Here is a 57,671-nt window from a genome sequence, read left to right on the forward strand (position 1 = left end):
TTTGTATATCTGAATAGTCACAAATACTTAAGGAAGATAAAGATACCTCTTCGTATCCAGTTTTGCTTATTAAACTTTCTACTTGGCTTAAAAGTTTGTCTGTTTTCTTTTCCCTAACCGGTCTGTATATCATACCCGCTTGACAGAATCTACAGCCTCTTGTGCATCCTCTAAAGGTTTCAAGCACAACTCTATCATGAACTATTTCTGTATATGGAACTATTAATTTTTCTGGAAATATATTTTCATTAAAGTTATTTATTATTCTCTTTTTAACCTTAGCTGGCACATCTTGAAATTTAGGTTTAAATTCTTTTATTGTGCCATCTTCTTTATAAGTAACCTCATATAAACTCGGTACATAAACCCCTTGTATTTTTGCAATGGCTCTTAAGAATTCTGCTTTAGGTTTACCTTTTAACTCCTTGTATTTATCAAGAATTTCATGGATAACTTCTTCTGCTTCTCCAATTACCACTATATCAGCAATATCATATAGTGGCTCTGGGTTGTAACCACAAGGACCTCCAAGCATTACTATAGGCTCTTCCTCTCCTCTTTGAGAGGCTCTAAGTGGAACCCCTGACATATCTAGCATGTTTAATATGTTTGTATAGCTCATTTCATATTGAAGGGTAAATCCTAAGAAATCAAAGTCCTTTAGTGAATCTTTACTTTCAAGTGTATACAATGGAGTATTATTTTCTCTTAAAAGTTTTTCCATATCTGGCCATGGTGCAAAGCTTCTTTCACAGAAGGTATCTTCTCTTTCATTTAGAGTGTAATATAATATTTTAGTTCCAAGATGAGACATACCTACTTCATACACATCTGGAAAGCAAAACGCATATCTTATATCTACTTTTTCTTTATCTTTACTATAAGAGTTAAATTCACCACCAATATATCTAGCTGGTTTTTCAACTTTATAAAGAATATCATCGGAAATTTTGTTCATTCAAATTCCTCCTTAAGTTAATTCAATTACTTATTTTATCACATAGAGAACCAAATACAAGCCTTTTATGCCTAAGATTACCTGGACTCTCTCTCATTGACCAATTCTTCTAGGGTTATATTACCTAGAAATTTTATGGCATTTAAAACTTCTTCTTCATATAGTATATCCATTACATTCATATCTTCATCAAGGATAGTAAAAACATTATACTTATTTTTATCTACTAGCTCTAAAACCTTTAATAATGATAACTTATAGTATACAGAAACACTTTTGTTTTCTATATATCCACGCTTGGTAAGCTTTTCCTTTTTTTTAATAATATAGCCCATAATTATATATGCTATCCTCCTTTTTTCCCTATAAGAAATAACTAAAATAAAAATAGCTATCAAGAGTAAGTTTAAATTAGGTATACCCATGAACAAAGATGTAAAGAAACCAAGAAGAAAAATATACCCTATGCCTATACTTATCCTTAACGCTATTTCGTTTGCCTTTTTATATATTAATCTAGTAGCAAATATATCCTTTAGAATTCTTCCCCCATCCAGTGGGTATGCAGGAATTAAATTAAATACTGCTAAAACTAAGTTGTAATTAATTATCTGAACTAAGAGGTTACTATTATAAAAATAATTTATTATACCGCCTATTAACGCAATACAAAAATTGCCTAGTGGTCCACTTATGGATATTATTAAGTCTTCCTTAGGTGTAGCTTCTTCTAAGTCTCGTAATTTAAGTACTGCTCCTATAGGTAAAATCTCCACTGAAAATCCTGAAAATCCTAGAACTCGTGCTGTAACTAGATGTATAATCTCGTGAATTAAAATTATAATAAACCCTACTATCATTTCTGACTTAAATCCAATAACTAAGATAAGGGCTATATAAGGTATTAAGTATTTACTAATTCTAAGCAATTATTTCCTCCTAATTTAGTACTGTATAGTAAATAACTTCACTGCCATAATTGTTACACTTCAAAATAATCCATAACATTTTGTCTCTCACCCATGTATAATAATTCAAAATAGAAGGTTTCAAAGTTTGGAACTTGGGGTTTTATCATTCCAATAGTATCTCCCTTACTAACTTCTTCCCCTACCTTAACAGTTATTTCACTGAGATTATTATACTTTGTTTCTATACCTTTTCCGTGATCGATAGTAATGTAATTTCCTAAAGAATCGTCCTTACCTATTTTCTTTATCTTCCCATTCTGACATGAATTAATTGTGCTTTCCTTGTCTAACTTCACCCACATCATGTTGTCCTTATTAATTCCCTTAGCTAAAAGAGAAGTCTCATTATTAGTCTTCATATTACTCATAGTTACTGGCAGTGCGTAATCATTTTTAACCTCATCCTGTAATGTTAGCCCACCAGTTATTGAGCTCTTTATTTTTTCAATTAACATAATACTTTTTCCTTCAATTTCTCCTAGGTTAAATCCTTTGATCTTGTCTAAAATCAAAGCATAATTGTAATTTTCACTTATGATTTTCTTACTCACATCATAAAATTGTTTAGTATAGGAGTTTTCAAAAGCTTTGCACCCTAAAAAAACAATCATAAAAACTAATACCACTCCTAACTGCATGATAAACTTATTAGTAAAATTTTTAAAATACCCTGTTGAGCCCACTTGCTTGTAATTTCCACCACTATATTTATATGAGGATGTATTGCTTGGACCTGTTTTTCTCTTCATAAGTTGTTTTGAACCCTTCTTCCCTACAGATGCATAGTATCTTTGATAATAATCATTATAGTTACCCATGTTTTTCACCTACATTAATTAGATTTTCATTAATAAATATATTACATAGGATGAGATTTATGATTGAAACCTATAAAAACTTAAAAAAATAAGCTAGCAAGAACAATTATTCTTACTAGCTTATTTTTATTAGTAACCTATGTATAGAGTATTAAAAAAGTTCTTATCTACTTTTTAATGCTTTCATTAAAACTTCTGCAGTACCTAAATTAGTAGCTAGAGGTATGCAGTGAACATCACAGAGTCTTATTAATGCTGTGACATCTGGCTCATGTGGTTGTGCAGTTAGAGGATCTCTTAAGAATACTATAAGATCCATTTCTCCCTGCGCAAGCCTCGCTCCAATTTGTTGGTCACCACCTAATGGACCTGATAAAAATCTACTTACAGTTAAACCTACAAATTCACTGATAAGTTTTCCAGTAGTACCTGTAGCATATAATTCATGCTCCACTAAAACATCTCTATATCTTTTAGCAAAGTCAATCATATCATCCTTCTTTTTGTCATGAGCAATTAATGCTATTCTCATAATAATCCTCCTTAAATAATAAAAAACTTCGTTTAGTTCAATGGATTTGAAAGGAGCCTTAACTCCCTCCAGTATTTATTTTCTAGAAAATACCCCTGCCTAAAGAGGACAGCAGTATTACCCTACTAAAATATCATTAAAAGTTAATCTTATTTCTTCTCATTCCTACATTTAATGCCAGAGCTAAGGAAATAAAGTTAGTAAGCATAGAACTTCCTCCATAACTTACAAAAGGTAGTGTAATCCCTGTAATTGGCATTATTCCAATGGTCATTCCCATGTTTTGAATAATAGAAAATAACAAAGATGCTGCAACACCAGTACATATAATACTTCCACTTAAATCCTTAGAAGTTTTTGCAATACTTATAAGTTTATAAAGCAATATTCCATAAAGTGTCAAAAGAATTATTGCACCAATAAATCCCCACTCTTCATTTATAACTGCAAAAATAAAATCAGTATGATTTTCTGGAATAAATTTATACTGTCTTCCATTAGAATAACCTAATCCAAAAATCCCTCCAGAACCAATAGCAATTCTTGATTGTAGCAACTGAAAACCGTAGGTTAACTCAAATTTTTCTGGAGTCATAAAGGATAGTAATCTACCCTTCCAATACGGTGGCATAAGGGGAGAATTCCAAAGACCCACTATGACAACAAAAACTGCTGATAGTCCCCCCATAATTATTTTCCAATCAAGATTAGCTACAATTACAATTCCTAGTACGATAAAAAAGGATACCATAGTTAATCCCATATCCGGTTGTATTACAATTAAAATCATTGGTATGGCTGCATACATCAATACCTTAGCAAGATTTTTAATATTATTAATATTACCTTCCATATCTTGAATTATCTTAGCAAGCATTAATATCATAGCTATTTTAGCAAATTCTCCTGGTTGTATAGCCCTTTTACCTATTTGAATCCAAGCACTTGCACCATTAACAGATTTACTAAAAATATCATTAAATAGCAATAATCCTACTGCAAACCAATAAATTATTGGGGCATAATTCAATATCTGAATGTAATCTACATAGATAATAAAGTAAGTTGCAACAAGGCCTATAATAAGCCAGAAAAACTGAAGCCTTGCATAACTGAAGCCCCCCGAGCTGTATATGTTAACTATGCTAAATAATACTATGGCACATATTATGCCAATGATACTGAAATCTATATGCTTAATTAATTTATCATTTATCTTAAAATATTTTATCATCTCAATCCCTCCAACATAAGTATGATTATATCACAATAAGAAAAAAAATAAAGCTATGTTTACCCATAGCTTTACCATTTTATCTTCCTTTTACTTTTTTTATTGGAATACTGGCAATTAATGCAGGAGAATGACCTTCCATTTCCTCTGCTCTTGTTAGTCTAACTTCAACTTCCCCATCATCTATTTCTGCATAATTGGAAATAACTTTTAACAAGTCTCCCTTAATCATCTCTAAAAAATCAGGTGAAAAGTCTGCTCTGTCATGTATAAGTATTAATTTTAATCTATCCGTTGCAATGTCCTTAGATGCTATTTTATTTGAAAAAAGCTTAAAAATATCCATGATAACCTCCTATTTTCCCCCAAATAATTTTTTAATAGCCGCAAAAAAACCATTCTGTGAATTTGTTGTATCTAAGTTAAGAAATGGTACCTCTTCACCTACTATTCTTTTAGCAATATTCTTAAATGCCTGTCCAGCTAATGCACTAGTATCTAATACAATTGGCTCTCCTCTATTAGTAGATACAGTTACTTTTCTATCATCAGGGACTACACCTATAACTTTAATTGCTAAGCATTCTCTAATATCTTCTATGTTAAGCATATCACCATTTTTCGTCATTTCAAAATTAATTCTATTTACAATTAACTCTTGCCTATCTACTCCCTTGGCATCCAATTTTCCAATTACTCTATCTGCATCCCTCACTGATGTTATTTCTGGGTTAACTACAACTATAGACCAGTCAGCTCCAATTACAGCGTTTTCAAAGCCTTGCTCTATCCCCGCAGGACAGTCAATAATTACATAATCAAAGTCACTTTTCAGTTCATTTACTATCTTTAACATACCATTAATATCTACATCATTTTTATCTCTTGTTTGAGCTGTTGGTAATAAGAATAAGTTATTAAACCTCTTATCCTTAATTAGTGCTTGTTTTAATCTACATCTTCCTTCTATTACATCTAAAAGAGTAAATACCACTCTATTCTCTAGTCCCATGAGTACGTCTAAATTTCTTAATCCTGTATCTCCATCTATAACAACTACCTTCTTATCCATTGCTGCAAGCGCAGTTCCAATATTTGCAGTAGTAGTAGTTTTTCCAACTCCACCTTTTCCAGATGTTATAACTATAGCTTCTCCCATTTAATACTCCTCCATTAAATATATTTATTAACTAAATAAGGTTCAACAATTATATTTCCATTCTTAATTCTTGCAAGTTCAGGATATTGCGGTCTAGTATTATCCTCAGGCGATCTTGTTATTATGTTAGCTATTTGAAGAATCTGAGGTTGTAAAGAAAAACCTGCAACGAAAGCCTTTTCATTACCATTACTCCCTGCATGAATAGCACCCTTAATACTTCCTAAAACAATAATATTTCCTGCGGCATAAACTTCTGCACCAGGATTTATATCTCCTATTACAACTAAATTCCCTGAGTACTCGTATCTCTGTCCACTTCTAATAGTCTTCCTTACAAATTTTGTTCTACCTTCGCTTACTCCATTGAAAAATTTATTTATTCTCTCTCCAGAATCTTGATATATGCAATCTTTTATTCCAAAATCATCAAAAAGAATTTCCTTAATCCTAATCTGATCTCGTTCATCAATTTGCTTCATATCCGTAGTAATATTTAGAGTAGCTCCTTTATAAAACCTTTTTGCAGGAGACAACTTTTTTACAAGAGCATTAATTACTTCCTCAGTATTCTTAAATCTATTAGCATCAATTACTATATTTAAACCTTCCTTATTTCCTTTAAACACTATTTTATTATCTTGCATATGTAACCTCCACATACTGAGATACTTTTACTATTTCAACGCACGTTATTAAAATCCTTCTAATTATTACAGAAAAATCAATATTATTTAAAAATATCATACTATTACTATAATTCTCGTAGTAAATCATTAAATAATTAGCTTTTTTTCTAATTACACTGAATTAATTTTTATAGAGTAATTTTCTTTTTATGGAAATAGAAAAATAACAAGTTTAATTATTCTAAGTAGAAAATTAAACTTGTTATTAAAAGTGTGTTACTCTAGTTTCCCCGGGAATTGTTTGTTGTGTTGTTTGCTGGATTATTTGAAGTATTATTTGGTGTATTACCTGTAGTGTTATTTGTTGTGCTTTCACCGTTTGTACTTTCACCTTTTTTGCTTTGATCTATTACATTTCCAGCATTATCAACTGTTTCATCCCTGTTGTACATAAACTTATAGGCAGGATTTTGTGCTTTTATTTTATCTCTAAAATATTCTTCAAATACGGCTCTTGCTACTGGTGCTCCGTATCCTCCACTGCCTCCATCGAAAATTACAACACAAGTAACAATCTCTGGATTATCATAAGGAGCAAATCCTAAATAGGTTCCATAAGCAGTTCTATCAATAGCTTCTTCAACTACAACATTTACGTTGGCAGAACCAGTCTTACCTCCATTTTCTATTGGAAATCCTCTGAAAGCATTTACAGCAGTACCATTATCTCCCGATGTAACGTCTTTCATACCTTTTTTAATAGTAGCAAGATATTTCTCTTCTATATCCACATGCTCCATAAGTTTAGGTTTAAACTCTGTAGTTTCTCCAGTAACAGGGTCTATTACCTTATTAACGAGCTGCAACTCATATCTATTGCCACCATTTACTAGAGTTGCCATATAACTTGCCAACTGAAGGGGGGTAAAGAAATTCATTCCTTGCCCTATGGATGCATTATAAGCATTTGCTGCAGAGCTAATAAATGTTCTTGCATCATTAGTGGAGAAAATTATGGCTAATATTATTCCCTCTATATCATCTTTTGTATACCCTATTGCCTTAGCTTGTGGTGAAGCATTTATAACCTCTTTAATTAGTGGCTCCATAATTTGCCCAATTTCTTTGTCGCTACTTTTGTTTTCCTTAGTCATTTCGGCTTTAATTGCTTCGATTAAATTGTTTTTTTTCTCATTTATTTTTTTAATTTCTGCAATTTCTTTAGGTGTTCCATATTCCTTTTCCTTAACTATATTAAAAGGCTTGTATTGATTTGATTGTGCATTTAATGAGTTGGAACCCTTATTTAAAAAATCTACCAATTGATTTATATAAACACTTGATTGACTTCTTTTACTTGACTCATAGTTGTAAACTTGCCCAAAGTTTTCTGCAATTTCAATACCTGTAGTTGGCTCTAAACCACTATTAGGTGGCACTCCTAAACCAAATTTCCATGCATATTTAGCAATCATATCTAATGCTGCAGGATTTTCGCCATACTTATCATATAACCTATCTGCTACCTCATAGAAATAGTAATTGCAGGAAACCTCTAAGGCTTTGGCTACATCTATAGCTCCGTGTGAACCATGGCTCTGATTAAATTTCCAACAAGCTCCTTTATAATCCTTATACCTTTTATTATAATAGCCATTATCTAATATTTTTTCACTTGGAGTTATTACTTCCTCTGTGAGCCCAGCTAAGGCGGTAACAGGTTTAAAAATTGATCCTGGTGGAATTAGCGATAGAGAAGCATAGTTATAAAATGGCTTTGGAAATATATCATAAATGTCTTGTCTTATGGTAGTATTTCCTTCAATGGAAGTATCTATAGGAAACATTCTATCTAAGAGTATCTTAGCTCTCTCAGCTGCTGGAAGTCCCATTTCCTTATCTACTAATACTCCCTTTTTATTTATAAGCCCCTTTTTCGCAATGTATTCCTTACCCATTTGTTCTAAATTAGGATTAAAATACTTTTCGGATAGCTCAGGAGTTAAAAGTCCTGGCACAGTAAAGGTATTAGGATCATAACCTGGTCTGCTTACAAGTGCTAAAACTTGACCAGTTTTTGCATTTAATACAACAGCCGCACCTCTAGTAGCATTACTTACATTACTTGTTCCCATAGTACCTTTTTTTTGCATATCCTTCATGGTATCATCCAAGGCATCTTCTGCTGCTTTTTGTATATTTTTATCTATATTTAACTGAACAGTTTTTCCTGGATAAGAATCTGCTTCTACAATAGTTTTTACTTTCCTTCCGGATTTGTTTACTTCTATAATCTCCTGTCCCTTAGTTCCCTTAAGGTAAGGTTCAAGAGCTGCCTCTAATCCTGACTTACCAACATTGTCAGTACTTATATCATAACCTTTTTCTTCAAATTTCTCCTTTTCCCAAGGATTGATTTTAGAAATATATCCTAAAAACGCTGAACCTAATTCTTTATTTGGATAAGTTCTCATAGGTTGTGTTTCAACAGCTATCCCTGGAAGACTAGCTTTACGCTGTTCAAATTCAAAGGCTGCTTCTTGGCTAAGGTCATTAGCAATAATTACAGGTTTGTAACCTGAAAAACTTTGCATTTTTATGCTATCTTTAACTATCATATATTTTCTTTGTTCTTGAAGTGCATAGCTTTTATCTATTTTATATTCTTCTAATAGCTTATCAAAAACCTGTTGAGCTGAAACTTTTAAAAGTTCCTCATCTATAAATTGTTGTTCTTCTTTAGTTAATTCTTCTTTTTTCTTATCTTCAAAATGTTTTCCAATTAGATCATCCTCAATGCCTCTATCCTTTTTGAATCTAATTTCCATCCATCTTTTGCTTTCTTCATCAGTAGCTTTAAACTTAAAAACTAAATTATTATTTTCAATTACAATTGGAAATTCATCAACCATGTAAATTTTATTGTTATCAAGAATTTTAAAAACCTCAGCCATGGTTTCAAAAAACTTATCTTTACTCTCTTCAGTTTGCGTAAACGTCAAAGAGTAGCTCTGTTTACTTGTGGCTAGCACTTCCCCCTTAGCATCAATTATGTCTCCTCTTGCTGCAACTTTAGGAACGCTTTTGCTAGCTTTTTTATTAGCTTCTTCTCTATATTCTTCTACCATGATTACTTGTAGGTAAAGCAATCTACCAATTATAGTGGTAAAAATCAGGCTCATGGCAATAAAAAATATATTAAACCTAGAAAATTTAGTTTTATTCTTTTTATTATTTCCAACTTTTTTATTCACCATATTATCTCTAGAATCTCCACTCTTTCTTTATAATTTTTGTTTCACTAAGCTTAAAAACAAGTCTATACAAGAACACCGATACTATCATATCATATAAAGCCTTATATAGGACTATTGTTATACCAGTAGTTTTAATCCTTAGCAAAAATAAAATTCCTATCACAAATAGCCCTTTTAAGAAACTTAAAAAGAAAGTTGAAACTATTGGCACAATTGATTTATCTTTAAATATACTCTTTCCAATTTCTGCGGCTATCAAACAAATAATCATATTACCGAGCATGTTTATTCCCATCCCACTAGAAAAGTATAAATCTTGAAAGGCTCCTGCTACAATTCCTACCACAATTCCTTCTATGGGACCATTTATAATAGCATAGGCAATCACAAATACAAGCAAAGTACTTGGGTAAATATATCTTATGGAAAGAAAAGTTATTACTGTATTATCTAAAACCGCTAATAGTAAAATTATTAGAAATAAATATATTACTTTTTTCATATTATACCCCTAATACTTAACATCACGAGTTTCTTTAGGTACCACAATTATGAGTTGTTCTAACTTATTGAAATCAACACTAGGCTTAATTATAGCATTTTTAACTACAGCTGCTTTGTCTTCTTCAACTTCTAAAACTTCTCCAATTTTGATACCTTTAGGGTAAACCCCTCCAAGACCTGAGGTTAATATAGTATCCCCTTTAGAAACTTGTGACTTAATTGATAATCCAGTAATTTGAGCTAAAAATTTGTCTTCATTCCCTTTATATCCTTTAACTATTCCATCACTTTCTTGAGTACTTAATACATATCCTGCCACAGCAATATTTTCATTACACAAAGATTGAACTATGGCCCAATTATCACCAACTGACGTGACCTGCCCAACTAATCCTTCCCCAGTAATTGCAACCATGCCTTTTTGGATACCTACATTTTTCCCTTTGTTAATTACATAACCGTCTAAAAAATTAGATCCACTTATACCTACAATATCACAACCAATATAGTTATATTCATTTCTTAAATCAGTAAAGTTAAGCATTCCCCTTAACCTTTGATTTTCTTGTTCAAGCAACACATTTTGAGTCGATTTATTTTCAAGCTCACTATTCTTACTTTTGAGTTCTTCATTTTCCTTTTTTATATCATTGACATTAAAAATAAAGCTTAATGAGTTTTTAACACTATTTCCTACTTTATAAAACAATCCCTGAATAGGATTTAGAGTAGCTCCTACTCCATTTTCCACTAAAGACACATTTTCCTTTTGAACAGAATAGCCAATTAAGAATAAAAAGCATACTGACAGTATAATCACTATTACTGCCAGTTTGTTTTTAATGTTCTTCATTTTTATCTTCTCTTACTCATCACATCTACGTTGTCTAAGGCTTTACCAGCCCCTATAGCCACACAATCAAGTGGGATTTCAGCTATGTTAACAGGCATATGTGTTTCGTGGTTAATTAATTTATCTAATCCTTTTAGAAGAGCTCCGCCTCCAGTTAGCATGATACCTTTATCCATAATATCTGCTGCTAGTTCTGGTGGTGTTTTTTCAAGGGTAGTTTTAATGGAATCTATAATAGCCGCTATAGGCTCACTTAGTGCTTCTCTTACTTCTGATTCAGTTATTTCTATAACCTTTGGAAGACCTGTAACTAAATCTCTTCCCCTAATTTCCATTGTATTATCTGGTTCACCTAAGTCAAAAGCTGAACCCAACTCTATTTTTATAGCTTCTGATGTTCTTTCACCAATCATTAGGTTATATTGTTTTTTAATATATGCAATAATAGAAGTATCAAGTTCATCACCTGCTACTCTTAAAGATTTACTAGTTACAATTCCTCCAAGAGATATAATTGCAACTTCTGTAGTTCCCCCGCCAATATCTACTACCATACTTCCTGTAGGTTCATTAACTGGAAGACCTGCTCCTATAGCTGCTGCCATTGGCTCTTCCATTAAGAATGCCTCTCTTGCACCTGCACTTTTTGTAGCCTCTTCGATAGCTCTTTTTTCTACTTCAGTTACTCCTGATGGGAAACATACTACTATTCTAGGACTTTTAAATGCATTTTTAGCCCCAACTTTATCTATAAAATGTCTTAACATCTTTTCAGTAACATCAAAATCAGCAATAACTCCATCTTTCATTGGTCTAATGGCTACGATGTTCCCTGGCGTTCTACCAATCATCTGTTTAGCTTCATTACCCACTGCAAGAACTTTTCCTGTATTTTTATTTATTGCCACCACCGAAGGTTCTCTAAGCACTATACCTTTTCCTTTAACATAAACTAATGTATTAGCTGTTCCTAAATCTATTCCCATATCTCTTGACTTTGCAAATAATCCCATAAAAAAATTCTCCTTCCTATTATAAGACACCTTTTTCTTTTAAACTAACATAGATGCCATTCCCAATTATAATGTGATCTAAAACCTCTATTCCAATGAGTTTTCCACACTCTTTTAGCCTACTAGTAATACCTATATCTTCCTTACTAGGAGTTGGATCTCCTGAAGGATGATTGTGACAAACTATGATTGAAGCACTACTACATTTAATTGCTTCAATGAATACTTCTCTTGGATGAACTATTGAGCTATTTAAACTACCTACAGATATATCTACAGACTTTATTATCACATTTTTAGTGTTAAGCATGATAAGCTTTAGATATTCTTTCTTTAAATATCTCATGTCTTCCATCACATAATCTACAATGTCCTTTGGTTGTTTAATTTTAATATCTTCTCCTGACTTAAAAGACTTAAAACGTCTCGAAAGCTCTGAAAGAGCTATGAGTTGAGTAGCCTTAGCTTCTCCAATACCTTTTAAATCTTGAAGGTCCTGTATATTAGAACTTAACAATCCATTTATGCCTCCACATTGAGAAAGTATTCGATTGCTTAAATTTAAAATATTCTCAGATTTGCTTCCTGTCCTTAATATTATGGCTAAAAGCTCACCATTTGATAAGCTATCAGCACCATATCTTAACATCTTTTCTCTTGGTCTTTCATTTTTTGGTAAATCCATAAGTTTAATTTTTTCTTCCATTTTAAAACTCCTTTAAAGATTTACCCCCATCTCCTTAAGCATTAAATATAATTTATTTATAGACAATCCCACTACGTTGTAATAGCATCCATTTATTCTTTCAACAAAGATAGCTCCATTATCTTGTATGCCATAGGCTCCAGCTTTATCAAAAGGCTCTCCTGATTTTATGTATTCACTAATGATTTCATCGTTAAGTTCCATAAATTTCACTTCTGTGCAAATACAGCTTTTTTTCACTTCCCTAGTGATATTATTTATTATAACAATACTAGAATAAACATAATGGACATTATTGCTCAGCATTCTCAGCATAGAAAAAGCTTCTTTTTCATCTTTGGGCTTTCCTAGCACTTTGCCATTATAAAATACAATAGTGTCACACCCAATAACTAGTGCTTCACCATTTACTTGTTCTAATACATCATTTACTTTTTCTTCAGCTAATATACAAACATAATCACAGGGATTTCCATGAAATTTCACAGTACTTTCATCGAAATTACTTGCTAAAACCTGAAAATTTTTAGTTAACTTCCCTAAAAGTTGTTGTCTTCTTGGAGATGCTGATGCCAATACAATATTCATAGTCTCACTCCTATAGTTTTCTAAATAATATTATTGCCAAAACTATACCAATAATAGACATAAAATTAATATTAAAGTTAAATCCGAAAGCTAATTCTATAACTTTTAAATCTAATAGTAAAGGACTTTTAAGCCCTATGGAATAAGCCTTTCCTAAGAAATTCAGTCCACTAAAATTGTTTGCTAAAATTTCCCCAATAAAACTTCCTGAAATGGCTCCCAATAATATACCAAAAACATACTCTTTGGCTTTTATATCTCCATTTCTCATTGCATATCCCCCATTTTAAAATTGAAATACATATACATTTTTATCTTATATAGTTTAACACTTAACATTTGCATATACAAGGCTATAACTTATTTTTTAAAAATTTTTTATTATTTTGTTATTTATTAGTAATTTTTGTATTAATTTATTTTACATTAATACTTTTATTAGCAACATATGTAAAATAACGCTAAACTTAATTTATGTTTTTTAAATTACTTTGAAAAAATATAAAAAGTGTTCATAACTGAACACTTTCTTAATTCCTCATATTATTTCTTAAATTGTTTTATTTTATCATAAGTAATACTTATGATTTCAGAAACTTTTGTTTTATCTACTTCTTCTGGCAACCCTTTAATATACTCCTTTAACTCAACAACATCCTTATAGTGTTTTTTATCTTCTTCTATGGCCTGTAAAGAACTTGCCCAAGTTTTTAACTCATTAGTCTTAACTCCCTTTATATTCTGTTCAGAGGCTTTATTAACTATTTTGAAATTTGCTTCAATTATTTGACACAGCTCCCCTGTAGATAAGTCATCATAATATACATCAATCACCGATTTAGTAGTGTTAATCCCTTTTTCTTTAAGCATGTTATAAACAGGCTCCCACTGTTCTTTAGAGTATACTCCAAAATACACCCTGAATAACTCTCCCTCTTGCACGATAAAGGGACTTCCTAAAGGTTCTACAGTCTTTCTTAAAGCTTCTGCATTTTCTTTTACTTTAAATACTCCGCACTGCAATAAATAAAACTGATGATTTGGCTCTCCTTTATTTTCACCTTGTTCTTTATTTGTCTTTTCATTACTTTCAACTGTCTTTGCATCTAGTTTACCTTCAGAACCTTTATTAAACATAAAGGATAAGCCTGTCCCTAAAAGTAATGCCGTTAAAAGAGTTATAACTAAATATAAAAAGAAACTCCCCTTACTCTTCCGCTTTTGCTTTATATTATATCTTGTGTACTTCATTTTATCACCCCAACCTTTTAATCAAATTACAAAGGATTTATTGTAATTCTATAATAATCTTTATTATACTAGCTAAAATTTTATGATAAAAACTCTTCGACATAGTTTTTAAAAAAATAAGTAGAGGTTTGTTTTCCTCTACTTAACATTCCTACTCACAATACATAAGAGTTAATCTTATTATTCTTCTTACAAGTCTTCTGGCCCTCTCATAAGGTATTCCATTTCGCTCCAGAAATCTGAAAATTCCTGGATTATTTTTTTCCATCCTTGTAAGAATTAAATCTACTCGAGAATAATTATCCTCATAATATTCATCTTCTATGTTAATAAGCCTATTGCCTATAAATGGAGAAGCTCCACTTACTGAAAAACTTCTTTGCATAGGACTTATTAAATTATTCATTGGCATCATTCCCATCATACAGCACATAGACATAAATTCCTTCATTTCTTCCGGAATAGCTGTATTATCCATAGGGGCCATGGGAACAAATTCATACTCTTCATAGATAATTTCATCTTTGTCCTTTTGAATATCCATATTATACCTCCATTTTATTTCCTCCATAAAATGTATGCATATAGATTTAAATAAATTCTTTTTTGTTTATTCTCAAGGTAATGCAATGATTATCTACAGTAATTCAATTACATCCCCAGCATTTTCCTTAAGTTTATCTATAGAGTGTATGTATCTATTAGTGGTAGATATATTCTTGTGTGCGGCAAACTCTCTTACTTTTTCAATGGTTACCCCTTTTGTTATTGCTATAGTTATTGCTGTATGTCTAGTGGAATGAACTCTTAACTTTTTATTTATATTCGCTTCTTTGCATACTCTTTTTATCATGTAATTTAAAGTGCTTGGATCAAGTTTTTCTTTATTTTGACCATTAAGAGAATGTCCAATAAACAAATAGCTCTCCTTATTGTTTTCAAAACTTCTCTCACTACATAATACATATTCATGGATAAGCTCCTTTACCTTTTGTTGAATCTTTACTATATCTGCTTTATTTCCCTTTCTTATAACTTTTATCACATCATATTGTCCATAAGTTATAATATCCTTAAGCTTTATATTAATTATTTCTGATTTTCTTAATGCAGTTGTTAATGCTAAAGATAACAAAGCTTTATTCCTTAGTCCTAGAATTGTAGAGGTGTTAATACTGCTTAACAGTATCTTACATTCTTCTTCTGTTAGAAACTCTGTTTCATTGTTATTTATAGTTGGTTTTTCTTCTTTTAAGTTGCCAAAAGGGTTAAACTTTATGATTTGAAACCCACTATAATTATCTGCATATTTCATCAACCACTTGTATAATGCACTAAGAGAAGATACTTTTCTATTAATAGTAGCAGAAGCTAGTCCCTTAGCTTCTAATTCCATAATAAAGTCTTGAGCATGAAAAATATTCACTCTAATAATATCTTCAATTGTAATGTCCTCTATATCATTAACCTTAAAAAAGTCTTTTATATCTCTTTCATAGCTTAGGCTCGTGTATTTGCTTTTTAATGCTCTAATTTCTAGAAAGTATCTAATAAAATGTTTATTTCTAAATACTTCTAAACCCTTGCTCAATGTGTCATAATTAACAATTTCAGTATTCACTATATCACCCTTAAATTTTATAAATTCTGTCTAAAAATAGGCTCAAGATTAAAATTCATTTTACTAACTCTAAAAACCCTAGTGTGACCATGGTAAGTTAAGGTATAAATCTACTGCTGCCCTTGGTTCTCTATATTAAAATTCCCGCAGCTTTTAGACTCTAAAATAAACTCGTTCCTATAATTACAAATTTAAATAACACTTTGACTTTTTACCTATCCTAATACCTTACGCAACCCATCCCTTTAATTATACACTAAGTCTTTAAAAATATAAGAGTAGTCATTATTTTTAAAGACTTAATGTCTCTTAGGAAGGTTCATGCTTAAGCTGTAATAGCTACCAATTAAAACTACTGAATTTCAGTAAAAATTTAAAAGACACTTATATTAAATCAACAAATTAACGCCAATAAGATATACATCAACTAAATACAAATTATACCTTAAATGAACTGCTACCTTTATTTCATTACACAAAACAATGGCTTAAATTTTATGTGAAAAACAAAATAGGCTATAACACCAATTATTTTTTAGTGTTATAACCTAAACTTTTAGAGTTCTATTAAACTAATTTGGATAACTCTAACCTGAGATTAACCTTCAAAGCTCTCAATTAACTCTACAATTTCTTTTAAAGCTGCATTCTCATCTGAACCTTTAGTGCTTAGTATTATATTAGCACCTTTGCTTATGCCTAATGATAGAATACCAATTAAACTTTTTGCATTTGCGCTCTTTCCTTTATGTTCAATTTTTATGTCGCATTTAAAACGTGTTGCTTTTTGAACTAAAAGAGTCGCTGGTCTAGCATGAAGCCCTTGAGTATTTTTTATTTCCATTTCTTTCGATACCATAATGTATCACCTCATCTTCTTTGGTGAATTTTTATTTTACTAAATTAACAAACTTTTCTATTCTATCTAATCCATTTTTGATATTTTCCATTGAAGTTGCATAAGATAGTCTTATAAAATTATCTACTCCAAATGCAATTCCTGGAATTACAGCAACTTTTTCTTTTTCTAGTAATAGATCACTAAAAGTTAAGGAATCTTTAATTACTTTTCCCTCTATCTCTTTGTTTAAAACCTTGGAAATATTAACCATTACATAGAAAGCACCTTCTGGTTTTACACAAGAAAGATTGTTTATAGAGTTAATCCTATCTACCATAAAATCTCTTCTTTCTTTAAATTCCTTCTTCATGTTTTCAACTTCGCTTTGATCTCCCTTTAATGCTTCTACTGATGCATATTGAGAAATTGAGCATGGGTTTGAAGTTGTATGACTTTGTATATTAGACATTAACGAAGTGATTTTTTCGCTTGCAGCAGCATAACCAATTCTCCAACCAGTCATTGCATAAGCTTTTGACACACCATTAATTACTATAGTTCTATTATATGCATCTTCATTTAAGCTTGCAATTGATATATGTCCTTCATTTCCATATAATAACTCTTCATATATTTCATCTGAAATTATAAATAAGTCCTTTTCCTTTGCAAAATTTGCTAATAACTCTAATTCATTTTTTGTATAAACTGTACCTGTTGGATTATTAGGGCTATTAATGATTATAGCTTTTGTATTTTCAGTAACAACTTTCTCTAATTCCTCTACAGTTAATTTAAATGAATTACTTTCCTCTGATTGAGCAAATACTGGAACTCCATCAGCAAGCTGAATTAATTCTGGATAACTTACCCAGTAAGGAACTCCAACAATAACTTCATCCCCTGGATTTAAAATTGCTTGAAAAACATTAGCTAAGCATTGCTTTGCGCCAGTAGAAATAATGATTTGAGAAGTTTTATAAGTTAAGTTATTATCTTTTTTAAACTTTTCAACTATAGCTTCTTTTAATTCTATTATTCCCGAAGCTGCTGTATATCTTGTAAGTCCTTGCTCAATAGCTTTTATAGCTGCTTGTTGAATATTTTTTGGAGTATTAAAATCTGGTTCTCCAGCTCCAAATCCTATAACATCAATTCCCTCGGCTTTCATTTTTTTAGCTTTTGCTGTAATTGCTAAAGTTAGAGATGGTGATATTTGCATAGCTTTTTTTGATAACATCATATTTAGTACCCCCAAATTTATATATTTTATAAAACTGAAATATTAAATTTCAAATCTATATAATTATTTTTTATTTAATCCTTATTTTTTATTACTATAATTCTTAATAATTTAAAATCAATTGTTTTTTTTGATTTGTAGGGAATAAAAATCAAGACTTAGTTTGCAAATACACCTAGCTTAATTTTGTTAAAACTTTTATCCATAAGGAAATAAGTTTCAAACTATTTATCCCTATATAATACGAGATTTTACCATAAACACTATTGAACTATATGTTAAAGTTTAAATTTAATTAACATTTGAATAAAAAGCTTCAACCTTTCATAAAAAGAAAGTTTGACTTCACATTTATAATATAGCATTTATTAATTACAGTGTAAACCTTTAAAGTATATTTTTCACAAGTTTTACAAAAAGTAAAGAACTCTTTTAAGAGTTCTTTACTTTTATATATCTATAATAACTATTTAGGTTGAACAATTAATCTAATGGCTGTTCTTTCTTCACCATCAATCTCAATATCAGTAAATGCTGGTATACAAACTAGGTCTACTCCACTTGGAGCAACGAATCCCCTTGCAATAGCAACAGCTTTAATAGCTTGATTAATTGCACCTGCTCCAATTGCTTGAATTTCCGCTCCGCCTTTTTCTCTTAAAACCCCTGCTAATGCACCTGCTACAGAATTTGGACTTGATTTTGCTGAAACTTTTAATACCTCCATAAATAAACCTCCTAAGTTAAACTTTATCATTGCAATATAGTAATTCTACAAAAAACACGAAAATCCTCTTAAAATATTTTAATTAATTTTGAAAATTGAATTTTTTTACTTTATTCACCTATTAAAAAATCTTCCTAAATCTTAGTATCGCTACTAAAATTCAAGAAGATTTGTTGTTTGCAAAGTTATTATTTTCTATTTGGCATATTCTATTGAACGTGTTTCTCTAATTACATTTACTTTGATTTGACCCGGATACTCAAGTTCACTTTCTATTCTCTTCACAATATCCCTTGCCACTTCAACAGCGCCTGCATCATTGATTTCTTCTGGTTTAATCATAATTCTAATTTCTCTTCCAGCCTGAATGGCATATGACTTTTCTACGCCTTCATATGAGTTTGCAATTTCTTCTAGTTTCTCTAGTCTCTTAATATAAGCTTCTAAAGTTTCTCTTCTAGCACCTGGTCTTGCTGCAGATATAGCATCTGCTGCCTGAACAAGTATTGCTTCTAAAGACTGCATTTCCATATCACCGTGGTGAGCTCCTATAGCATTTACAACCATTGGCGATTCATGATATTTCTTAGCAATTTCTGCTCCAATTAGTGCGTGTGGTCCTTCCACTTCATGGTCAACAGCCTTACCTATATCATGTAATAGTCCTGCTCTTTTTGCTAAAGTTGGATCAATTCCAAGCTCTGAAGCCATTAATCCTGCTAAATAAGATACTTCGATAGAATGTTTCAATACATTTTGACCGTAACTTGTTCTGTATTTAAGTCTACCCAACAATCTAACTATCTCAATGTGTAACCCATGTATACCAGTTTCAAAGGTGGCTTGTTCGCCCTCTTCTCTAATATCATTTTCAACATCCTTCTTAGCTTTTTCAACCATTTCTTCGATTCTTGCTGGATGTATTCTTCCATCTACTATTAACTTCTCTAAAGCGATTCTTGCAACTTCTCTTCTTATAGGATCAAATCCTGAAAGAATTACTGCTTCAGGAGTATCATCAATTATTAAATCTACCCCAGTTAAGGTTTCAAGAGCTCTAATATTTCTACCCTCTCTTCCAATAATCCTTCCCTTCATTTCATCATTAGGAAGGGAAACAACATGTACTGTTGATTCTGCAACATGATCTGCTGCACATCTTTGGATAGCGTATGTTATAATCTCTCTAGCCTTTTTATCTGCCTCTTCTTTAGCTTTTGATTCTAATTCCTTAATCATCATTGCAGTTTCATGTTTAATTTCTTTTTTCACTTCATCTAATAAAACTTGTTTTGCCTCATCAGATGTAAGACCTGATAGTCTCTCTAATTCTTGTCTTTGTTTAGTATACAATTCTTGTATACCTGCCTCTAATATTTCAACCTCTTGTTGCTTTTTATTTAATGATTCTTCTTTTTTCTCAAGAACTGTACTTTTTTTATCTAAAGATTCTTCTCTTTGAATTATTCTTCTTTCAAGCCTTTGGATTTCTGTTCTTCTCTCTCTTGATTCTTTTTCAAAATCATTCCTTAGTCTATGAACTTCTTCCTTAGCTTCAAGAATTGCCTCTTTCTTTTTTGATTCGGCGTCTTTTTTTCCTTCTTCAATAATTCTCTTTGCCTCGTCTTCAGATTTAGCTATATTAGCTTGAGATATATTTTTTCTTGTATAAATAACAACAAAAATTCCAATTAAAATAACAACGAAAATTGCTCCTACTAATAAAATAGTCGTGCCCATTTCCATTTAATCAACACCTCCTTTGCTTATTCCATAATATCTATTTGCAATAAATTGAAAGCTAGAAAAGGTGTCATACTTATTCAATTGGTAGCAATTATATTATGCTAAACCAGTATTTGTATTTATTTTATATTAATTTCTCATTAATGTCAAGGTAGTTGCCAAATAGTACATTAAACTTACATGATGTTCTACATTAATTCTGCACAAATTTTACAATTATTATACTTGTATATAATTAAAACTATTTTTCCCTTTATCAAATGTCACTTAATGAAAAAATATGTAGTTCATTAAATTAACTCTTTACCTCATTTAATTGAGCTTTTATATATTTATCAAAGCCTTCAAAACTAGCACCAAAACCCACATTTTCTTTAATATATTTCAACATAAATTCTTACGGCTTTTCACAAAGCACAAAAAAACTTCTCTGAACAGTAAAAAAACAGCTATAAACCATATACTTACAACTGTTTTTAAACCAAATTATAAACTTTTTATGTTTACTTTATTAATATACTTAATAATGAACAAGTTCATTTTGTTAAACTATTTTTGAAGGAGATTTCTCTCCCTAAAGTTTATGTTTCATTCCTTACCTCTCACTTAAAGAGGGTAGGAAAATTAACCTTGTAAAGTGTAGCTACATCAAATTACTCTTCAGTAGCTTTACTGCTTTCCCCTGCTTTAGCTGCAGTTTCTTTATATAAAGGTAGATTATACTTTTCTCTTATTTTATTTTCAATTTCTAATCTAATTTCAGGATTTTCTTTAAAGAAGGTTTTAGCATTTTCTCTTCCTTGTCCTAGTCTTACATCTCCATAAGAGAACCACGCACCACTTTTTTGAACAATTTCTTCTTTAACAGCTATATCAAGAACATCTCCTTCTCTAGAAATACCTTGACCATACATTATATCGAATTCAGCTTGTTTGAATGGTGGTGCAACTTTATTTTTTGTAATTTTTACTTTTGTTCTGTTTCCAAGGAACTCTTCCCCTTGCTTTATAGTATCAACCTTTCTTACATCCATTCTTACTGATGCATAGAATTTAAGTGCTCTTCCTCCTGGAGTGGTCTCTGGACTTCCAAACATTACTCCAACCTTTTCTCTTAATTGATTGATAAATACAGTAACACACTTAGATTTATTGATTGCACCTGCAAGTTTTCTTAAAGCTTGAGACATTAATCTAGCTTGAAGTCCTATATGAGAATCTCCCATTTCTCCCTCAATTTCTGCTTTTGGAACTAGTGCAGCAACAGAGTCTACTATTATTACATCTATTGCACCTGAGCGCACCAATGCTTCAGCAATTTCAAGTCCTTGCTCTCCTGTATCTGGTTGAGATACAATTAAATTATCTATGTCAACTCCCAATGCTTTTGCATATACAGGGTCTAGTGCATGTTCAGCATCTATAAAAGCTGCAGTTCCACCAGCCTTTTGAGCCTCGGCTACAATATGCAATGCTACTGTTGTTTTACCTGATGATTCTGGTCCAAATATTTCTATGATTCTACCTTTTGGAACTCCCCCTATTCCTAATCCTATATCTAGTCCTAAACACCCTGTAGAAATAGCATCTAAAGTCATAACACTATTTTCTCCAAGTTTCATTATAGAACCTTTACCAAATTGTTTCTCTATTTGACCCATTGCGGCTTCCAATGCTTTTAATTTTTCACTATTCATATACTTTCCCCTAAGGGTTCACCATCCTTCCGATTGTCGAACATTAGTTCTATTTAATTATATAATAAAGTTGTCCTTAGGTCAACTATATAATGACTTTAATTATAATAAGAAGTTCCTACTAAATCAGTAGGAACCTCTTATTATATTTGACACTTTTTTAAATTTTAATCATTACTTGTCTGTTCTTATTACACTTTTATTTTTAACGAAATAATCCACTCCAGAAACTATAGTTATAACTACAGATAACCCTATAGAAATTGTTGTGATTAACTTTAACCATCCTAGAGGATAACTTAAATAAACTAATCCTACTATTATAGCCAATATTTGAACTACAGTCTTTGCTTTTCCCCAATTACTAGCAGCTATAACTAAACCTTCTGAAGCTGCCAGAGTTCTTAATCCAGATACCGCAAACTCCCTAGCAATTATTATCATAGCTACCCATCCAAAAATAACATCTCTTTCTACTAACGTTATTAATGCAGAGGTCACTAATAATTTATCTGCTAGAGGGTCCATGAATTTACCAAAATTGGTAATTTGATTTCTAGACCTCGCAATATATCCATCTAATTTATCTGTAATAGATGCAGCTATAAATATAACTGTTGCAATTACAGTTCCAGCTGGACTATTTAATGCAATAAAAATTAAGAATATAGGTACTAACAGCATTCTTAGTACGGTAAGTTTGTTAGCAAGATTCATTATACACATCTCCTACTTCCAATTTAATACTTATTTATCTATTTATTAGTATTGTTAACAACCTCTCCAATAAGATCATATTCTAACGCGTCAACAATCTTAACATTTATAAATTCTCCCATATTAATAATTTTATCACATTTTATAAAAATTTCACCATCTATTTCTGGCGACATTTCATAATTTCTTCCAATGTACTCTCCTGGTTGCTTTTCTTCTACTAAAACTTCGTAAATTCTTCCAACCTTTTTCTTGTTTACTTCAGCAGAAATACCTTGTTGTAAAGCCATAAGCTTGTGGTATCTTTCCTCTTTTATTTCTTCATCTATTTGATTTCCCATTTCAGCTGCTGCTGTGCCTTCTTCTTGAGAATACATAAATACTCCTAGTTTATCAAACTTTACAGTTCTTGCAAACTCTAAAAGTTCATTGAAGTTTTCCTCTGTTTCTCCTGGAAAACCTACAATAATTGAAGTTCTAAGTACCACATTAGGAATTGCTCTTCTTAACTTTTCTATATTTTCTAAAATAATTGCTTTTCTTCCTCTTCTTTTCATAGCTCTTAAAATATCATCACTAATATGTTGAACAGGTATGTCTACATATTTGCACACTTTGTCATTGCTAGCAAATTCATCAATAATCTCATCAGTTAACTCTTCTGCATAGCAATATAATACTCTAATCCACTTAATACTCTTTATCTTTGAGAGTTCTTGAAGAAGTACATGAAGTTTTTGTCCTTCATATATATCTATACCATAATTAGTGGTATCTTGAGCCACTAAAATTACTTCCTTATATCCGTTTATTGCAAGCTCTTTCGCTTCTGCTACGATATCTTCAATAGTTCTACTTCTATATTTTCCTCTTATCTTTGGAATAGCACAGTAAGCACATTGATAATTACAACCCTCAGAAATTCTTATATAGGCAGTAGTTCCTCCAGTAGTAACTATTCTTTTTCCTGAGTTTATGTTTGAATCACTGTAATTTGTGTAACAGCTCTTCTCCCCTTTATCTAAAGCTCTTTCTATGGCTTCATTTAGCTTGTCATAGTCGTTAACACCTAGAATTATATCTAACTCTGGAATAAGTTCTAAAAGTTCATTTCCATATCTTTGAGTCAAACATCCTGTAGCAACTAAGACCTTACATTGGTTATTTTCTTTATATCTAGACATTTCTAATATTGTGTCTATGGATTCTTGTTTAGATGTTTCTATAAATCCACAGGTATTAATTAATATCACATCAGCATTTTCTGGCTCATTAACTACTTCATAGGTTTCTTTTAAATTTCCTATAATGATTTCTGAGTCAATTCTATTTTTATCGCAACCTAAATTAACTACTCCTACCTTTAACTTACTCACTAGTTATCCTCCTATTTTATCTGTTATTATCCTTCGTAATCATTTTCTCTTATAAGAATCTGTCTTGGTTTGCTACCATTCTTTCCTGATATCACACCATTTTGTTCTAACTGATCCATAATTCTTGCCGCTCTATTATATCCTATCTTTAACTTACGTTGCAATAGCGAGGTTGAAGCTTGACCTGTTTCTAGCACTACACTTATAGCTTCATCCAAAAGTTCATCCCCATCTTCATCCTTACCACTAGCATTTACTTCTATTTGATCAATTATTTCTTTTTTATATTCAATTTCTTCCACGCCACTTTTTATATAATCCACAACTCTTTCCACTTCTTCCTCTGAAACAAAGGCTCCTTGAATTCTAATAGGTTTTGCTTCACCAACTGGATAGAAAAGCATATCACCTTTACCTAGTAGTTTTTCAGCTCCTGATGAATCTAAAATTGTTCTAGAGTCAATTTGACTTGAAACGGAAAAAGAAATCCTTGAAGGAATATTTGCCTTAATAACTCCAGTAATTACGTCTACAGAAGGCCTTTGTGTTGCTATAACTAAGTGCATTCCAGCTGCTCTAGCCATTTGAGCTAGCCTTCCTATATAATCTTCTATATCATTTGGACATACCATCATTAAATCTGCAAGCTCATCAATGATTATTACTATCCAAGGAAGCTTCTCTTCTATTATTCCCTTATTAGCTAGTTCATTATAGCCTTCAATATTCCTCACATTATTATCTGCAAAAACCTTATATCTTCTTGTCATCTCATTTACTGCCCAGTTAAGAGCCCCTGCAGCCTTTTTGGGGTCTGTTACTACTGGAATCAAGAGATGAGGAATGCCATTATAAATGTTTAGCTCAACCACCTTAGGGTCAATTAATAATAGTTTTACATCCTCTGGTGAGTATTTGTATAATAAACTCATTAAAAGAGTATTAACACATACACTTTTTCCTGAGCCCGTAGCTCCTGCTATTAAAAGGTGAGGCATCTTAGTCAAATCTGCTACAATACAATTTCCTCCTATGTCCTTTCCAAGACAAAAGGCTAAATTTTTATTTGACTTACTAAACTCATCAACTTCTATGACTTCTCTTAAAAACACTGGACTTAAATCTTTATTAGGCACCTCTATTCCAACTGCAGCCTTTCCTGGTATAGGTGCTTCTATTCTTACTCCTGAAGATGCCAGGTTTAAGGCTATATCATCAGATAAATTAACTATTTTACTAACCTTTACACCTACATTAGGCTGAAGTTCAAACCTAGTTACTGATGGACCCTTAGTTACTTGAATAACCTTAGCTTCTACTCCAAAGCTCAAAAGAGTTTCTTGCAATTTATTAGCGCTGTTTAGGAGTTCTTTCTTATCACCTTTTCTTAGATTTAATGCTTCATTTTTTGATAACAACTCTATAGAAGGGTATTGATACTCATAATGAACCTTAGAGGTGGAAGTGTTAATTTGTATTTCCTCCTCGATCTCACTACTACTTACTTCTTTGTTAGCTCTATCTTCGGTATTCTCTCTTTTTTCAAGTTTTGGCTTCTCATAAACTTCTACTACTTCATCACTTTGTTCCATAGATTTCATGAAATCAATTATTTTTATTTTTTGATCTAACTTTCCTGAAAAATCTTCAGTAGCTTTGGGTGCTTCCTTAATTTGTTCTGCCCCCAATTCATTTCCTATTTTTATTTCATTTTTTACTGGTTTTTTATCATCAAACGACTGTTTGGCTGTTTTTACCAAATCTTTTATAGTTACTTCACTAATTAAGGTTATGGCTATTATGTATAAAGCTAGAAAAATAATATAACTTCCAACCTTGCCAAATAACTGATATAAAGGTACCGCTATTAATAGAGAAACTATTCCCCCATGGAAGGTACTATCTCCATTAAATTGCTTAACTATAGCATCTGCTAGGTACCCTTCCCTATAATATTTTGATAACACAAGCATTTCCACTACTAAAAGAGTACAAATTACGAATAACATTATTCCATAGAATCTTTTATTAAATCTAAGTCTTCCATTAGTTGAAATATAGTTTAACCCTATAAAAATAAAGAATACTGGAAAAATATATGCTCCAATACCTAACATACCTGTAAAGAATTTATTAAGAAAAATTCCAATAGTTCCTGACAATGAAGATGGATTTGAGAATAAAGCTGAAAAAAGGCTTAGTAATATAAGTACTCCTAAAGTAATTAACATTATTCCTGTTACATCAAAATTTTTTTCAACTTTTTCATGCTTATTGTCATTTATTTTTGTGGCATTGCTACGACTTTTTTTACCACTTGCATCCTGCTTCTTATCATGGTCCTTAGATTTTTTAGCCACAATATCACCTCCAACTTAAATACTTCTACATTAGCAATTAAATTTCCTTTATTTCTTTATTTATACCACATGAGAAATCAAAGTCAAGTTCTACCTTCACCTATCCCCGCTTAACTTCTCTGAGGCCCTAAAAACAAAATGTATACCCTCTCGTCTGTTTATATTATATAAAATCACATGAATGCTTACCCCACAAAAACACTATATTTTTCACTACTCCAAATTATGTTTAATTTCACCATTAACCCTGAAACTTAATGGCACATTATAATTATAGTCTAAAACCCCAAGTTTAAAATATAAAATTCAAATTTATTATATTTTATATTTTTGTACTTATGATTTATTAGACAAAATAAAACTAGCAAGGAAATTTTGCACCTTGCTAGTTTTATCTGCTTAATAATTAAATTTCTAATAAGTGTTACTTATAGGAACCCATAGTAAAGACTTAATTTATGAATTGAACCTACATTGGTTTCCTTAAGGCGTTTTGAAGATAAATAAAATAAATTTTTACCTTAAAAGCCTATATTATTATAAATTTACTTATTACATAACATATTAACTCCATACTATTTTAGTCTTCTCCAACTAATTCATTTAACTTATCTAAGGCCTGTCTAATGCCACCTACTTCATCAATTAAACCACAATCAACTGCCTGTTTTCCTATTAAAATTGTACCAATATCGTTAAGTAATTCATCAGTTTGACTCATTAAATTTCTAAAATCCTCATCACTAATTTTAGAAGTTCTAATGACAAATTCAACAATTCTATCTTGCATCTTCTTAAAATATTCAAAAGTTTGATGTACTCCTATGACAAATCCATTCATTCTAATTGGGTGAACAATCATTGTAGCCGTAGGAGATATGAAAGAATAATCTGCAGAGGTAGCAAGTGGAACTCCGATTGAATGACCTCCCCCAATTACAATAGAAACCGTTGGCTTACTTAAGCTTGCAATCATTTCTGCTATAGCAAGACCTGCTTCTACATCTCCACCAATTGTATTTAGCACAATTAATATTCCCTTTACTTTTTCATCACGTTCCATTGCAATAAGTTGGGGAATTACATGCTCATATTTTGTAGTTTTAGTTTGTGGATTGGATATATTATGACCTTCTATTTGACCTATAATAGGAAGTATCTGAATTCTTTCATCTGGATGAGCTACAGTCATTACTCCAACTTCTTTAAGATTGGATACTTCTTCGCTAGGCCCACTTTTTAATTCCTCTTTTTTTGCATCTTCTTTGTTATCATTTATCAATTTTTTTTCAGGGTTTTTTTTCTCCATTTTTGACATAATCATTCCTCCTAATTCACAAATATTGTGTGCATTAGGAGGAAATTATATACTTATGAGAAAAGCATTAAATAATGAAGGAGTTTATTTTCTTAACAAGAAGATTATCCAAGGTTAAATTCCTTATGAAGTGCATTTATAGCCCTTTGAGTATTCTTGGACTCTACTAAACACCAAATAGTCATATGGGAGTCAGCCGTTTGTAATACCTCTATCTTTTCCCTTGTTAACGCCTTTAGAATTTTAGCCATAACCCCTGGAATTCCTCTCATTTTAGAGCCTATTATAGCAATCTTGCTGCAACTTTCAATATGATTGCAGTTCAAGTTAATTCTGTTTGCTATTTCCTTAAACTTAGAAAGGTCATAACTCGCAATAGTAAATATTTTTTCTTTTGGAAAAACATTTATTAAATCTATGCTTATTTTCTCTTCAGCAAGTATATCAAACAAACTTTCATATGCTTGTTGGTTATTATCGCTGACTCTAATTTGAACTCTATCATTCATGTGAGTTATTCCTGTAATTATGCTATCACTGTCTTCAACATAATGAGATATAGTAGTACCTTCACAATCACTCAAAGTGTTCTTTATAACTAATGGAATATTATATTTTCTCGATATTTCAACTGCTCTTGGATGTATAACTTTAGCACCCTGATCTGCAAATTGGAATACTTCATCATAGCTTATATTTTGTATTAGGGTAGCATCAGATACGATTCTAGGATCAGCAGTCATGATACCATCTACATCTGTATAAATTTGAACCTCATCAGCTTTTAAAGCCGCTCCTAGTATAGCTCCAGTAACATCACTTCCACCTCTACCAAGAGTAGTTAAAAAACCCATTTCACTTACTCCTTGAAATCCAGCTACTACTGGCACTTTACCCTGATTCAACAGTTCTAATAGCTTATCTGGTTTCACCTCTAAGATAGCAGCATTATTATAATTATCGTTAGTTTTTATACCTGCTTGGCCACCAGTTAATGGTACCGCTAATATATTATCTTTAAACAGATCCTCACTAATTACTACTGTGCTTAGAATTTCTCCACAACCCATCAACAAATCTATTGCCTGAGGATTATTTCTTTTAAAATTTTCTCCAACTAAAGAAAGTAAAGTATCCGTAGCATATGGAGCACCTTTTCTTCCCATAGCTGAAACAACTACCACTGGGCTATAACCTTGCTCCAGAGCAGTTTTAATTTTTTTCACTACAAGTTTTCTATTTTCTTCACTAGATACTGAAGTCCCACCAAATTTCTGAACAAGAATCTTCATCGTCAAACCTCCAAATTTAAATGTGAGATCGTTTTAATGTTTCACCATCAATATCTATTATTATTGTTCTGGAGCCAATTTTTTTAACATACTCCCAAGGTACTTCTAACACATCAGCATTGCGGAATAAGCTAAATCCACCTTTAGATTCATTCAATAATAATAGCTTAAACTCACCATTTTCATCTACTACTATATCATTATTACCTAAAAAACTGTATTTGTCACCATCATTAATATTTATAATTTCATATTTTTCCATTTCACTAAGATATTTTATATTATCTTCCATAAAATCACCTCACAATAATTCTCATAAATTACTATGAGAATTATTGTGAATATATACCTATTTTTATATATAATTTAAATAATTTACATTTTAACCCTTATAAACTTTAGTTATACCCTCATAAACATTGTTTGCTTATGTACAAAAATTCATATCTATAAATCTGGATAAAATTATTACTTTATAATTTTATCCCTATGGAGTAGTTTTTTAATCTTGGCCTTGCATAAAGAAAATATATGAATTTATACTTATTCCCTATATTTTAGTCTTATCTAATTTAAATTCAACCAAGGTGTCTTTATAAATATCTTTAAGCAAAGTTTCATCCTTTCCTACAAAAGCACTATTATATATTCCTTTTCTGAAGGTCATATCCATCACAGCATCTACTTTATTATAATCAATGCTGTCTATTTTGCTAAGCACATCATTAGGTGTATTTATTTTATCCTTAAAAAGAACTGATTTACCATTACTAAACATCCTACTGCTAGTGCTTTCCAACCCTAAAATATAACTTCCCTTTAATTGTTCTTTAGCTTTCATAAGTTTTTCTGGAGAAATTCTATCAGTTGAAAATCTTTTTAGTTCATGATTAATAGTTTCTAAGGCTACCTTTATATACTGTGGATTTAATCCAGTATACACATTCACTGTTCCCACATTTATATGAGAAGAGATAAATAAATAGATAGAGTAGCATATTCCTAACTCTTCTCTGATCTTTTGGAACAGTATAGAAGAGGCTCCTCCACCTAAGATATTAGAAAGTAGTATAAGTGTATAAATATCATCATGACCAACTTCTAAACCAGGCATACCCAAAGTTACATGTAATTGCTCTATATCTTTTTTCCTAAAAAAATTAGTTTTTTTAATCTCTGGTGAATTATATTTTGTAATACTTTTATTTTTACTGTCCCAGGCTCCAAAATACCTCTCTACAACTTCTTTTATGGTTTTCATATCTACTTTACCACAGATTGATATAACACAATTTTCAGGTATGTAATAGCTTTGTAAATAATCAATGAGCATATTTCTATTAAAACCTCGTACGGTATGTTCATAACCTAATATTGGCCTTGAAATAGATTCTTGCCCCCAAGTAGCTATAGAGTGTAAATCCATTAACACATCTTCTGGGGAATCTTCACTCATATTTATTTCTTCTATAACTACACCTTTTTCCTTTTCAATTTCTTCTTCATTAAAATTGCTATTAAATAGCATATCCGATATCACATCTAACCCTAGCTCTAAATAACTATCTAAAACTTTCACATAGTAGCAAGTGGCTTCTTTACCAGTGAAGGCATTAATTTGCCCTCCAATGTCCTCAATAGCTTCAGCTATTTCTTTTGAAGTTCTTTTCTTAGTTCCCTTAAAAAGCATGTGTTCTATAAAATGAGATATCCCATTATTAAACTCATTTTCATTTCTAGATCCATTCTCCACCCATAGACCTACTGAAACTGAGTTAAATTGTTCAATATTTTCTACTACAACTCTTAATCCATTGTTAAGTCTAAATAAATTATACATATATTAATCCCCTTTACATAATAGAATAAAAAGGCCCTTTTCTATTATCTGTAGCTTTAACTAATACTATGTATACTATGATAGTTATTAGTTATTTGCTATAGACTATGACTTTTCACAGCTTCCTTCAACTAAAAGCTTCTCTTATTCTTTTTAATCAGCTTAATGTAACCAGAGTAGTTCATATAAAAATTAAGCTTCCTTTTATTTCTCAATAATTAAATAATGAACAAGTTCATTTTGTTAACAACTTTGGAAGCAGATTTAGACTGCTACCAAAGCAACTTATCTAGACTGAGCAACTGCCACTTTAGAAGATGGCAGACTTGAAGCTTCCAAAATGTTGTTAAACTTTAATACAACAAAAGCGTGTATTCACACGCCATTTTAAAAGAACGCAACTACTTGTAACTTTTTTACATCCATTCTAAAAAGTACTAATCACAAGGCTTTGTTATCATTATTATAAGTCAAAAAAAGTTTAATTTCCTATATAATAAAAAAAATAAAAAGGCATAATGCCCTTTTATTGCTCTGGTTTATTTTCTTCACTATCTTTTATAGCATCTTTTCTTGAAAGGTTTACTCTACCTTGTGAGTCTATTTCTGTAACTTTAACTAGGATTTCATCCCCAACAGAAACTATATCTTCTACCTTATTTACTCTTTCTGTATCTAACTTAGATATATGAACCAAACCTTCTTTACCAGGCATAATTTCTACAAATGCCCCAAAAGTTGTAATCTTAGTAACTTTACCTAAGTAAATTTCACCAACTTCTACTTCTTTAACAATATCTTTTATTATTTTTAGAGCAAGATTTGCACTTTCACTATCGTTAGACATGATAACAACTTTTCCATCGTCATTGGTATCTATTTTAACTCCTGTATCAGCTATTATCTTTTTAATAACTTTTCCACCAGGTCCAATTATATCTCTAATTTTATCTGGCTTAACTTGAATAACATACATTCTTGGAGCAAAAGGTGACAATTCTGTTCTTGGCTCTGGTATGCATTCCTTAATTTTATCTAAAATAAATAATCTAGCTTTTCTAGCATTTTCAATAGAAGTTCTGATACAGTATTCTGATAAACCTTTAATCTTTGTATCAACTTGAATTGAAGTTATTCCTTTTTCTGTTCCTGCTACTTTAAAGTCCATATCTCCAAAGAAATCTTCTATTCCTTGAATATCAGTTAAAACCTCTTCACTTGTTAAATCTTCATTGGTTATTAAACCCATTGCAATACCTGCTGCTGGTCTTTTAATTGGAACACCAGCATCTAATAATGCTAAAGTACTTCCACATACACTTGCTTGTGATGTAGATCCATTTGAGCTTAATACCTCAGATACAAGTCTTATTGTATATGGGAAATCCTCTTCTGAAGGAATTAGTGGTTCAAGAGCTCTTTCAGCTAAAGCACCATGACCTATTTCTCTTCTTCCTGGTCCACGTAATGGCTTAACTTCACCTACGCTATAAGCTGGGAAGTTGTAGTGATGCATATATCTCTTAGTTTCTTCTTCACCAAGACCATCTAGTATTTGAACTTCTCCTAATGCTCCTAAAGTAGCAACAGTCATTACCTGAGTTAATCCTCTTGTGAAAAGTCCTGTACCATGAGTTCTTGGAAGCAATGATGTCTCACAGCTTATAGGTCTTATTTCATCAAAAGCTCTTCCGTCTGGTCTTTTCTTATCTACTAGCATCATGTGTCTTACTATTTCTTTTTGAAGATTATAAACAACTTCTCCCACGTCCGCCATTCTATCTTCATATTTCTCGCCAAATTCTTCGTTAATTTTTTCCTTAATTTCATCAACTAAAAGGTTCCTATCACCTTTACTAGTTGTATACATAGCTTCTTTTAACATATCATAAGCAAAAGCTCTTACATCATTTTCGATTTCTTCATCTACTTTATGTAGCTCTGGAACTATTTTTTCCTTCCCAAATTTAGCTCTTGCTTCTTCTTGGAAGGCTACAAGCTTTTGACATTCTTGGAATCCAAAATTAATAGCATTGATCATTGTTTCTTCGGGTATTTCATCACCACCAGCTTCAATCATCATTACCCTTTCCTTTGTAGCACATACTGTTAAAGACATGGAACTTAGTTCTCTTTCTTTAGCAGTTGGATTAATAACGAACTTATCATCTATTAACCCTATTGATACAGTTCCAACTGGATCTACAAATGGAATGCTAGATATATATAATGCCATTGATGCAGCATTCATAGCTAGTATATCTGGTGCATTATCTTGATCCACAGATACTACTGTACAAACTACCTGCACATCATTTCTATATCCTTTTGGAAATAACGGTCTTATAGGCCTATCTATAGCTCTACCATTTAGTATGGCTTTTTCAGATGGTCTACCCTCTCTTTTTATAAATCCTCCTGGAATCTTACCAACTGCATACAATCTTTCTTCATATTCAACACTTAGTGGAAAAAAGTCGATTCCTGATCTTGGTTTTTCTGAAGCATTTACATTTACAAGTATAACTGTATCTCCATAATTCACAAAAATAGCACAGTCAGAGAGCATTCCTACTCTTCCAAACTCAACCTTCATCTGTCTACCTGCAATACTAGTCTCAATTGTGTTTATCATATATTGGCCTCCTTTCGCCCTTTAATAATATTATTGTCAAATATTTATAATTTATAAATAGTTAAAATAATAGAGCGGCTTTGCCGCTCTTACTATTTTCTGATTCCTAATTGAGCAATTATAGTACGATATCTCTCTATATCTTGCTTCTTAACATAGCTTAAAAGTCCTTTTCTTTGACCAACCATCATTAAAAGACCTCTTCTAGAATGGTGATCTTTTTTGTGAACTCTTAAATGATCAGTTAATTCTTTAATTCTTGCAGTTAATAATGCTATTTGCACTTCTGGAGAACCTGTATCTCCTTCATGTCTTGCATATTTAACCATTATTTCTTGTTTTGTTGCCTTATCCATCGTAAACACCTCCGAAAGTAAATCGCCAGATGCCATGTATTCCGTCGGCAATTCAGGAAACATAGCATAAGGTTCCTAAAGAATTATATCAAATTATTTCATACTTGTAAATTGTTATTTTTGTATATTATGATTAAATATCAAAATTTTATTTAAATTTCATCTAAATTTCTATTTCCAACTTAAATTATAGTTTGTACTTTTAGCAAAATTCTTATCAGCCTCAAGTTGAATCTTCAAATCCTCTATAGATTTAAACTTTTTCTCTTCTCTTATTTTGCTTACAAAATATATATTGACCTCTTTATTGTAAATAGATTTTTCAAAATCTAAAATATGAGTTTCAATACTTAATTTTCTTCCCTCTACAGTAGGATTATATCCAATATTAGTTATACCTTTGTAAAATTTATTGTTGTACTCTACATAGGTATAATATACCCCTCCTTTAGGAATTGTAAACTTTTTACTATAACCTAAGTTTATAGTTGGGAATCCTATAGTTCTTCCTATTTGCTTTCCTTTAATAACTTTTCCACTAAGCATAAAAGGCCTTTGTAAGAACTTATTTGCTCTTTCTATATTCCCCTCTTGAATATGATATCTTATAGCTGAGCTACTAACAACTTCATCTTCAACTATTACAGGTTCTACTATATTCAAAGTAAACCCAAGGGATGTGCTTAAAGTTTTCAGTAGTTCTACATCACCAAGATTCTTATATCCAAATCTATAATTAAAGCCAACAATAATCCCTGTCACATTATAGAAATGCTTTAGATTAAAAATAAACTCCTCTGGAGAAATTTTCATTAAATCTCTATCAAATTCCATAAAATTAACAATATCTACACCAAGACCTTGTAGAATCTCTACTTTGTTCTTATTATCCATGATAAGCTTAGGTGCCAAATCCTTATTAATAACAGTTAAAGGATGATTGTTAAAAGTACATACCATAGTTTTTGCATCTTTATTATAGTGTTTATTATATAGTTTTGTAGCTTCTATAGCTTTTTCAATGAGAGCTCTGTGACCTTGGTGGATTCCATCAAAGCTTCCTAGGGCTATAAATGTAGGATTTTTTATCTCATGCTTAAAATTATCTTTAATTACTCTCATAGTCTTCACTTAAACAAAAACTTTTAAAAGTTTTAATCCAATATCGCTATAGTACGCTATACCTATAAAAGTATTTTCCTCATTAAAAATAGTATAGTAAACAGACTTGTTTAAATCTTTCACTAATTTATTGTCTTTGACAGCTACACCATTAACTAATAATTTTTGAAACTTTTCATCTACAATTATTCTATGGTAATTTTCAAAGGTACTCTCTATTGGCAATAGAAAATCCTTAATATTCTCTTCATTCAACTGGTCAATATTAATGCTATCCTCTTTTACAAAGCTTCCTGTTCCATGTCTTTCTAGACTCCACATCATAGCTCCACAACCTAAAGCACTTCCTATATCATAGCACAAACTCCTGATGTAAGTACCCTTAGAGCATTTCACTAAAATCTTAACAATAGGTATCTTAATTTCTACTATGTCTATGCTGTAAATTGTTATCTTTCTAGGCTCTCTTTCTATTTCTATACCTTGTCTAGCCAATTCATAAAGTTTTTGGCCATTATGTTTTAAAGCAGAATACATAGGTGGAATTTGTTCTATCTCTCCAACAAAAGAATTTATAGCAGCTATAACTTCTTCTGATTGAAGATTTACATTTTTCTCTTCTATTATTTTGCCTTCTCTATCATAGGTATCTGTGACTACCCCTAACTTAAGTTCCGCTTCATAAATTTTAAAATCATCCATGATAAACTCAATAGCCTTAGTAGCTCTTCCAAGGCATACAGGTAGAACCCCACTAGCCTCTGGGTCAAGAGTTCCACAGTGTCCAACTTTTTTTTGCCTAGCAATTTTTTTTATTTTTCTAACTACATCAAAAGATGTAATTCCTGTAGGCTTATATACATTAATTATTCCACAAAGTTCTTTAGAACTCTGAGGTTTTATATTATCTAAAGTCATTATATCAACTCTTTTTCTAATATTTCCATGAGTTTTAACTTAATATCTGAAATACTTCCTTCAAAAGCAAAGCCAGCTGCTCTAACGTGTCCACCACCATTAAACTGCTCTGCTATAGTTCTTACATCCACCTTGTTTTTAGATCTTAAGCTAACCTTAACCACTTCATCACTCTCTTTAATTAATACAACTACTTCTACACCTTTAATCATTGATCCGTATGTAAGTACATCTGAAGTATCTGACTTTTCAAGCCCTAATTCCTCCAACATATGTTTTGTTATATACATAAACACTGCATTATCATTGAGTTCTAAAGTCATTGAATCAATTACTTTCCCATAAAGCTTTACTCTATTAAACTTCTTATTGTCAAAAATAGTTCTATGAATTTCACTAAAATCTATTCCTGTATTAATTAAATCTCCTGCAATTGTATGAGTGACAGAAGTTGTATTAGAATGTCTAAAAGATCCAGTATCTGTTAGTAGTGAGGTGTACAAAGATATACCCATAGCCTTAGTTAGTTTTACTCCTAACAGCTGTAACATTTGGTATATGATTTCCCCCACGGCTGCAGCATTAGTATCAACAAAATTATAATCTCCATATAATTCATTTGATAGGTGGTGATCTATATTAACCAAGGTATAATTTCTATTTTCCTTCATTATATCTGCATTAATTCTTTTAAAATCTCCACAATCTAATACTATTACTAAGTCTGTGCTTCCATCTACTACATATTTTTCTCCAGTTATCTCATTGCTACAAGGTAAATATTTAAAAGTTTCTGGAAGTACTTCTTTACATAAAATATGGACATTTTTATTAAGTGCCCTAAGCCCTTGTAAAAGGGCTGTGGCACTTCCTAAAGAATCTCCATCTGGGGATGTATGAAAGGTAATAGCAATGTTTTGGCTTTCTTTTATAGCCTTAAGAATATTATTCATTATCATCGCTATTCTTCTCCTTTATAGCTTCGAATAATGTGTTAAGGTGCTGAGCTTTATCTAAAGTTGCATCAAGTTCAATTAGTACTTGAGGTACATGTCTTAGCTTTACATTTTTCCCTATTTCTTTTCTCATAAAGCCTGTTGAACTTTTTAATGCATCTAAAGTATTTGCTTTTTGCTCTTCACTTCCAAAAATACTTACAAAAACCTTTGCATAGCTTAAATCTTTAGTTACCTCAACATCAGTTACGCTTACCATAGCAGTTAATCTAGGATCTTTTAGTTTGTTTTGTATTGTATTACTTACTTCTTTTTTAATTTCCTCATTAATTCTACCACCTCTATAATTAGCCACGTAACTCAACTCCTTATGTTATATTTGTTTAGGTTTAATTTCTTCCATAGTATAGGCTTCTATAATGTCGCCTTCTTTAATATCATTAAATTTCTCCACACTAATTCCACACTCAAATCCTGCTGCTGCTTCTTTAACATCATCCTTAAATCTTTTTAAAGATGCTAAAGTTGATTCAAATATTACAATGCCTTCTCTAAGCACTCTTACGCTACTGTTTCTTGTGATTTTACCATTTAAAACATAACATCCCGCAATTGTACCAACATTAGAAATTTTATATACTGCTCTAACTTCAACTCTACCAAGAACTACTTCTTTATATTCTGGTTCAAGCATTCCCATCATAGCAGCTTTAATATCATCTAAAGCATTGTATATGATTCTATAAGTTTTTATTTCTACGTTATCTCTCTCACCTACAGCAATAGCATTATTATCTGGTCTTACGTTAAATCCAATTATTATTGCATTTGAAGCATAAGCTAAAGATACATCTGTTTCAGTAATAGCACCTACTCCACCATGAATAACTCTTACTTTTACATTGTCAGTAGAAAGTTTTTCAATTGATTGTCTTATAGCTTCAACAGAACCTTGAACGTCCGCTTTAACTATAACACTTAGTTCTTTAACTTTACCTTCTTGAATTTGACTATATAAGTTTTCCATAGAAACTCTATTAGATGATTGGAAGTTTTCTTGTCTAATCTTTTCTTTTCTTGATTCAGCCATGTTTCTAGCTGTTTTTTCATCTTTAACTACAATAAATCTATCTCCCGCTGCTGGAACTTCAGAAAGTCCTAGCACCTCAACTGGAATAGATGGTCCTGCTGTCTTAATCTTTTTACCTTTATCATCAAGCATAGCTCTTATTCTTCCATAAGTTGTTCCAACGATTATAGAATCACCAGTGCTTAAAGTTCCGTTTTGAACTAATAGTGTTGCAAGAGGTCCTCTTCCTTTATCAAGCTTAGCTTCAACTACTGTTCCTTTTGCATTTCTCTTAGGATTTGCAGTAAGCTCTAGCATTTCGGAAGTCAACGTTACCATTTCAAGTAATGTATCTAATCCCTCTCTAGTGTGTGCAGATACAGGAACACAAATTGTATCTCCACCCCAGTCCTCTGATAAAAGTCCATGTTCTGTTAACTCTTGTTTAACTTTATCTGGATTAGCTGCTGGTCTATCCATTTTATTTATAGCTACAATCATAGGAACTTTAGCTGCTTTACAGTGATTAATAGCCTCTACAGTTTGTGGCATTATTCCATCATCAGCTGCTACAACTAATATAACTATATCTGTTATTTGGGCTCCTCTAGCTCTCATAGCTGTAAAAGCTTCGTGTCCTGGTGTATCTAAGAAAGTTACCTTTTCATCGTTAACATCTACAGTGTAAGCACCTATATGCTGAGTTATTCCACCAGCCTCAGTAGAAGTTACTTTTGAATGCTTTATAGCATCTAATAAAGAAGTTTTACCATGGTCAACGTGTCCCATTACAGTTACAATTGGTGGTCTTTTTTCTTCATTTTCTTCATTGTCTTCACTGTCTTCTACGCTTTCAGCATATACTTCCTCAGCTGCAAGCTTTCCAGCTTCTGCTTCTTTTAGTACTGCAAATGAACCAAACTTCTCTATAACTTTTTCAGCTATATTAAAATCAATTTCTTGATTCATATTAGCCATAACACCTTCAAATATTAATGCTTTAATTACTTCTGTCGCTGGTTTTTTTAATTTTTCTGCTAAATCCTTAACTACAATGGTACCTTCTAATTCTATAACTTCATCTACTGAATCTTCTATTTTTTTGTCCTCATCTCTCTTATCATTTAGGCCTCTTTTTATCTTACTGTTTTTTCTCTCTTGCTTCTTAATATCTTCATTAACTAACTCTTCATATTCTTCAACAATTTCTTTCTTGTCTTCATCTGAAGGTTTTTTCTCAGAGTAGAGTTCCTTTATAAGCTCTCCATCTTCTTCATCAATAACACTCATATGGTTTTTTGCTTCAATACCAAATTCCTCTAATAAAACAGTAATAAGTTCCTTACTTGATACTTCTAATTCTTTAGCTAATTCATATATTCTTAATTTTGACAAAACTTTCACCCCCGAATTTACGCTTGGTTCATTTCATTCCATAACTGTAATAACCTTTCGCTCATGTTTTTATCTTTTACACAAAGCACATTGATTTCTGGCCTTCCTAAACAATGTCCTAACTCATCCTTAGAAACATGTTCAATAATAGGAATGCTTCTGTCACTACAATACTTTCTAAACTTGTTTTTAGTGTTCTCAGCACATTCTAAGGATAAAATTGTTAAATAAACTCCATGCTTTTTTATATTCTCTTCGCACTTATTATATCCTTCTATTAGGTTACCTGATTTTTTAGTCAGTCCTAAAAATTGAAAAAATTTATTCTGCATTCTCTATCTCTTCTTTCAGCTTAGCATATATTTCTTCGCTAATCTTACTTTCTAAATTACGCTCTAAACGTTTGGTTTTTACAGCTTTTTCTAAGCACTCTGCACTTTTGCAAATGTAAGCTCCTCTGCCTGGTTTTTTTCCATGAAGATCTATAGATATCTCATTTTCTTTATTTCTTACAACTCTTATAAGTTCTTTTTTGGGTTTCATCTCCATACATCCAGTGCACATTCTTTGTGGTATCTTTTTAATTTTCATAAGATATCACCTACTCTTCAGAATCATTAACATCTTCATTTGTTAAAGATGCATTTGTTAAAGCAAGTTTATCTGCTTGAGACTTACTTTTTATATCTATCTTCCATCCTGTAAGTCTTGCTGCAAGTCTAACATTTTGACCTTCCTTGCCGATAGCTAAAGATAATTGATTGTCATCTACTACAACTTTAGCACTTTTATTATCTTCATCAACGCTTACGTCTATTATTTTTGCTGGACTTAGTCCATTAGCAATATATTCTTCTGGAAGTTTACTCCACTTTATAATATCTATTTTTTCATTTTTAAGCTCATTTACAATGTTTTGAACTCTTATACCTTTTGGTCCAACACAAGCCCCCATAGCATCTACATCTTCATCTTTTGAATATACAGCTATTTTAGTTCTTGAGCCTGCTTCTCTAGATATGCTTTTTATCTCTACTACTCCACTATATATTTCTGGAACTTCAAGTTCAAAAAGTCTTTTTACTAGACCTGGATGAGTTCTAGATACTACAATTTGAGGTCCTTTTGGAGTTTTCTTTACTTCTACAATATAAAGCTTTAACTTTTCGTTAAATTTATATTCCTCACCTGGCATTTGTTCGTTTGGTCCTAATACTGCTTCAAGCTTTCCTAAGTCAATAAATACATTGCCTCTATCTTTTCTTAGCACTGTTCCAGTTATAATATCAAATTCTTTAGTTATGAACTCATCATATATTATAGTTCTTTCTGCTTCTTTAATTCTTTGAATTACAACTTGCTTTGCCGCTTGAGCTGCAACCCTACCAAAATCCCTAGGTGTTACTTCAATTTCAGCAATATCTTCTAAAGAGTATCTTGGGCTAATGTCCCTAGCATCTTCTAAAGATATTTCAATTACATCATCATACACTTCTTCTACAACTTCTTTTAATGAATAAACATGTGTTTCCCCTGTTTCCCTATTCATTACAACTCTCACATTTTGATCCTTAGCATGTGACTTTGCAAAGTTTTTCTTATATGCAGCGACTAGTGCATCTTCTAGTGTATTGAATAATAACTCCTCACTGATACCTTTCTCAACTGCTAACTGTCTTATAGCATCAATGAATTCTTCTTTAAATCCCTCTCTCATTATTACTTCCTCCTTACAAAGATGGGTTTAGACTCACTGCAGAAACCTTTGATCTTGGTAAAACAACCTCGCTGCTTTCAACAGATAACACTATATTTTCTTCGTCAAAACTCTTTAATATTCCATCATACTTTTTCTTGCCATCAACTAAGCTATTTAGATTTACTAATACTGGATTATCAATATATCTACTTAAATGTTTTTCAGTATATAGTGTTCTAAACACTCCTGGAGAAGAAACTTCTAGATTATATTCCTCTGATATTGGATCTTCTACGTCCAAGACATCACTTATAGCTCTACTCACCTTTACACAACTATCTAGGGCAACACCATTGTCACTATCTATATAAATTCTAAAAATATTTTGTCCTGCTTCTTTCACATATTCTAGATAATAAAGTTCGAATCCGTTACTCTCTACTATTGGTAAGGCTAATTTATTAAGTTTCTCTATTAGTCCATTATTTTTCATAGTTAATACCTCCTTTTTAGTATTTTTCTACATTATGTGAATATTAAACCTATAAAGACTTCAAAATAAAAATTTTAATACATTCTTATAACAAAGCTCTAAAGAAACCGATATAATTACTTATCTAAGATAAGTTTTAGCTATAGTCTCCTATATTATAATTAAAACGCAACTTTTAGGTTGCGTTCTAATAAAGAGAGAGTAGGAATACCCTACTCTCTGAAACAAAATTATGTTAACTTACTAAACTAAATATTATTATAGCACAATGAGGCTCCTAATACAAGGAAAAACTTTTCCAGAAATATTTAGTATATTTAAAATAAAGAAAGCTGGTTAGTTTCTGGTAAATCTCCCAGTGCACCATGGTTACCTAATGCTTCTATTACTGTTTTAGTTACTTTACTTCTATTACGTAAGTCCTCTTTAGAAATGAACTCTCCATTTTGTCGTTCTTCAGCAATAGCCTTTGCTGCATTAACTCCAACCCCTTGTAGTCCACTTAGAGGAATCCTTATAAAATCACCTTCAATAGTAAATTTTGTTGCCTCAGATTTATATATGTCCACTGGTAAGAATTTTATACCTCTTTTATACATTTCGTAAGATAATTCTAAAATTGTAAGTAATCCTTTTTCTTTAGTAGCAATATTATTTCCCAAGGCATTAAGTTCATCCATTTTTGCTTTAATAGCTTCTTCACCCTTTATAACTATTTCTCCATCAAAATCATCAGCTCTAACGGTAAAGTAAGTAGCATAATAAGCTTTTGGATAATACACTTTAAAATAAGCTATTCTTACTGCCATGGTTACATACGCTACCGCATGACCCTTAGGGAACATGTACTTAATCTTCTTACAAGAACCAATATACCACTCTGGCACATTATGTTCTCTCATTATGACTTCATGCTCCTCTGATAAACCCTTTCCTTTTCTAACCTTTTCCATGATATTGAAGGCAGTTTTAGGTGGTAACCCCTTGTAAATTAGGTACACCATAATATCGTCCCTTGTAGATATGCAATCTTTAAGGGTAGTAAACCCTTCTTTTATATAATATTGTGCATTGTTAAGCCATACATCTGTACCATGAGAAAGTCCAGAAATTCTTACTAAATCTGAAAAAGACTTAGGTTGAGTATCAATGAGCATTTGTCTTACAAACTTAGTTCCAAACTCAGGAATTCCATAGCTTCCAACTTCACAGCCTAACTCCTCTTGTGTTAAACCTAGAGCCTCTGTAGAAGTAAATATACTAATAACCTTTGGGTCAGATAAAGGTACTGTTCTTGGGTCTATTCCTGTTATATCTTGAAGCATTCTAAGTACTGTTGGATCGTCGTGCCCAAGAATATCAAGTTTCAAAAGTCTTCCACTTATTGAATGATAATCAAAGTGAGTAGTAATTATATCTGAATTAGGATCATCTGCTGGATGTTGAATTGGACAAAAGTTAAAAATTTCATTATCACTTGGAACAACCATTATACCACCTGGATGTTGCCCTGTAGTTCTTTTAACTCCTGTACATCCTAAAGTTAATCTCTCAATCTCTGCAGTATTAGCATTAATATTTCTTTCATCCATATACTTTTTAACATAACCATAAGCTGTTTTTTCTGCAATAGTTCCTATAGTTCCCGCTTTAAAGGTATATCCTTTTCCGAAAAGTACTTCTGTATATCTATGAATATCCCCCTGGTTGTCTCCAGAGAAGTTTAGATCTATATCTGGTTCTTTGTCTCCCTCAAAACCTAAGAAGGTTTCAAAAGGTATATCATGGCCATCTTTTATATAGAGTGTTCCACACTTTTCACAGTTTTTATCTGGTAAATCCACCCCTGAACCAATAGAACCATCCATGATAAACTCACTGTTTTTACAATTTGGACAAACATAGTGAGGTGGTAGCCCATTAACCTCAGTGATATTAGTCATGGTAGCTACGAAAGAGGATCCAACAGAACCCCTTGAACCAACTAAGTATCCATCTGCTAAGGATTTAGCCACCAACTTATGTGCAATTAAATAAAGCACTGCATAGCCATTTCCTATAATGGAGTTTAGCTCCTTATCTAGTCTCTTTTGAATTACTTCTGGTAAATCTTCTCCATATATATTAAAAACCTTTTCCATGGTCATATTTCTAATTTCATCTTCTGCACCTTCAATTTTCGGTGGATAAGTTTCATCCGGAATAGGCTTAATAAACTCTATAGATTCTGCAATCTTATTAGGATTAGTTATAACTACTTCTCTTGCTTTATCTTCTCCTAAATAGGAAAATTCCCTTAACATCTCTGTAGTAGTCTTCAGATATAGTGGCGCTTGATTGTCAGCATCACCAAATCCTTGGCCAGCCATGAGTATTCTTCTGAAAGCTTCATCAGTAGGATCCAAGAAGTGTACATCCCCCGTAGCTACAACTGGTTTATTATAATATTCTCCTAACTTACAGATTTTCCTATTTATATCTCTCAAGCTATCCTCATTCTTTACTGAGTTGTTTTTTATCAAGAACTCATTATTTCCTAGAGGTTGAATTTCTAAATAATCATAGAAACTAACTAAACCTTCTAAATCATCAAAAGTTTTGCCACTTAAAACAGCTTTATATATTTGTCCTGCTTCACAGGCTGAACCTATTATTAGACCCTGCCTATACTCTTCAATTAAACTCTTAGGAATCCTAGGCCTTCTTTGGAAATAATCTAAATTTGAAAAAGATATAAGCTTATATAAATTTTTAATACCTTCTTGAGTTTTAGCTAATATTATTACGTGATAAGTTGGGACTTTCTTAATATCAATTTTTTTTAAGTAATCCCTATTTAAACTATCGATATCTGAAATTTCCCTTTCCCTCAATATATCAAAGGATTTTAGAAGAATCTCAGCTGTGGCCTTTGCATCATCTACAGCTCTATGATGGTTTTCAAGTGATATTCCAAGATGATTACAAATAACATTCAACTTATGTTTCTTTAATTCTGGGAACAAAAATCTGGCTAATGACAAGGTATCTAATATACCATTGTTAAAGCAAAGATTTAATCTTTTACAATTGGTTTTTATAAATCCAGTATCAAAATCTGCATTGTGAGCAACTAAAATGCTATCTTCTATAAATTCTAAAAATTTAGGAAGTATGACTTTAATCGTCTCCGCACCTTTAACCATATCATTATTTATCCCTGTAAGTTCTGTAATCTTATAAGGTATTGATATTTCTGGATTAACAAAGTAATTAAAACTATCAATTATCTCACCCTTTTGGATTTTCACTGCTCCAATTTCAATAATTCTATCCTCAGAACTTGAGAAACCTGTGGTTTCTATATCAAAAACTACAAATTTATCTTCAAAAGACTTTCCTCTTGAATTCGATGCAATAGGAATACCATCATCCACTAAATAGCCTTCCATTCCGTAAATTGCTTTAATTTTATGCTTTTTCGCCGCATCCATAGCTTCTGGAAAGGCTTGGGCTACTCCATGGTCTGTAATTGCAATTGCACTATGTCCCCACTTTGCTGCTCTAGCAATGATTTTAGACGCACTTGTTAGTCCATCCATAGAACTCATAGTAGTATGAGCATGTAACTCTACTCTTTTTTCTTCTGAAGTATCCATTCTTTCTATTTTTTTCAGTTTTACAATACTTCTTGCAGTGAGTACCAATTCTCTAGAAAACCTATCTATTTCTACTTCTCCATAAACCTTACAATGAAGTCCTTCTTTAAGTTCTTCAAGAATTTTATCTAAATCATCATTAGCCCTAGGATATATTTTTACTGTAATAGAGCTAGTGTAGTCTGTAACATATATAGATGGAAATATTCTTCCACTCTTGCTTTCAAAAATATTTACTTTAAACACATCTCCAGCAATTGCAACTTTTCCTGAGCTAATATCCAATTCACTAATAGCTGTGCTCTCTTCATTAATATTTCTTCCGAAAATCACATTTTCATCTATAGGTTCTTGTGCTTTTCTATATTTTGTATAATCTTTTGCTTTATCCTTATTTGCAGTTGGCTTATTGCCATTATCCTTGCTTTGTACTTTATTTGCAGATCCATTAATTTTAGATACTACTTCTTTTATTATAGTAGTCTCTTCTGCTCTATTTTCCATAAGATATTCGTCATTTATGTTAGTACCATCAAATACTGCATTTATAGAAACCTCTATGCCAAACATCTCTTTTATTCCCTTTTTAAGTTGCATTTCTATGTTTTTACTTTTTAATAGATTATAAATAAAGGCATTAGGCATATACAATGTGATTACTTCATCTTTTATCTCTTTATTACATTTTAATAACACAGTTCTTACAGAAGGAAAAGATGAGGCTACGGAGCTAACCACATCTACCCAGTACTGCCCCGCTACCTCATCTATTGACACTTGGTCAATATCTCTATACCATAATAACTCAATATTTTTAAAGCAAATTAATTTTTTACTGATGATATCATATACAAGTTTTTTCTTAGACTCTTCGATATCCCACTTAAACTTTAAAATAACCCTAAGCTTTTCACTTTTCTTAAGATACTGCACCCTAAGCAGTTTAATGCTATCATCTGTAAAAACCTCATTATTGTCTATATCTGTTTTAAGAATGTCAACTAGGCTTGCATTCATTAAATTACCTCCTAGTTTTAAAGTTTATTAATTTCATTTAAAAGTTCTTCTACTAAATTTTCTTCCTTAACTTTTTTAATTATTTCACCTTTTTTAAAAATTAGCCCTTCACCATTTCCACCAGCAATACCTATATCAGCTTCTCTTGCTTCTCCAGGTCCATTTACTGCACAGCCCATAACCGCAACCTTAATATTTTTATTTAAGTCAGCTAATCTACTTTCTACTTCTTCAGCTATTTTTATCAGGTCAATTTGAGTTCTACCACAAGTTGGACAAGATATAAACTTAACACCTTCATTAATATATCCTAAAGATTTTAAAATTTCCTTACCAACCTTAACTTCTTCTACAACATCTCCAGTTAGTGAAACTCTAATGGTATCACCAATTCCTTGAGAAAGAATAGCTCCAATTCCTACGCTAGACTTGATAGTTCCTCTCCAAATGGTACCCGCTTCTGTAACACCTACATGTAAAGGGTAATCCACCTTCTCAGAAATTAACTTATAACTTTCTATCATTTGTCCTACATCAGAAGATTTTATAGAAATTATTATATCCTTGAAATTTACATCCTCTAATATTTTAACATGATTTAAAGCACTTTCAACTAGCGCTTCAGCACAAACTTTTCCGTATTTTTTTAGCAAATCTTTTTCGAGAGAGCCAGAGTTAACCCCTATTCTAATGGGAATGTTTTTAGCCTTTGCAGCTTCTGCAACAATCTTAACTCGTTCAATGCTCCCTATATTTCCTGGGTTAATCCTTAATTTAGAAACCCCATTTTCTATAGCCTTAAGTGCTAATCTATAATCAAAATGAATATCTGCAACTAATGGAATATTTATTTCCTTTACAATTTCTTTTATTGCTTCAGCAGCTTCCATGTCTGGAACTGCACATCTTACAATATCACAACCTGCTGCTTCTAATTTTAAAATTTGATTTATAGTAGCTTTCACATCTCTAGTATCTGTGTTAGTCATGGATTGAATTGCAATATTAGAGTCTCCCCCAATATATACATTTCCAACTTTTATCTTTCTTGTTTCTTTTCTAATCATTTTATCACTCCTAGAATTGTATAGGATTTACAATATCCTTTATTAATACTAATACCATCAAGGCCATTAGTGCTAAGAATCCATAATAATTTATTGTGGCAACTTTCTCTTTATTAACTTCTTTTCCAGTTATAATTTGGAACAATAATAGTAGTATCCAACCACCATCCAATGCTGGGAAAGGAATTATATTAAATATTGCTAGCTGCACACTTAAGTAAGCAGTGAAAAATAATAAAGTTCCAACTCCTGCTTTAGCAGCTTGACCTGACACTTTAATTATAGTAATAGGACCACCTACATCATTTGCATTCAACTTACCTTTAAATAATTGACCAAAGAAAGCAAAGGTTTGCTTAACCATACTACCAGTTTGGTTGAATCCATGATATATAGACTCAGTGAAGCTTGGTTTTACTACTTTAGTATTTATACCAATTAAATATCTGTTTTCAGCCTTATTAATTACTGGAACTATATTAAAACTTACATTCTCTGTACCTCTTTTAACCTTCATATTCAAAGGTTTTCCTTCCCCAGTAAGCACTTCATTCAAAAATTCTTCCCAAGTTGATATGCTCTTACCATTAACCTCAGTAATTTTATCTCCAACTTGAACCCCTGCCATCATTGCTGGAGAATCTTTTACAAGCTCTCCTACAATATTTGTACGTTGCCCCTGAATTGATCCAGCCATAGCAAATAAAACAATAGCTAGTATAAAATTCATTATTGGTCCTGCTGCTACTATAGTAAGCTTTTGAAAAGATGTTTTCGATGCAAAGGCTCTAGGATCATTAACTGTTACATCCTCATCTTCACCATACATTTTTACATAACCACCAATTGGTAGTAGCTTGATAAGATACTCTGTCTCTTTTCCCTTAACGCCAAAAACCTTTGGTCCCATTCCTAAAGAAAACTCTAAAACCTTAACTCCATTAATTTTAGCTAAAATAAAATGTCCAAACTCATGCCCTACAATAAGTAAGCTAAAAGCTAACAGTGCCATTATTATATAGGGTATATTCGATATTATAGTTTGCAATGCCTATCTCCCCTTTTATATATTATATTTATTTAAAACATATTCCCTAGTTCTTTTATCTATGTCTATAATTTGCTCTAAGGTTGGATTTGTTATATGTTCAAAGTTCATCATGCACTCTCTAATTATCTCTTCAATTTGCAAATACTTTATCTTATTATTTAAAAATAGCTCTACGGCTATTTCATTTGCACCATTAAAAATTGCTGGCATATTCCCCCCAGCCTTTCCTGCATCATATGCAAGGCTTAAGCACTGAAAAGTGTCCATGTCAGGCTTTTCAAAGGTTAAGGAACTTAGGGAATAAAAATCTAATTTTTCTGCTATAGACTGACCTCTTTCAGGATAGTTTAAAGCATATTGAATTGGTAGTCTCATATCAGTGCTGCCTAGTTGGGCAATTACACTTCCATCTATGTATTCTACCATGGAATGAATAATACTTTGAGGGTGAATCACTACCTGGATATTATCATAATCAACCCCGAATAGAAAGTGAGCCTCTATAACTTCTAGCCCCTTATTTACAAGGGTTGAAGAGTCAATGGAGATTTTCTTGCCCATATTCCACTTTGGATGTTTTAGTGCCTGCTCTGGTGTTATATCCTTAAGTTCTTCCCTCTTTTTACCTCTGAAAGGTCCTCCAGAAGCAGTCAAAATTACTTTATCTACTTCATTATAATTGTTTCCTTGTAAGCTTTGAAAAATTGCACAATGCTCAGAGTCAACAGGTAATATTTGGGCCCCATTTTCCTTAGCTTCTCTCATTACAATTTCTCCAGCCACCACCAAGGTTTCCTTATTGGCAAGGGCAATATGCTTTTTAGCTCTTATAGCACTAATAGTTGGAATTAAGCCAATCATTCCAACTACTGAAGTTACAACAATATCTATTTCTTCTAAAGTAGCAACTTTATTTAATCCTTCTATTCCACTTAATACCTGAATTTCTCTATTGGTTTCTTCACAGTAACTTTTAACTTTTAAATAGGACTCATAATCCATCATTGCCACATACTTAGGCTTAAATTCCTGAATTATATCTATAACCATACTATAGCTTTTATTAGCAGATATGCCTATTAATTTAATTTCCTTATTACTATTTCTTATCACATCTAAGGTTTGAGTACCGATAGAACCAGTAACTCCTAATATACTTATATTCTTCACTTGTATCTCTCCTAACTAGTTTCTCGAAATGCTTTAATACAGCTTATATTTCTAAGATTCCAATTTCTAAATTTAACTTATTCACAAATTTATAAATTCAGATAATGTTATAATCTCAAGTTTCATCTTAGCTCTTTACTAACATGCTTCTTTCATAGTTAATCCTTCCTGAAAGAACCCTATCCTTAAATTCTTAACTTCTTCATTATATTTTAAAACTTTAAAGATAAATTCAAAATAACTTATCTAAAACTCTAAAAAAATGTTGGTCTTATACTTTTAAGCTGACCCGTTGTCTGTCTCTGTGAACAGTATTTCATTTACAGTTATAATATAAATCACTGCCATTATAACACCTACAAATCCTGAAACTTTCATTCCAAAATAAATTGCTAAAATCATAGGCAGTGGATGAATTTGTAGTTTATTGCTCATAAATTTAGCTTCGATTATTTGAGCATAAAAAATTAATAATATATATAACAGTAGCAAGCCTACAGCAATTACATAGGTTCCTTTAGTGATATTATACAATATTAATGGCCCAAACACAAAAATAGTTCCTATAACTGGAATTATATCTAATATTCCACAAACTATTCCTAACATTAAAGCATTATCTACTTTTAATATATAAAATCCACAAATTGTAATTATAGTATTTAAAACCACTACCATTAATATAACTTTAAATACCTTATTAATTTCCTTTACCCTTTGAAGAATAAACTCAGCATTCCCCTTAGTGATAATTCTCTCCGTAACTTTCCATACGGACTTTGAGTCCTTCAACAAAAAATAAGCAGCTATATTACCTATAAAATATGTTAAAATTCCATCGGTAGTATATACTGCTCCTTTTCTTAAAAAATCTATATCATTTAAAGATTGGGATGTTATCTTAAGTATATTTTCTTTTAAAATCATTGGTGATATTTTTTCTGTAAAAGATAGACTATTCCATATATCTACTACATACTCTATAAAACCATTGTATTGATTTTGCAGAAAATAAAATATTTTGTTGTAAGTAAAGCTCCCTATAAAAATTAAAACAATGATAAACACAACGTTAGTAAACAAAAGTGCTATAACAGAACTTATACTTGGAGAAAATATTTCCTTTCTTCTCATGAACCTATAAATAGGAACTGAAGTATAAGTTAAAATAAAAATCACTAAAATTGGTTCTACATAGCTATTAATAATCTTAGTTAATAGCAAAAAAACTAATAATAACACTACAACCGTAACTATATTTTTATATTTTTCAAGCACACTATATCCCCACAAAAATTGTTATATAATAGTATACTATCACTGATACAAAAAGTATGCTATCAAATCTATCCAATATTCCTCCATGGCCTGGTATCAAGTTTGAATAATCCTTCACTTTAGCATATCTCTTAATAGAAGAGGCCACTAGATCTCCAAATTGGCCAAATATGCCTCCAAGTACCCCTATAATAACATAATGATATATAGGTATATTTACTCCATAGCCTCCTATTACATAACCAAATATAGTACATCCTACAATACTTCCTATTAATCCTCCAATTGATCCTTCAACAGTTTTTTTAGGACTTACCTTAGGACTTATTTTATGTTTTCCTAAATATCTTCCAAAATAATAAGCTAGAGTATCACAGCCCCAGGAAGATATAAATATTAACCAAACTAAATAATTACCATATTGCTTTAAATTTACTAAAATAATAAAACTAAAAAATATAGCTACATACAAATATCCCATAATAGTTAAGGATACATCTATAAAATTGTACTTAGTATTTAATACAGGTACTATCATTAAGATAAAGATAGCTCCTATTAAAAGAAAACTCTGATAGGTAATATTAAAACCATCACCTATAGCTAAGTAATACAATATACAAAGTATATATCCTACGATAGAAATAGGATTAAAATCGCACTCTCTTGAAGTTTTGTAAAACTCATACATTCCAAACAATGCTAATACAAGAACTAAATACTTTAGATAGTATCCACCTAAAAATAAAAATATCAGCAATGGTGCTAAGGTTATAGCACCTATATACCTTTTATCCATTTAATTCACCCCTTATAAACTATACTCCACCGAATCTTCTATTTCTATTTTGATAATCACTAATAGCTTTACGAAGATCTCCTTCGGTGAAATCAGGCCAATTAATGTTCGAAAACCAAAATTCCGAATAAGCACTTTGCCACAGAAGATAATTACTTAACCTTAGTTCTCCACTAGGTCTGATAACTATATCTGGATCAGGCATACCCCGTGTATAAAGATGCTCTGAAATTAATTTCTCACCTATATCTTCAAGGTTTATTTCTTTATTTAAAAGCTCCTGTGCAATTTCTCTTACACCGCTAACAATTTCATCTCTACCGCCATAATTCAGCGCGATATTTAGGGTTAATCCTCTATTATTTTTAGTTTTTTCCTTAGCAGACTCTATAGATTGCTGACATAGCTCTGGTAATTTGCTTACATCTCCAATAACATTAAATACCACTTCATTCTTATGCAATTCATCAATTTCTTTTCCTATAAATTCTACCACTAGTTTCATGAGGGCTGTTACTTCATCTTGTGGCCTCTTCCAGTTCTCAGTGGAAAAAGCATACAAAGTTAAGTATCTAACCCCTAGCTTACTACATTCCTTCACTATCTTTCTTATAGTATCCATCCCTGCCCTATGTCCCATGGTTCTAGGCAAACTTCTCTCCTTTGCCCATCTACCATTGCCATCCATTATAATAGCAATATGAGCTGGAACATTATTTGCATCAATGATTATTTCTTGAGACTCCTTTTGTTTTCTCTTATTGTTATTAAAAAATAAGCCCAAATATTTTCTCTCCATTTCTTATATCGAAATATATAACTTTTTATTAATAAAACCTGCAGAAGTGCAGGTTTTAATTAATATGCTTATACAGATAAGATTTCACGCTCTTTAACTTCAACCATCTTATCTAATTCTTTTATAAACTTATCGGTTTCCTTTTGAATACTATCTTCTGCTTTTTTTGCTTCATCTTCAGTAATTGTATTATCCTTTTTTAATGCTTTTATTTTATCATTAGCATCTCTTCTTATAGATCTTATAGCAACCTTAGCTTCTTCACCAGTCTTCTTAACATTTTTAACTAAGTTCTTTCTTGTTTCCTCAGTTAATTCTGGAACGATTAGTCTGATAACAGAACCATCACTTGTAGGATTTATTCCTAAATCTGATTTTAAAATAGCTTTTTCAATATCCTTTATTGAGCTTTTATCCCATGGTTGAATTAATAGCACTCTTGGTTCTGGTGCTGAAACTCCACCTAATTGGTTAAGAGGCATCATACTTCCATAGCACTCAACTTGAATTCTATCTAGCATTGTTGGGTTTGCTCTTCCCGCTTTCATTGTTGCTAATTCAGCCTTAAATACTGAAATTGTTTTAGTCATTTTTTCGTCAGCATTTTTAATAATATCCTTTACCATAGAATTCCCTCCATCTATTTATTACATTTAACTGTATTAGATGATACTAACGTACCAATATCTTCGCCTTTAATAGCTCTTATAATATTCTCTGGTTTATCTAATCCAAACACAAGTATAGGAATATTGTTATCCATACAAAGAGATGTAGCTGTGGAATCCATAACTTGTAATCCCTTTTCTAAAACTTCAATATAAGATAAATTCTCAAACTTTACAGCATCTTCATACTTGTGAGGATCTTTATCATAAACACCATCTACTTTTTTGGCAAGTAGTATTACTTCTGCCTCAATTTCTGCTGCTCTTAAAGCTGCAGTTGTGTCTGTGGAGAAATATGGATTTCCTGTTCCCGCTGCAAATATTACAACTCTTCCTTTTTCAAGATGTCTCATTGCTCGTCTTCTTATGTAAGGCTCTGCAATTTCTCTCATCTCTATAGCTGTCTGAACTCTCGTGTTAACTCCAATAGCTTCTAATGAATCTTGTAGTGCTAGTGCATTTATGCAAGTAGCTAACATTCCCATGTAATCTGCAGTAGTTCTATCCATTCCTTCACCACTTCTACCACGCCAAATGTTTCCGCCACCAACAACTGCTCCAACTTCAACTCCCATTTCCACTAGGTTCTTAATTTGTACAGCAATTGAATTAGCTACATCAAAGTCAATTCCATACCCTTTTTCTGCAGCTAAAGCCTCACCTGAAAGTTTAAGCATAACTCTTTTGTATTTTGCAGCTTCCATATATATTATACCTCCAAATCTTTCTTTTTACATCATTTACCTTGAAATTTATGTTATTTTAAAAAAAGAGAACACAGAGTTCTCTTCTTTTAATTATTTTCCTTGCATTTTTTGTACTTCTTCTGCAAAGTTATCTTCTTTCTTTTCGATTCCTTCTCCTCTTTCGAATCTAGCAAATCTTGTAACTGTTATTTCAGCACCGATTTTCTTTGATTCTTCTTGAAGATATTTAGTAATAGTGTAGTCACCATTCTTAACCCAAACTTGCTCTATTAAACAAACTTCTTTATAATATTTGTTTACTCTTCCCATAACCATTTTTTCAACAATATTTTCTGGTTTGCCTTCATTTAGAGCTTGAACTCTGTAGATTTCTTTTTCTTTTTCTAAAGCATCATTATCAACAGCATCTTTATTTAAGAATAATGGATTTGCTGCTGCAACTTGCATTGCAATATCCTTGCCAATTACAGCTAAAGCTGGATCTTGTTTTTCACAAGCTAATTCAACAAGAACTCCTATTTTTCCATTTCCATGAACATAGCTTTGAACTATTCCATTTTCAATAGCAAATCTTTCAAATCTTCTTACAGACATATTTTCACCAATTTTAGCGATTAATGCTGTAACAACTTCTTGTACTGTAACACTTTCATCTGCTATGTATTTTTGAGCTACTAATTCTTCTACTGTGCTAACATTTGATAATGCAACCATTTTTGCTACATTTTCTACTAGTACTTTAAATTCCTCATTTGCTGCAACGAAGTCAGTTTCGCAGTTAACTTCTACTACTGAACCTAGTTTCATATCTTCTGAAATGTATGTAGTTACTATACCTTCAGCCGCAATTCTACCAGCTTTCTTAGCCGCTGCTGCTAATCCCTTTTCTCTTAATACTTCAATTGCTTTTTCCATATCCCCATTAGTTTCATTAAGAGCTTTTTTGCAGTCCATCATTCCTGCTCCAGTTCTTTCTCTAAGCTCTTTAACCATTCCTGCAGTTATCATCATTATTCCTCCTCTTTATAACTAATTTAAAAGGTAAATGAAAGAAATCCTTCTCTCACCTACCTTATAAATTTATTTTCTGTTTACAACCATAGATGAGGCTGTTTTTATTAATTCTTTAATTTCTATTACTCAGCTATTTGCTCGCCTTGTCTTGCTTCGATTATAGCATCAGCTAATCTTTCAGTAATTAATTTTACTGCTCTGATAGCATCATCGTTTCCTGGAATTACATAATCAACTTCATCTGGATCACAGTTAGTGTCAACTATTGCAATAACAGGTATTCCTAATATCTTAGCTTCTGATATAGCGTTTTTCTCTTTTCTTGGATCAACAACAAATAATGCTCCGATTTTCTTAGCATCCATGTTTCTGATTCCACCAAGGTTCTTCTCTAATTTTTCTCTCTCATTTTTAAGTTGAGTAACTTCTTTCTTTGGAAGAACTTCAAATATTCCATCCTCTTCCATTTTATCTAATTCTTCTAATCTTCCGATTCTAGTTTTAATAGTTCTGAAGTTAGTTAACATTCCACCTAACCATCTGTTGTTAACAAAGTGCATGCTTGATCTTACAGCTTCTTCTTGAATAGCTTCTTGAGCTTGTTTCTTTGTTCCTACAAATAGAATATCTTTTCCTTCTTCAGCTACTGATTTTATGAAATCATAAGCTTCATCTATTTTCTTCACAGTTTTTTGTAAATCTATGATATAGATTCCGTTTCTCTCTGTGAATATGTATGGAGCCATTTTAGGGTTCCATCTTCTTGTTTGATGTCCAAAATGAACACCAGCTTCTAATAATTGTTTCATTGATATTACTGCCATTTTTAATATACCTCCTCGGTTTTACCTCCATTGCTTTCATTTCCATTGAAAACCTTATTAAGGCACCTTTCAATAAATAGAGCAATGTGTGTATTTTCTTACCTTGTGTAGTATAACATAATTATACTTACTATTCAATAAAAATTTTATAACCTTATGTATTTTTCATTTACACCTATTAATTTACACATATTTCTTTTTTTTATACTTACAACCATAAAAATTATACAAAAAAAATAAGTGAGGTAACCCCACTTATTTTAATTTATTTAATTCATCCATTAATTTGTCATTAAGTATTTTTATATGTGTTCCCTTCATTCCAAGAGATCTTGACTCAATAACTCCAGCACTTTCAAACTTTCTTAAAGCATTAACAATAACTGATCTTGTGATTCCAACTTTATCAGCTATTTTAGAAGCAACTAAAAGACCTTCGCTTCCATCTAATTCATTAAATATATGCTCTACTGCTTCAAGTTCAGAATAAGAAAGAGTTCCAATTGCTAATTGAACTATAGCTTTCTTTCTAGCTTCTTCTTCAATTAGATCATTTTTAGATCTTAATATTTCAAGTCCTACTATAGTTGCACTATACTCTGCTAGTACTAAATCTTCTTCAGTAAAGGGACTTCCAAATCTAGCTAATAATAAAGTACCTAATCTTTCTCTGTTTCCATTGATAGGAACAATAGTAGTTAACTTATTGTCAAGTCCACATTCCTTACCATTCTCAAAAACACAAATACCTTTGCTTGGTAAATTTGATTTAGTTTCGTCTGCATTTAATAATTTAGCATTGTAGCTCTCTGGAAATCTCATACCAGATAGCACTTCATTTTTAACCTCATCGCATTCAAATCCGCCTGATAAGTTAAACCCTAAAACTTTTCCTCTTCTGCTTATTATATAAACGTTACACTCTAGCACGTCACTTAACAATTTGCAAATATCATCAAACACTACTGGTTCAGTACCAGATTTTTGTAATATCTTATTTAATTTCCTAGTTTTTTCTAATAGTGACAATTTAATTCCTCCTATTCTTTATTAGGGTAATTCTTATTTCAATTAATTGTAATTCCAAATAATCTTTAGTGCTTTTGAAACAATTCAAAACATTTGTGTAATTGAAAATTTTTAGAATTGTATTTCCCTCAAACTATAATAACACAGTACTTTTATCATTTCAACAAAATTATATTATTTTTCGACACATTTTGTCACATTTTCTTGTCTGTGCTAAGTTTTTTTAGTTTTGTAATTATTTATTAACCATTTATTAATTTTTTATACTTGCAACTTTTATTACTGCATTCTAAATAATCACCTTTAGCCTTAGAATACCTCTTTAACATAATTTCTCCACATTCTGGACATTTTTCTCCGCTAGGTTCATGCCAGCTTACAAAGTCACAATTTGGATAATTAGAGCAACCAAAAAAGGTTTTCCCCTTCTTACTTCTTTTCTCTAAAACTGTTCCTTGACACTTAGGACATGGTGCTTCAACCTCACGAGCTAAAGGTTTTGTATTTTGACACTCTGGATAACCAGGACATGCAAGAAAATCTCCAAATCTTCCTTGCTTAATCACCATAAACTTTCCGCACTTGTCACACTTAACCTCTGATACTTTATCTTCAATAGTAATTTTAGCTATTTCTTTTTCTGCAACTTCTATGGCAGCCTTTAAAGGTGTGAAAAAGTTGTCAACAATAGTTTTCCACTGCTCTGTACCTTCTTC

Annotated in this window: 53 protein-coding genes and 2 pseudogenes (2 of these 55 only partly in view); all 55 read right to left on the reverse strand. The window is 31.5% G+C overall.

What is annotated here, in order from left to right; translation table 11 throughout:
- Window positions 1–958, reverse strand: partial view of a TIGR03960 family B12-binding radical SAM protein gene (locus C661_RS0106250; RefSeq protein WP_017414459.1) — the 5' portion only. It extends 893 nt beyond the left edge of the window; only the first 958 of its 1,851 coding nucleotides appear in the window; the start codon lies at window positions 956–958; its stop codon lies beyond the left edge, outside the window.
- A 77-nt stretch (window positions 959–1,035) separates the two neighbouring features.
- A complete protein-coding gene (locus C661_RS0106255) occupies window positions 1,036–1,887 on the reverse strand; it encodes a M50 family metallopeptidase (RefSeq protein ID WP_017414460.1) in 852 nt (283 codons plus the stop codon).
- 53 nt (window positions 1,888–1,940) lie between these two features.
- Window positions 1,941–2,747, reverse strand: coding sequence for a M23 family metallopeptidase (locus tag C661_RS0106260; protein WP_017414461.1), 807 nt, complete (start codon window positions 2,745–2,747; stop codon window positions 1,941–1,943).
- A gap of 163 nt (window positions 2,748–2,910) precedes the next feature.
- Window positions 2,911–3,279, reverse strand: coding sequence for a methylglyoxal synthase (gene mgsA / locus C661_RS0106265; protein ID WP_017414462.1), 369 nt, complete (start codon window positions 3,277–3,279; stop codon window positions 2,911–2,913).
- A 136-nt stretch (window positions 3,280–3,415) separates the two neighbouring features.
- A complete protein-coding gene (gene rodA / locus C661_RS0106270; protein ID WP_017414463.1) occupies window positions 3,416–4,513 on the reverse strand; it encodes a rod shape-determining protein RodA in 1,098 nt (365 codons plus the stop codon).
- Window positions 4,514–4,592: 79 nt separating this feature from the next.
- Entirely contained in the window at window positions 4,593–4,859 is a 267-nt protein-coding gene (minE, locus tag C661_RS0106275; protein WP_017414464.1) for a cell division topological specificity factor MinE, read from the reverse strand.
- A 9-nt stretch (window positions 4,860–4,868) separates the two neighbouring features.
- The gene (gene minD, locus C661_RS0106280; RefSeq protein WP_017414465.1) at window positions 4,869–5,672 is read right to left on the reverse strand and encodes a septum site-determining protein MinD; all 804 of its coding nucleotides are present in this window, start codon (window positions 5,670–5,672) and stop codon (window positions 4,869–4,871) included.
- Between the two features lie 14 nt (window positions 5,673–5,686).
- A complete protein-coding gene (minC, locus tag C661_RS0106285; RefSeq protein WP_017414466.1) occupies window positions 5,687–6,319 on the reverse strand; it encodes a septum site-determining protein MinC in 633 nt (210 codons plus the stop codon).
- A gap of 263 nt (window positions 6,320–6,582) precedes the next feature.
- Entirely contained in the window at window positions 6,583–9,558 is a 2,976-nt protein-coding gene (locus tag C661_RS0106290; protein WP_017414467.1) for a penicillin-binding transpeptidase domain-containing protein, read from the reverse strand.
- Between the two features lie 7 nt (window positions 9,559–9,565).
- Complete coding sequence (gene mreD / locus C661_RS0106295) at window positions 9,566–10,060, reverse strand: rod shape-determining protein MreD (protein WP_017414468.1); 495 nt, start codon at window positions 10,058–10,060, stop codon at window positions 9,566–9,568.
- 9 nt (window positions 10,061–10,069) lie between these two features.
- A complete protein-coding gene (gene mreC / locus C661_RS0106300; RefSeq protein WP_017414469.1) occupies window positions 10,070–10,915 on the reverse strand; it encodes a rod shape-determining protein MreC in 846 nt (281 codons plus the stop codon).
- 2 nt (window positions 10,916–10,917) lie between these two features.
- Entirely contained in the window at window positions 10,918–11,928 is a 1,011-nt protein-coding gene (locus C661_RS0106305) for a rod shape-determining protein (protein ID WP_017414470.1), read from the reverse strand.
- A gap of 19 nt (window positions 11,929–11,947) precedes the next feature.
- Window positions 11,948–12,634 (reverse strand): RadC family protein, encoded by a 687-nt coding sequence (gene radC / locus C661_RS0106310; protein ID WP_017414471.1) that lies wholly within the window; start codon window positions 12,632–12,634, stop codon window positions 11,948–11,950.
- A gap of 12 nt (window positions 12,635–12,646) precedes the next feature.
- Entirely contained in the window at window positions 12,647–13,222 is a 576-nt protein-coding gene (locus C661_RS0106315) for a Maf-like protein (RefSeq protein WP_017414472.1), read from the reverse strand.
- A gap of 10 nt (window positions 13,223–13,232) precedes the next feature.
- Window positions 13,233–13,493, reverse strand: a complete 261-nt coding sequence (locus C661_RS0106320; protein ID WP_017414473.1) for a DUF4321 domain-containing protein — start codon at window positions 13,491–13,493, stop codon at window positions 13,233–13,235.
- Window positions 13,494–13,765: 272 nt separating this feature from the next.
- Window positions 13,766–14,473: an SPOR domain-containing protein gene (locus C661_RS0106325; RefSeq protein ID WP_017414474.1), complete on the reverse strand. Its 708-nt coding sequence runs from the start codon at window positions 14,471–14,473 to the stop codon at window positions 13,766–13,768.
- A 151-nt stretch (window positions 14,474–14,624) separates the two neighbouring features.
- Complete coding sequence (locus C661_RS0106330; RefSeq protein ID WP_017414475.1) at window positions 14,625–15,017, reverse strand: hypothetical protein; 393 nt, start codon at window positions 15,015–15,017, stop codon at window positions 14,625–14,627.
- A gap of 93 nt (window positions 15,018–15,110) precedes the next feature.
- Complete coding sequence (locus C661_RS0106335; protein WP_100218793.1) at window positions 15,111–16,064, reverse strand: tyrosine-type recombinase/integrase; 954 nt, start codon at window positions 16,062–16,064, stop codon at window positions 15,111–15,113.
- A 628-nt stretch (window positions 16,065–16,692) separates the two neighbouring features.
- Window positions 16,693–16,953 carry an HPr family phosphocarrier protein gene (locus C661_RS0106340; protein ID WP_017414477.1) on the reverse strand — a complete coding sequence of 87 codons (261 nt, stop codon included), beginning with the start codon at window positions 16,951–16,953 and terminating at the stop codon, window positions 16,693–16,695.
- Window positions 16,954–16,984: 31 nt separating this feature from the next.
- On the reverse strand, window positions 16,985–18,178 hold the full coding sequence (locus tag C661_RS0106345; RefSeq protein ID WP_017414478.1) for a pyridoxal phosphate-dependent aminotransferase: 1,194 nt from the start codon (window positions 18,176–18,178) through the stop codon (window positions 16,985–16,987).
- Between the two features lie 466 nt (window positions 18,179–18,644).
- The gene (locus C661_RS0106350; protein ID WP_017414479.1) at window positions 18,645–18,905 is read right to left on the reverse strand and encodes a stage V sporulation protein S; all 261 of its coding nucleotides are present in this window, start codon (window positions 18,903–18,905) and stop codon (window positions 18,645–18,647) included.
- 195 nt (window positions 18,906–19,100) lie between these two features.
- A complete protein-coding gene (gene rny / locus C661_RS0106355; RefSeq protein WP_017414480.1) occupies window positions 19,101–20,651 on the reverse strand; it encodes a ribonuclease Y in 1,551 nt (516 codons plus the stop codon).
- Window positions 20,652–21,304: 653 nt separating this feature from the next.
- Window positions 21,305–22,348, reverse strand: coding sequence for a recombinase RecA (gene recA / locus C661_RS0106360; protein WP_017414481.1), 1,044 nt, complete (start codon window positions 22,346–22,348; stop codon window positions 21,305–21,307).
- 174 nt (window positions 22,349–22,522) lie between these two features.
- Window positions 22,523–23,065, reverse strand: coding sequence for a CDP-diacylglycerol--glycerol-3-phosphate 3-phosphatidyltransferase (pgsA, locus tag C661_RS0106365; RefSeq protein WP_017414482.1), 543 nt, complete (start codon window positions 23,063–23,065; stop codon window positions 22,523–22,525).
- Between the two features lie 38 nt (window positions 23,066–23,103).
- Window positions 23,104–24,441: a 30S ribosomal protein S12 methylthiotransferase RimO gene (gene rimO / locus C661_RS0106370; protein WP_017414483.1), complete on the reverse strand. Its 1,338-nt coding sequence runs from the start codon at window positions 24,439–24,441 to the stop codon at window positions 23,104–23,106.
- 26 nt (window positions 24,442–24,467) lie between these two features.
- Window positions 24,468–26,672, reverse strand: a complete 2,205-nt coding sequence (locus tag C661_RS0106375; RefSeq protein ID WP_083861633.1) for an FtsK/SpoIIIE family DNA translocase — start codon at window positions 26,670–26,672, stop codon at window positions 24,468–24,470.
- A 709-nt stretch (window positions 26,673–27,381) separates the two neighbouring features.
- Window positions 27,382–28,119: a ClpP family protease gene (locus tag C661_RS0106380; protein ID WP_017414485.1), complete on the reverse strand. Its 738-nt coding sequence runs from the start codon at window positions 28,117–28,119 to the stop codon at window positions 27,382–27,384.
- Between the two features lie 104 nt (window positions 28,120–28,223).
- A complete protein-coding gene (gene dapG / locus C661_RS0106385; RefSeq protein ID WP_017414486.1) occupies window positions 28,224–29,411 on the reverse strand; it encodes an aspartate kinase in 1,188 nt (395 codons plus the stop codon).
- A gap of 16 nt (window positions 29,412–29,427) precedes the next feature.
- A complete protein-coding gene (locus C661_RS0106390; protein ID WP_017414487.1) occupies window positions 29,428–29,703 on the reverse strand; it encodes a YlmC/YmxH family sporulation protein in 276 nt (91 codons plus the stop codon).
- Between the two features lie 258 nt (window positions 29,704–29,961).
- Window positions 29,962–31,251 (reverse strand): M16 family metallopeptidase, encoded by a 1,290-nt coding sequence (locus tag C661_RS0106395; RefSeq protein WP_017414488.1) that lies wholly within the window; start codon window positions 31,249–31,251, stop codon window positions 29,962–29,964.
- A 526-nt stretch (window positions 31,252–31,777) separates the two neighbouring features.
- Window positions 31,778–33,886, reverse strand: coding sequence for a polyribonucleotide nucleotidyltransferase (locus C661_RS0106400; protein WP_017414489.1), 2,109 nt, complete (start codon window positions 33,884–33,886; stop codon window positions 31,778–31,780).
- A 92-nt stretch (window positions 33,887–33,978) separates the two neighbouring features.
- Entirely contained in the window at window positions 33,979–34,242 is a 264-nt protein-coding gene (gene rpsO / locus C661_RS0106405) for a 30S ribosomal protein S15 (protein ID WP_017414490.1), read from the reverse strand.
- A gap of 171 nt (window positions 34,243–34,413) precedes the next feature.
- On the reverse strand, window positions 34,414–35,364 hold the full coding sequence (locus C661_RS0106410; protein ID WP_017414491.1) for a bifunctional riboflavin kinase/FAD synthetase: 951 nt from the start codon (window positions 35,362–35,364) through the stop codon (window positions 34,414–34,416).
- 9 nt (window positions 35,365–35,373) lie between these two features.
- Complete coding sequence (gene truB, locus C661_RS0106415) at window positions 35,374–36,282, reverse strand: tRNA pseudouridine(55) synthase TruB (protein WP_017414492.1); 909 nt, start codon at window positions 36,280–36,282, stop codon at window positions 35,374–35,376.
- Window positions 36,282–37,241 carry a DHH family phosphoesterase gene (locus tag C661_RS0106420; protein ID WP_017414493.1) on the reverse strand — a complete coding sequence of 320 codons (960 nt, stop codon included), beginning with the start codon at window positions 37,239–37,241 and terminating at the stop codon, window positions 36,282–36,284. The genes truB and C661_RS0106420 overlap by 1 nt, the downstream gene beginning before the upstream one ends.
- The gene (gene rbfA, locus C661_RS0106425) at window positions 37,228–37,593 is read right to left on the reverse strand and encodes a 30S ribosome-binding factor RbfA (RefSeq protein WP_017414494.1); all 366 of its coding nucleotides are present in this window, start codon (window positions 37,591–37,593) and stop codon (window positions 37,228–37,230) included. The genes C661_RS0106420 and rbfA overlap by 14 nt, the downstream gene beginning before the upstream one ends.
- Before the next feature lie 18 nt (window positions 37,594–37,611).
- A pseudogene (infB, locus tag C661_RS0106430) lies at window positions 37,612–39,378 on the reverse strand (translation initiation factor IF-2); the annotation flags it as partial.
- Window positions 39,379–39,609: 231 nt separating this feature from the next.
- A pseudogene (locus C661_RS24560) lies at window positions 39,610–39,711 on the reverse strand (translation initiation factor IF-2 N-terminal domain-containing protein); the annotation flags it as partial.
- Window positions 39,712–39,719: 8 nt separating this feature from the next.
- Window positions 39,720–40,034, reverse strand: coding sequence for a 50S ribosomal protein L7ae-like protein (locus C661_RS0106435; protein ID WP_017414496.1), 315 nt, complete (start codon window positions 40,032–40,034; stop codon window positions 39,720–39,722).
- Window positions 40,024–40,293: an RNase P modulator RnpM gene (gene rnpM / locus C661_RS0106440; protein ID WP_017414497.1), complete on the reverse strand. Its 270-nt coding sequence runs from the start codon at window positions 40,291–40,293 to the stop codon at window positions 40,024–40,026. Before rnpM ends, C661_RS0106435 begins: the two co-directional genes overlap by 11 nt.
- 10 nt (window positions 40,294–40,303) lie before the next feature.
- Complete coding sequence (gene nusA, locus C661_RS0106445; RefSeq protein WP_017414498.1) at window positions 40,304–41,419, reverse strand: transcription termination factor NusA; 1,116 nt, start codon at window positions 41,417–41,419, stop codon at window positions 40,304–40,306.
- Window positions 41,420–41,432: 13 nt separating this feature from the next.
- Complete coding sequence (rimP, locus tag C661_RS0106450) at window positions 41,433–41,894, reverse strand: ribosome maturation factor RimP (protein WP_017414499.1); 462 nt, start codon at window positions 41,892–41,894, stop codon at window positions 41,433–41,435.
- Between the two features lie 317 nt (window positions 41,895–42,211).
- Window positions 42,212–46,549: a PolC-type DNA polymerase III gene (locus tag C661_RS0106455; protein WP_017414500.1), complete on the reverse strand. Its 4,338-nt coding sequence runs from the start codon at window positions 46,547–46,549 to the stop codon at window positions 42,212–42,214.
- 17 nt (window positions 46,550–46,566) lie between these two features.
- On the reverse strand, window positions 46,567–47,616 hold the full coding sequence (ispG, locus tag C661_RS0106460) for a flavodoxin-dependent (E)-4-hydroxy-3-methylbut-2-enyl-diphosphate synthase (protein WP_017414501.1): 1,050 nt from the start codon (window positions 47,614–47,616) through the stop codon (window positions 46,567–46,569).
- Window positions 47,617–47,626: 10 nt separating this feature from the next.
- Window positions 47,627–48,628 (reverse strand): RIP metalloprotease RseP, encoded by a 1,002-nt coding sequence (gene rseP / locus C661_RS0106465; RefSeq protein WP_041877095.1) that lies wholly within the window; start codon window positions 48,626–48,628, stop codon window positions 47,627–47,629.
- A 51-nt stretch (window positions 48,629–48,679) separates the two neighbouring features.
- Window positions 48,680–49,837: a 1-deoxy-D-xylulose-5-phosphate reductoisomerase gene (locus C661_RS0106470; RefSeq protein WP_017414503.1), complete on the reverse strand. Its 1,158-nt coding sequence runs from the start codon at window positions 49,835–49,837 to the stop codon at window positions 48,680–48,682.
- 279 nt (window positions 49,838–50,116) lie between these two features.
- Complete coding sequence (locus C661_RS0106475; protein ID WP_017414504.1) at window positions 50,117–51,115, reverse strand: AI-2E family transporter; 999 nt, start codon at window positions 51,113–51,115, stop codon at window positions 50,117–50,119.
- A 1-nt stretch (window position 51,116) separates the two neighbouring features.
- Entirely contained in the window at window positions 51,117–51,914 is a 798-nt protein-coding gene (locus C661_RS0106480) for a phosphatidate cytidylyltransferase (protein WP_017414505.1), read from the reverse strand.
- Window positions 51,915–51,933: 19 nt separating this feature from the next.
- Window positions 51,934–52,647: an undecaprenyl pyrophosphate synthase gene (gene uppS, locus C661_RS0106485; RefSeq protein ID WP_414632537.1), complete on the reverse strand. Its 714-nt coding sequence runs from the start codon at window positions 52,645–52,647 to the stop codon at window positions 51,934–51,936.
- Window positions 52,648–52,781: 134 nt separating this feature from the next.
- Window positions 52,782–53,339, reverse strand: a complete 558-nt coding sequence (frr, locus tag C661_RS0106490; protein ID WP_017414507.1) for a ribosome recycling factor — start codon at window positions 53,337–53,339, stop codon at window positions 52,782–52,784.
- A gap of 14 nt (window positions 53,340–53,353) precedes the next feature.
- Window positions 53,354–54,085: a UMP kinase gene (pyrH, locus tag C661_RS0106495; RefSeq protein WP_017414508.1), complete on the reverse strand. Its 732-nt coding sequence runs from the start codon at window positions 54,083–54,085 to the stop codon at window positions 53,354–53,356.
- 93 nt (window positions 54,086–54,178) lie between these two features.
- Window positions 54,179–55,096 carry a translation elongation factor Ts gene (gene tsf, locus C661_RS0106500; protein ID WP_017414509.1) on the reverse strand — a complete coding sequence of 306 codons (918 nt, stop codon included), beginning with the start codon at window positions 55,094–55,096 and terminating at the stop codon, window positions 54,179–54,181.
- Between the two features lie 128 nt (window positions 55,097–55,224).
- Window positions 55,225–55,926: a 30S ribosomal protein S2 gene (gene rpsB, locus C661_RS0106505; protein ID WP_017414510.1), complete on the reverse strand. Its 702-nt coding sequence runs from the start codon at window positions 55,924–55,926 to the stop codon at window positions 55,225–55,227.
- Between the two features lie 255 nt (window positions 55,927–56,181).
- Window positions 56,182–56,955, reverse strand: a complete 774-nt coding sequence (gene codY, locus C661_RS0106510) for a GTP-sensing pleiotropic transcriptional regulator CodY (RefSeq protein WP_017414511.1) — start codon at window positions 56,953–56,955, stop codon at window positions 56,182–56,184.
- Between the two features lie 242 nt (window positions 56,956–57,197).
- Window positions 57,198–57,671, reverse strand: partial view of a type I DNA topoisomerase gene (gene topA / locus C661_RS0106515; RefSeq protein ID WP_017414512.1) — the 3' portion only. 1,608 nt of this gene lie beyond the right edge of the window; only the last 474 of its 2,082 coding nucleotides appear in the window; its start codon lies off the right edge, out of view; its stop codon occupies window positions 57,198–57,200.

The sequence above is a fragment of the Clostridium tunisiense TJ genome, assembly GCF_000300195.1.
Classification (GTDB): domain Bacteria; phylum Bacillota; class Clostridia; order Clostridiales; family Clostridiaceae; genus Clostridium_J; species Clostridium_J tunisiense.

Excerpts from the sequence above, each read along its gene's own strand:
- C661_RS0106320 (WP_017414473.1), bottom strand. The coding sequence starts at position 13,493 with ATGAGAAATGGAGATATAAAAGCCAAAGAGTATGTTTTTGGTATATTA.
- C661_RS0106455 (WP_017414500.1), bottom strand. The coding sequence starts at position 46,549 with ATGAATGCAAGCCTAGTTGACATTCTTAAAACAGATATAGACAATAAT.
- rimP (WP_017414499.1), bottom strand. The coding sequence starts at position 41,894 with ATGAAAAATAATGGACTAATAGAGAAACTTAATAAATTAGCCTTACCA.
- C661_RS0106305 (WP_017414470.1), bottom strand. The coding sequence starts at position 11,928 with ATGGGATTATTTGCAAAGTCAAGAGATATGGGAATAGATTTAGGAACA.
- minE (WP_017414464.1), bottom strand. The coding sequence starts at position 4,859 with ATGGATATTTTTAAGCTTTTTTCAAATAAAATAGCATCTAAGGACATT.
- recA (WP_017414481.1), bottom strand. The coding sequence starts at position 22,348 with ATGAATAGTGAAAAATTAAAAGCATTGGAAGCCGCAATGGGTCAAATA.
- C661_RS0106290 (WP_017414467.1), bottom strand. The coding sequence starts at position 9,558 with ATGGTGAATAAAAAAGTTGGAAATAATAAAAAGAATAAAACTAAATTT.
- rpsB (WP_017414510.1), bottom strand. The coding sequence starts at position 55,926 with ATGGCAGTAATATCAATGAAACAATTATTAGAAGCTGGTGTTCATTTT.
- truB (WP_017414492.1), bottom strand. The coding sequence starts at position 36,282 with ATGACTTTAGATAATATAAAACCTCAGAGTTCTAAAGAACTTTGTGGA.
- C661_RS0106390 (WP_017414487.1), bottom strand. The coding sequence starts at position 29,703 with ATGGAAGATAATATAAAATATCTTAGTGAAATGGAAAAATATGAAATT.
- C661_RS0106400 (WP_017414489.1), bottom strand. The coding sequence starts at position 33,886 with ATGATAAACACAATTGAGACTAGTATTGCAGGTAGACAGATGAAGGTT.
- C661_RS0106410 (WP_017414491.1), bottom strand. The coding sequence starts at position 35,364 with ATGAGAGTAATTAAAGATAATTTTAAGCATGAGATAAAAAATCCTACA.
- nusA (WP_017414498.1), bottom strand. The coding sequence starts at position 41,419 with ATGAGAGAGGGATTTAAAGAAGAATTCATTGATGCTATAAGACAGTTA.
- frr (WP_017414507.1), bottom strand. The coding sequence starts at position 53,339 with ATGGTAAAGGATATTATTAAAAATGCTGACGAAAAAATGACTAAAACA.
- rseP (WP_041877095.1), bottom strand. The coding sequence starts at position 48,628 with ATGGCACTGTTAGCTTTTAGCTTACTTATTGTAGGGCATGAGTTTGGA.
- ispG (WP_017414501.1), bottom strand. The coding sequence starts at position 47,616 with ATGATTAGAAAAGAAACAAGAAAGATAAAAGTTGGAAATGTATATATT.
- pyrH (WP_017414508.1), bottom strand. The coding sequence starts at position 54,085 with ATGGAAGCTGCAAAATACAAAAGAGTTATGCTTAAACTTTCAGGTGAG.
- C661_RS0106480 (WP_017414505.1), bottom strand. The coding sequence starts at position 51,914 with ATGGATAAAAGGTATATAGGTGCTATAACCTTAGCACCATTGCTGATA.
- mreD (WP_017414468.1), bottom strand. The coding sequence starts at position 10,060 with ATGAAAAAAGTAATATATTTATTTCTAATAATTTTACTATTAGCGGTT.
- C661_RS0106395 (WP_017414488.1), bottom strand. The coding sequence starts at position 31,251 with ATGTATAATTTATTTAGACTTAACAATGGATTAAGAGTTGTAGTAGAA.
- pgsA (WP_017414482.1), bottom strand. The coding sequence starts at position 23,065 with ATGAATCTTGCTAACAAACTTACCGTACTAAGAATGCTGTTAGTACCT.
- C661_RS0106380 (WP_017414485.1), bottom strand. The coding sequence starts at position 28,119 with ATGTCAAAAATGGAGAAAAAAAACCCTGAAAAAAAATTGATAAATGAT.
- rodA (WP_017414463.1), bottom strand. The coding sequence starts at position 4,513 with ATGATAAAATATTTTAAGATAAATGATAAATTAATTAAGCATATAGAT.
- rny (WP_017414480.1), bottom strand. The coding sequence starts at position 20,651 with ATGGAAATGGGCACGACTATTTTATTAGTAGGAGCAATTTTCGTTGTT.
- radC (WP_017414471.1), bottom strand. The coding sequence starts at position 12,634 with ATGGAAGAAAAAATTAAACTTATGGATTTACCAAAAAATGAAAGACCA.
- C661_RS0106435 (WP_017414496.1), bottom strand. The coding sequence starts at position 40,034 with ATGCAGAATAAATTTTTTCAATTTTTAGGACTGACTAAAAAATCAGGT.
- rnpM (WP_017414497.1), bottom strand. The coding sequence starts at position 40,293 with ATGAAAATTAAAAAGATACCACAAAGAATGTGCACTGGATGTATGGAG.
- C661_RS0106315 (WP_017414472.1), bottom strand. The coding sequence starts at position 13,222 with ATGAATATTGTATTGGCATCAGCATCTCCAAGAAGACAACAACTTTTA.
- C661_RS0106325 (WP_017414474.1), bottom strand. The coding sequence starts at position 14,473 with ATGAAGTACACAAGATATAATATAAAGCAAAAGCGGAAGAGTAAGGGG.
- dapG (WP_017414486.1), bottom strand. The coding sequence starts at position 29,411 with ATGAAGATTCTTGTTCAGAAATTTGGTGGGACTTCAGTATCTAGTGAA.
- C661_RS0106260 (WP_017414461.1), bottom strand. The coding sequence starts at position 2,747 with ATGGGTAACTATAATGATTATTATCAAAGATACTATGCATCTGTAGGG.
- mreC (WP_017414469.1), bottom strand. The coding sequence starts at position 10,915 with ATGAAGAACATTAAAAACAAACTGGCAGTAATAGTGATTATACTGTCA.
- minD (WP_017414465.1), bottom strand. The coding sequence starts at position 5,672 with ATGGGAGAAGCTATAGTTATAACATCTGGAAAAGGTGGAGTTGGAAAA.
- C661_RS0106345 (WP_017414478.1), bottom strand. The coding sequence starts at position 18,178 with ATGATGTTATCAAAAAAAGCTATGCAAATATCACCATCTCTAACTTTA.
- C661_RS0106340 (WP_017414477.1), bottom strand. The coding sequence starts at position 16,953 with ATGGTATCGAAAGAAATGGAAATAAAAAATACTCAAGGGCTTCATGCT.
- mgsA (WP_017414462.1), bottom strand. The coding sequence starts at position 3,279 with ATGAGAATAGCATTAATTGCTCATGACAAAAAGAAGGATGATATGATT.
- C661_RS0106350 (WP_017414479.1), bottom strand. The coding sequence starts at position 18,905 with ATGGAGGTATTAAAAGTTTCAGCAAAATCAAGTCCAAATTCTGTAGCA.
- tsf (WP_017414509.1), bottom strand. The coding sequence starts at position 55,096 with ATGATAACTGCAGGAATGGTTAAAGAGCTTAGAGAAAGAACTGGAGCA.
- C661_RS0106420 (WP_017414493.1), bottom strand. The coding sequence starts at position 37,241 with ATGATAATGAATAATATTCTTAAGGCTATAAAAGAAAGCCAAAACATT.
- C661_RS0106330 (WP_017414475.1), bottom strand. The coding sequence starts at position 15,017 with ATGGATATTCAAAAGGACAAAGATGAAATTATCTATGAAGAGTATGAA.
- C661_RS0106375 (WP_083861633.1), bottom strand. The coding sequence starts at position 26,672 with ATGTTAATTACTTTAGGAGTACTTATATTACTAAGCCTTTTTTCAGCT.
- rpsO (WP_017414490.1), bottom strand. The coding sequence starts at position 34,242 with ATGGATAAGGCAACAAAACAAGAAATAATGGTTAAATATGCAAGACAT.
- minC (WP_017414466.1), bottom strand. The coding sequence starts at position 6,319 with ATGCAAGATAATAAAATAGTGTTTAAAGGAAATAAGGAAGGTTTAAAT.